The sequence below is a fragment of the uncultured Escherichia sp. genome, assembly GCF_948475835.1.
Lineage (GTDB): Bacteria > Pseudomonadota > Gammaproteobacteria > Enterobacterales > Enterobacteriaceae > ECMA0423.
Genome location: NZ_CAOLGM010000004.1, coordinates 1 through 56,179 on the forward strand (window position 1 = coordinate 1; position 56,179 = coordinate 56,179).

Genomic DNA, 56,179 nt, shown 5'->3' on the forward strand with positions numbered 1-56,179 from the left:
GGTAAGATAATTACGTACTGCAAATATTCATTTTATTAATATTTAAACTAAATCTATATGGAATAATATATGACATGGAATCCGTTGGCGCTGGCGACGGCGCTGCAAACTGTACCTGAACAAAATATTGATGTGACAAATAGCGAGAGCGCATTAATTATTAAAATGAATGATTATGGCGATTTGCAAATCAATATTCTTTTTACTTCCCGCCAAATGATTATCGAAACCTTTATTTGTCCGGTAAGTAGTATCAGCAATCCAGATGAATTTAATACCTTCTTATTAAGAAATCAGAAGATGATGCCGTTGTCATCGGTAGGAATCTCCAGCGTGCAACAGGAAGAGTATTACATTGTTTTCGGGGCGTTATCGCTTAAATCTTCTCTTGAAGATATCCTGCTTGAGATAACCTCGCTGGTAGATAACGCATTGGATCTGGCTGAAATTACAGAAGAATATTCACACTAATTACAAGGACGGGTATTTATGGGAATTTTAAAAAGTTTATTTACGCTGGGGAAATCGTTTATCTCCCAGGCGGAAGAATCCATTGAAGAAACCCAGGGCGTGCGCATGCTGGAACAGCATATTCGTGACGCTAAAGCTGAACTCGATAAAGCCGGAAAATCTCGCGTTGATCTGCTGGCGCGGGTGAAATTAAGTCACGATAAGCTGAAAGATTTACGTGAGCGCAAAGCCAGTCTGGAAGCCCGTGCGCTGGAAGCGTTAAGCAAGAACGTTAATCCGTCGTTGATTAACGAAGTTGCTGAAGAAATCGCGCGCCTTGAGAATCTCATTACCGCTGAAGAGCAAGTGTTGTCGAATCTGGAAGTCTCCCGTGATGGCGTGGAAAAAGCAGTTACAGCGACAGCGCAGCGTATCGCTCAGTTTGAGCAGCAAATGGAAGTCGTTAAAGCCACTGAAGCCATGCAGCGTGCACAACAGGCTGTAACAACCTCTACCGTTGGCGCATCTTCCAGCGTTTCGACAGCGGCAGAATCCTTAAAACGCCTGCAAACGCGTCAGGCCGAACGTCAGGCTCGCCTGGATGCTGCTGCACAGTTGGAAAAAGTCGCAGACGGTCGCGATCTTGATGAAAAGCTGGCGGAAGCCGGAATTGGCGGTAGCAATAAAAGTAGCGCCCAGGATGTATTAGCAAGACTGCAACGCCAACAGGGCGAGTAATTTTTTTGCCAGCCTCGCTAAAAGGCTGGCAACTATTTTAAGGATAAAATATGTCTGGTTTTTTCCAGCGTCTGTTTGGCAAGGATAATAAGCCTGCTATCGCTCGCGGTCCGCTGGGACTTCATCTCAATAGTGGCTTTACGCTCGACACGTTAGCGTTTCGTTTGCTGGAAGATGAATTGCTGATTGCGCTGCCGGGTGAGGAATTTACGGTAGCCGCTGTCAGCCACATCGATCTGGGCGGCGGTAGTCAGATTTTCCGCTACTACACTTCAGGCGATGAATTTCTGCAAATCAATACCACCGGCGGCGAAGATATTGATGACATTGATGATATCAAGCTCTTTGTCTATGAAGAGAGCTACGGTATCAGTAAAGAGAGTCACTGGCGCGAGGCGATCAACGCCAAAGTGATGGGGGCAATGATCTTAAACTGGCAGGAAAAACGCTGGCAGCGATTTTTTAACAGCGAAGAACCGGGAAATATCGAACCCGTCTACATGCTGGAAAAAGTAGAAAATCAAAACCATGCCAAATGGGAGGTCCATAATTTTACCATGGGCTACCAACGCCAAGTAACCGAAGATACTTACGAATATTTGCTGTTAAATGGTGAGGAATCTTTTAACGATCTCGGCGAGCCAGAGTGGTTATTTTCGCGCGCGTTGGGTGTCGATATCCCGCTGACATCACTTCATATTATTGGTTAATTACAAGGACGTTTACAATGCATATACTGGATTCACTTCTTGCCTTTAGTGCCTATTTTTTTATTGGCGTGGCTATGGTGATTATTTTTCTGTTTATCTACTCCAAAATTACACCGCACAACGAATGGCAATTAATCAAAAACAATAATACCGCGGCGTCACTGGCATTCAGCGGTACATTGTTCGGTTACGTGATCCCCTTATCCAGTGCGGCAATCAATGCGGTGAGTATTCCAGACTATTTCGCCTGGGGCGGGATTGCACTGGTGATTCAGTTACTCGTTTTTGCTGGTGTCAGACTTTATATGCCCGCATTAAGCGAAAAAATTATTAATCACAATACCGCAGCAGGAATGTTTATGGGAACCGCCGCACTGGCTGGTGGTATTTTTAACGCAGCTTGTATGACATGGTAATGGACGATCATGGCCAGAAAACGCAAATCAAGAAATAACAGTAAAATTGGTCACGGAGCGATCAGTCGCATTGGAAGACCGCATAATCCTTTTGAGCCGCGCCGCAATCGCTACGCACAAAAATACTTAACGTTGGTGCTAATGGGCGGTGCCGTTTTTTTAATAGTCAAAGGATGGAGTGAAAGTGGCGATGTCGATAACGACGGCGACGGAACGTTTTATTCGACAGTGCAGGATTGTATTGATGACGGTAATAATGCCGACATTTGCGCGCGTGGCTGGAACAACGCCAAAGCGGCATTTTATGCCGATGTTCCGAAGAATATGACTCAGCAGAACTGTCAGTCTAAGTACGAAAATTGCTACTACGACAATGTTGAACAGAGTTGGATCCCGGTCGTTTCTGGATTTTTGTTAAGCCGAGTTATTCGTAAAGATCGCGATGAGCCGTTCGTCTATAACAGCGGCGGATCCTCATTTGCTTCCCGCCCCGTCTGGCGCAACACTTCCGGTGATTACTCCTGGCGCTCCGGTTCTGGCAAAAAAGAGTCTTACTCTTCAGGCGGCTTTACCACCAAAAAAGCGTCAACCGTTTCGCGCGGCGGCTATGGTCGTTCTTCCAGCGCCCGTGGGCATTGGGGAGGCTAATCATGCTGAGACACAACGTTCCTGTGCGACGGGATCTGGACCAGATCGCCGCTAACAACGGTTTCGACTTTCATATCATCGACAATGAAATCTATTGGGACGAGAGTCGGGCTTACCGTTTTACTCTGCGCCAGATTGAAGAGCAGATCGAAAAACCGACTGCGGAACTGCATCAGATGTGCCTTGAGGTGGTGGATCGCGCGGTTAAAGACGAAGAGATCCTGACGCAACTGGCGATCCCGCCGTTGTACTGGGATGTGATCGCCGAAAGCTGGCGCGCACGCGATCCTTCGCTGTATGGCCGGATGGATTTTGCCTGGTGTGGCAATGCGGCGGTGAAGCTGCTGGAGTACAACGCCGATACGCCGACCTCGTTGTATGAGTCGGCTTATTTCCAGTGGTTGTGGCTGGAGGATGCCCGGCGCAGCGGCATTATTCCGCGTGATGCCGATCAGTACAATGCCATTCAGGAACGCCTGATTTCACGCTTTAGCGAGCTTTATAGCCGGGAGCCGTTTTATTTCTGCTGCTGTCAGGACACCGATGAAGACAGGACTACCGTGCTGTACTTGCAGGACTGCGCTCAGCAGGCAGGGCAGGAGTCGCGGTTTATCTACATTGAAGATCTCGGTTTGGGCGTCGGCGGTGTACTGACCGATCTTGATGATAATGTCATCCAGCGTGCATTTAAGCTGTATCCGCTGGAGTGGATGATGCGTGACGATAACGGTCCGCTGCTGTGCAAGCGTCGCGAGCAATGGGTGGAGCCGTTATGGAAAAGTATCTTGAGTAATAAAGGGCTAATGCCGCTGCTTTGGCGCTTCTTCCCTGGTCATCCTAACCTTCTTGCATCCTGGTTTGAGGGTGAAAAATCGCAGATTGCCGCTGGCGAAAGCTATGTGCGTAAACCGATCTACTCGCGCGAAGGCGGAAACGTCACCATTTTCGACGGTCAGAATAACGTCGTTGACCACGCTGATGGTGATTACGCCGATGAACCGATGATCTACCAGGCGTTTCAACCTCTGCCGCGATTTGGCGATAGCTACACACTCATCGGTAGCTGGATTGTCGATGATGAAGCGTGCGGAATGGGGATCCGTGAAGATAACACACTGATCACCAAAGACACCTCACGTTTCGTTCCGCATTACATTGCTGGATAAGAATGTTTTAGCAATCTCTTTCTGTCATGAATCCATGGCAGTGACCATACTAATGGTGACTGCCATTGATGGAGGGAGACACAGTGCACTGGCAAACTCACACCGTTTTTAATCAACCTATACCATTAAATAACAGCAACTTATACCTGTCTGATGGCGCGCTCTGCGAAGCGGTAACGCGTGAAGGTGCTGGCTGGGATAGCGATTTTCTAGCCAGTATTGGTCAGCAGTTAGGAACGGCTGAATCCCTTGAACTGGGGCGGCTGGCGAATGTGAATCCGCCTGAATTATTGCGCTACGATGCGCAAGGACGCCGTCTGGACGATGTGCGTTTTCACCCCGCCTGGCACCTGCTGATGCAGGCGCTATGTACCAATCGGGTGCACAATCTTGCCTGGGAAGAAGACGCTCGCTCCGGCGCATTTGTGGCGCGCGCGGCGCGTTTTATGTTGCACGCACAGGTTGAGGCAGGGTCGTTATGTCCGATAACCATGACCTTTGCCGCCACGCCATTGCTGTTACAGATGTTACCCGCGCCGTTTCAGGACTGGACCACGCCGCTGCTGAGCGATCGCTACGATTCTCACTTATTGCCAGGTGGGCAAAAACGCGGTTTGTTGATTGGCATGGGAATGACGGAAAAGCAGGGCGGTTCCGATGTCATGAGCAACACCACCCGCGCAGAGCGCCTGGAAGATGGCTCTTATCGGCTGGTGGGGCATAAATGGTTTTTCTCGGTGCCGCAAAGCGATGCGCATCTGGTGCTGGCGCAGACTACGGGCGGTTTGTCCTGCTTTTTTGTGCCGCGCTTTTTGCCTGACGGGCAACGCAACGCGATTCGCCTCGAGCGGCTGAAAGATAAGCTGGGTAACCGCTCTAACGCCAGCTGCGAAGTGGAGTTTCAGGATGCCATTGGCTGGTTGTTGGGGCAGGAAGGGGAAGGAATTCGTCTGATCCTGAAAATGGGTGGGATGACGCGTTTTGATTGCGCCCTGGGTAGCCATGCCATGATGCGCCGTGCATTTTCGCTGGCGATTTATCATGCACATCAACGCCATGTTTTTGGTAATCCATTGATCCAACAGCCCCTTATGCGTCATGTCTTAAGTCGCATGGCACTTCAGCTTGAAGGGCAAACGGCGTTGCTGTTTCGTCTTGCGCGAGCGTGGGACCGGCGTGCCGATGCCAAAGAAGCCCTGTGGGCGCGTTTATTTACGCCTGCGGCAAAATTTGTGATCTGCAAAAGAGGTATGCCGTTTGTGGCCGAAGCGATGGAGGTGCTGGGCGGCATTGGTTATTGCGAGGAGAGCGAGCTGCCGCGGCTTTACCGGGAGATGCCGGTAAACAGTATTTGGGAAGGTTCCGGCAATATTATGTGCCTGGATGTGCTGCGCGTTCTCAATAAGCAAGCGGGCGTATACGACTTATTGTCGGAAGCGTTTGTGGAAGTGAAAGGGCAGGATCGCTATTTTGATCGCGCGGTTCGTCGTTTACAGCAGCAGCTGCGTAAGCCAGCTGAAGAACTGAGGCGAGAGATTACTCATCAGCTATTCCTGCTGGGCTGCGGTGCGCAAATGTTGAAATATGCTTCTCCGCCAATGGCGCAGGCGTGGTGTCAGGTGATGTTAGATACGCGCGGCGGCGTACGGTTGTCAGAGCAGATCCAGAATGATTTATTGCTGCGGGCGACGGGGGGAGTGTGTGTGTAAGCGTATACGACTGATGCGACGCTGGTTTCGATTAACTAAATGAAATATGTGAAAATTGTAGGCCGGACAAGGCGCTCGCGCCGCATCCGGCATTGTTCATTTGCTGTAGATGACACTCATGCATACAGTATCGCCTGTACGCGCCAGTTATCAGGCTGCTGGTCTTCGTACATGGTAATAATGCGGTACCATGACGCACCTTGTTCATCGGCCTTTAACGCCACGATACGTTCCACGTCCTGCGGATCCCCTGAAATATTGCTAACTGAGATCTGACCTATTTCATTCAGGCCCGTCACGCAGTCAGCACTGGCGAATTCTGCAGACTGTGCCGTGGCGCTCGCAGGATAAGTCACTAATTGCAGCGAGGGTGAGGCAAGTAATTGTTTCATCGTCAGCTCCATTTTTCGTTTCCCCACATGTTGCAGGGCATTCCATCGCGGTAATAAACGCCCAGGCTTCCAGCCGGTAATTTATTGTGCACAGGTAAACGCATAGGGACGCAAAGCAATGTAAAGCTGACTATGTAAGTTGTCTGATTTATTTACGGTACAAAATGGCTTGTGAATACCACTGTCCTGTCACGATGGTTTCGTCCACCATGACGACAACGTAATAATCAGCTTTTGCAGCGACAGCTTTCGCTCTGATTTCTGCTAATGCGTCATCCGGAGAACCCCGAACCATCGTGCTTACGCTGCCTATTCGCTGTAACCCTTGCGTCTGGTCGCGGCGAATCTCTTGCGGATGGTCCGTTACTGGCGGTGCTGGCTGTGGCGTACCTTGCAGTGCGCTACAGGCACTTAACATCAACACCAATAATAAACTGGCAAACCGGTAAATAACGCTATTACGTTTCCTGCTAACCATAGTGTAGTGCCTTATTAATTTAACTTTGGGGGAATGTTCCCGAATTGTTACCTGGTACGCGATTTTCGAATGAAAACGTGACGAAAGCGTAACCCACATCTCAACATTATGAACTAATACCGCCAGCAGAAACTTGTGCTAAGGATTTCTTCATGTCATACCAGACAAAAAGGAGAGACAGATGATTGAAATAGAATCACGCGAGCTGGCAGATATTCCCGTTCTTCATGCTTATCCTGTCGGGCAAAAAGATACCCCGTTACCGTGCGTAATTTTTTATCACGGCTTTACTTCATCCAGCCTGGTGTATAGCTATTTTGCCGTTGCGCTGGCGCAGGCTGGTTTGCGGGTGATCATGCCGGATGCGCCCGATCACGGTAGCCGTTTTAGTAGCGACGAAGCGCGGCGGTTAAATCAATTCTGGCAAATCTTGCTACAAAGTATGCAGGAATTCACTACTTTACGTGCGGCAATAGCCGAAGAAAACTGGCTGCTTGATGACCGTCTGGCAGTCGGTGGCGCGTCGATGGGCGCGATGACGGCACTGGGAATTACCGCTCGCCACCCCACGGTGAAATGTACCGCCAGCATGATGGGATCGGGCTATTTTACATCGCTCGCCCGTTCACTGTTTCCACCGCTGATACCTGAAACGGCAGCACAGCAGAATGAATTCAATAACATTATCGCGCCGCTGGCAGAGTGGGAAGCGACAAACCACCTGGAACAACTTGGGGACAGACCTCTACTGCTGTGGCATGGCCTCGACGATGACGTTGTGCCTGCCGACGAATCACTACGTTTGCAGCAGGCCTTAAGCGAGACGGGACGGGATAAACTGCTAACCTGTTCATGGCAGCCAGGCGTGCGTCACCGCATTACGCCTGAGGCGTTAGATGCTGCCGTGACATTTTTCCGCCAGCATCTTTAAACACGCAGAATGCTGACCCCTTGCGCTTCCAGTTGTTGCAGGATTTCCGGGTTAGCATTTTTGCCGGTGATCAGCATATCGATTTGATCGGCACGGCTAAAAAGCATTCCCGCGCGTTCGCCAATCTTACTGCTATCAACCAGTACCACCAGTTTCCCTACCACGCTCAGCATCTTCTGCTCTGCCATTGCTGTCAGCATATCGGTTTTATACAACCCTTCTGCGGTCAGCCCTTTTCCGCTGGTAAACATCCAGTGCCCGGCATAGAGACTGTTTTCGCTGCCCTGCGGGCTTAAAGTGATGGACTGACTTTTGTTGTACTGTCCACCCATAATGATCACGCTGTCATGTTCTTGATCGATCAGGTAATTTGCCAGCGGTAGATAATTAGTGATGATTTGCACTGGCTTGCCACACATTTCCCGCCCAAGCAGAAACGCGGTGGAGCCGCAGTTGATGACTACGCTTTCGCCCGGATTAACCAGCTGCGAGGCTGCTTTAGCGATACGTACTTTTTCATCGTGATTCTGCGCCTGATGCAGATTCATCGGCGTCCAGCGCGGGCGCTGCTGGGTAATAGCTTCTGCGCCATTGCGCACCTTTTTCAGTTTGCCGCTTTCGTCAAGTTTATTGATATCGCGTCGCGCAGTGGCAGGCGAAATTCCCAGACGCTCAACGACTTTCTCAACGGTCACAAAGCCCAATTGTGCGAGCATTTCCAGGAGGATTTGATGTCTTTGTGCTTCAGTCATGAGCTACTCCGATAAAATTTGATTTTTTTAGATGATATTTGAAATAGCCAGGAAATACTACGCCGGATAGCGCGAACTTCTCCACGCTATCCGGTATAAACGACAGATTACAGGAATGACTTGAACGGCAGATCCGGTTCAATAGTGAAGCAATCATCGAAACCGCGCGGATAGTGGTACTCGAAGTTGTCTTTATCCAGCGGCCAGGTAAATTTGCCGCCAACCTGCCAGATAAACGGCTTGAAGCCATACTTCAGACGATCTTTTTTCATCTCCCACAGCACGCGGATCTCTTGCGGATCGGCCTGGAAGTTTGACCAGATGTCGTGGTGGAACGGGATAACCACTTTCGCATTCAGGGCTTCACCCATACGCAGCATATCGGCGCTGGTCATTTTGTCGGTAATACCGCGCGGGTTCTCACCATACGATCCTAACGCCACATCGATCTGATGTTCGTTACCGTGCTTCGCATAATAGTTAGAGTAGTGGGAGTCGCCGCTGTGATACAGGGAGCCGCCAGGCGTTTTGAACAGGTAGTTCACCGCGCGATCGTCCATGCCATCTGGCAGTACGCCAGCCGCTTTTTGATCGGCAGGCAGGGTGATCAGTGCAGTACGGTCGAAAGCATCAAGCGCATGAATTTCAATGTCTTTCACTTTTACTACATCGCCCGGTTTGACCACGATGCAACGCTCTTTCGGTACGCCCCAGCCAATCCACAAATCCACACAGGTTTTCGGTCCGATAAACGGTACGTCATCAGCACAGTTCTGCATCACGGCAGCAGCGACGTTAACGTCGATATGATCGTTGTGATCGTGAGTCGCCAGTACCGCGTCGATCTGGCGAATCGCAAACGGATCAAGAACAAACGGGGTGGTGCGCAGGTTTGGCTGCAGTTTTTTCACGCCAGCCATGCGCTGCATTTGGTGACCCTGTTTCATTAACGGGTTACCGTGACTTTGTTTGCCAGTGCCGCACCAGAAATCAACGCAAACGTTGGTGCCACCTTCCGATTTTAACCAGATCCCGGTGCAGCCAAGCCACCACATCGCAAATGTGCCAGGAGCGACCTGTTCTTGTTCAATTTCTTCATTCAACCAGCTACCCCACTCCGGGAAAGTGCTCAGGATCCAGGATTCACGGGTGATACTTTTCACTTTACTCATCGCCATTTACCTTCATGATAGTTCAATTCGAATCAATATGTGATTGGTTTTGATTAATCCTGACACTATTTTTTCAGGAAGGCAATGACCATTTTTTGACTTTTTGCCAGGGAAGTTGTTGTTGATTTTGAGTGTGGAAAGATTTAATGGAATGTGTAGTTAAATTAACCAAATGAATTTAAATAAATAATTGTTTCGTTGTGTGAATCCCACTCTATCCGTGTGGAATTATTTGCGGGTCGCGTCACATTTAATCATAAATAATCTTGTTGTGATTACTTTTGAAAATTAGAGTGAGTGCACAACATTCCGGGTGTGCGGAATACCCGGTTACCTCTTCTTCAGGAGATCGTTATGGAGATCCTCTACAACATCTTTACCGTGTTTTTTAACCAGGTCATGACCAATGCCCCGTTGTTGCTGGGTATTGTGACCTGTCTGGGCTACATCCTACTGCGCAAAAGTGTCAGCGTTATTATTAAAGGCACGATTAAAACCATAATTGGTTTCATGTTGTTGCAGGCAGGGTCCGGCATCCTCACCAGCACCTTCAAACCGGTGGTGGCGAAAATGTCCGAAGTCTACGGCATTAACGGCGCAATTTCCGATACTTACGCGTCGATGATGGCAACCATCGACCGCATGGGCGATGCCTATAGCTGGGTAGGTTACGCGGTGTTGTTAGCGCTGGTGCTGAACATCTGTTACGTGCTGCTGCGTCGCATTACCGGTATTCGTACCATCATGCTGACTGGTCATATCATGTTCCAGCAGGCGGGGCTGATTGCCGTTACGTTGTTTATTTTCGGCTACTCCATGTGGACAACCATTATCTGCACGGCGATTCTGGTTTCGCTCTACTGGGGCATTACCTCCAACATGATGTACAAGCCGACTCAGGAAGTGACGGACGGCTGCGGTTTCTCCATCGGTCACCAGCAACAGTTTGCATCATGGATTGCCTATAAAGTTGCGCCGTTCCTCGGCAAAAAAGAGGAAAGCGTTGAAGACCTCAAACTGCCAGGCTGGCTGAATATTTTCCACGACAACATCGTCTCCACGGCGATTGTGATGACCATCTTCTTTGGTGCCATTCTGCTCTCCTTCGGTATCGACACCGTGCAGGCGATGGCAGGCAAAGTGAACTGGACGGTGTACATCCTGCAAACTGGTTTCTCCTTCGCGGTGGCGATCTTCATCATCACTCAGGGCGTGCGCATGTTTGTGGCGGAACTCTCTGAAGCATTTAACGGTATCTCCCAGCGCCTGATCCCTGGTGCGGTTCTGGCGATTGACTGTGCGGCTATCTATAGCTTCGCGCCGAACGCCGTGGTTTGGGGCTTTATGTGGGGCACCATCGGTCAGCTGATTGCGGTTGGCATCCTGGTCGCCTGCGGTTCCTCGATCCTGATTATTCCCGGCTTTATCCCGATGTTCTTCTCCAACGCCACCATCGGCGTGTTCGCTAACCACTTCGGCGGCTGGCGTGCGGCGCTGAAGATTTGTCTGGTGATGGGGATGATCGAAATCTTTGGTTGCGTCTGGGCGGTGAAACTCACCGGTATGAGCGCCTGGATGGGCATGGCGGACTGGTCGATTCTGGCACCGCCGATGATGCAGGGCTTCTTCTCCATCGGTATCGCCTTTATGGCCGTCATCATTGTAATTGCACTGGCTTATATGTTCTTCGCTGGCCGCGCACTGCGCGCAGAAGAAGATGCAGAAAAACAACTGGCAGAACAGTCTGCTTAATAAGGAGTTTTGATTATGACCGTACGTATTCTGGCTGTGTGTGGCAACGGACAAGGCAGTTCCATGATCATGAAGATGAAAGTGGACCAGTTTTTAACCCAATCAAACATTGACCACACGGTAAATAGCTGCGCGGTTGGCGAATACAAAAGCGAGTTGAGCGGCGCGGATATCATCATCGCTTCTACGCACATTGCGGGCGAAATCACCGTGACCGGCAACAAATACGTGGTTGGCGTGCGCAACATGCTCTCTCCTGCCGATTTTGGCCCGAAACTGCTGGAAGTGATCAAAGCGCATTTCCCGCAGGATGTGAAGTAAGGACGCGCCATGAAATTACGTGATTCGCTGGCGGAGAATAAATCCATCCGCCTGCAGGCTGAAGCTGAGACATGGCAGGACGCAGTAAAAATCGGCGTTGACCTGCTGGTGGCGGCGGATGTTGTCGAGCCGCGTTACTACCAGGCGATTCTGGATGCGGTTGAACAGCATGGTCCGTACTTTGTGCTCGCACCAGGCCTGGCAATGCCGCACGGTCGCCCGGAAGAGGGCGTTAAGAAAACCGGTTTTGCGCTGGTGACGCTGAAAAAGCCGCTGGAGTTCAACCACGAAGATAACGATCCGGTGGATATCCTCATCACCATGGCGGCGGTCGATGCCAACACTCACCAGGAAGTGGGCATCATGCAGATCGTCAATCTGTTTGAAGATGAAGAGAATTTCGACCGTTTACGTGCCTGCCGTACCGAGCAGGAAGTACTGGATCTCATTGACCGCACCAACGCGGCAGCTTAAGAAGGAATTGAAGATGTCATTACCGATGTTGCAAGTCGCGCTGGACAACCAGACTATGGATAGCGCCTACGAAACCACTCGCCTGATTGCCGAAGAAGTCGACATTATCGAAGTGGGCACCATTCTGTGCGTGGGCGAAGGCGTGCGTGCGGTTCGTGACCTGAAAGCGCTCTACCCGCACAAAATCGTACTGGCAGACGCCAAAATTGCCGATGCGGGCAAAATCCTTTCGCGTATGTGCTTCGAAGCCAACGCTGACTGGGTGACCGTAATTTGCTGTGCGGATATCAACACCGCCAAAGGTGCGCTGGACGTGGCAAAAGAGTTTAACGGCGACGTGCAGATCGAACTGACCGGTTACTGGACCTGGGAACAGGCGCAGCAGTGGCGTGACGCAGGCATTGGGCAGGTGGTTTATCACCGCAGCCGTGACGCGCAGGCCGCAGGCGTGGCGTGGGGCGAAGCGGACATTACCGCGATCAAACGTCTTTCCGATATGGGCTTCAAAGTCACCGTCACCGGTGGCCTGGCGCTGGAAGATCTGCCGCTGTTCAAAGGTATTCCGATTCATGTGTTTATCGCTGGTCGCAGCATCCGTGATGCCGCTTCTCCGGTTGAAGCTGCACGTCAGTTCAAACGTTCCATCGCCGAACTGTGGGGCTAAGGAGCGGATATGTTGTCCAAACAAATCCCGCTTGGCATCTATGAAAAAGCGCTCCCCGCCGGGGAGTGCTGGCTGGAACGCCTGCGACTGGCAAAAACGTTGGGCTTCGATTTTGTCGAGATGTCGGTAGATGAAACTGACGAGCGCCTGTCGCGCCTCGACTGGAGCCGCGAGCAGCGTCTGGCGCTGGTGAATGCGATTGTTGAAACCGGCGTGCGTGTGCCGTCCATGTGCCTTTCTGCCCATCGTCGTTTCCCGTTGGGCAGCGAAGATGACGCGGTGCGGGCGCAGGGGCTGGAGATTATGCGTAAAGCCATCCAGTTCGCCCAGGACGTTGGCATTCGCGTGATCCAGCTGGCGGGCTATGACGTTTACTATCAGGAAGCCAATAACGAAACGCGTCGTCGTTTCCGTGACGGCCTGAAAGAGAGCGTTGAGATGGCGAGCCGCGCGCAGGTGACGCTGGCGATGGAGATCATGGATTATCCGTTGATGAACTCCATCAGCAAGGCGCTGGGCTACGCGCACTATCTCAACAATCCGTGGTTCCAGCTCTACCCGGATATCGGCAACCTGTCGGCGTGGGACAACGATGTGCAGATGGAGTTGCAGGCCGGAATCGGGCATATCGTCGCGGTACATGTGAAAGACACCAAACCTGGCGTCTTCAAAAACGTGCCGTTTGGCGAAGGTGTAGTGGATTTCGAACGTTGTTTCGAAACGCTCAAACAGAGTGGCTATTGCGGGCCGTACCTGATTGAGATGTGGAGCGAAACGGCGGAAGACCCGGCGGCAGAAGTGGCGAAAGCGCGCGATTGGGTGAAAGCGCGCATGGCCAAAGCAGGCATGGTGGAGGCGGCATAATGCTAAAGCTAAAACAGCAGGTGTTTGAAGCCAACATGGATCTGCCGCGCTATGGGCTGGTGACCTTTACCTGGGGCAACGTCAGCGCTATCGACCGCGAACGCGGGCTGGTGGTGATCAAGCCCAGCGGCGTTGCCTACGAAACCATGAAAGCAGACGATATGGTGGTGGTCGATATGAGCGGTAAGGTGGTGGAAGGGGAATATCGTCCGTCTTCCGACACCGCGACGCATCTTGAACTCTACCGTCGTTACCCGTCGCTTGGCGGCATTGTCCATACCCACTCCACTCATGCCACCGCATGGGCGCAGGCGGGGCTGGCGATCCCGGCGTTAGGCACCACGCACGCCGACTACTTCTTTGGCGACATTCCGTGTACGCGCGGGTTAAGCGAAGAAGAGGTGCAGGGCGAGTATGAACTGAACACCGGCAAAGTGATTATCGAAACGCTGGGCAACGCCGAGCCGCTGCATACGCCGGGAATTGTGGTGTATCAGCACGGGCCGTTCGCCTGGGGGAAAGATGCTCACGATGCGGTGCATAACGCGGTGGTGATGGAAGAAGTGGCGAAAATGGCGTGGATTGCCCGCGGCATTAACCCACAACTGAATCACATCGACAGCTTCCTCATGAATAAACACTTCATGCGTAAGCACGGTCCTAACGCCTATTACGGGCAGAAGTAAGCAGTGCGCCCCGGAATTATTACCTCCTGCGGGATGTAATTGGTCTGATTCCGGGGCCTCTCCAGTTAATAAAATCATCAACATCAGGTGCTTTATGGCTATCAAAGGATTGTTTGTCAGAACGGATCCGCAGCGTCGCCGCTATGGCGTTGCGTTACTTGTGGGTGTACTTTCAGGCATTATTTCAGCATTTGTTAAATGGGGAGCGGAAGTCCCCTTGCCACCGCGCACATTTTCCGGTGGTCGCGATGAATTTAACCCGCCGTATATCTTTCTACGAGATTATTTAGGTATCGACCCAACCCAAACTGTGTACACATTCTCGGAACATATTATCAACCCGGTGATGGTGACGCATATCATCTTCTCACTGGTTTTTGCGATAGGGTATTGTGTTGTCGCGGAAATTTTTCCGAAAGTGAAATTATGGCAGGGGATATTAGCAGGGCTTATTGTGACAGTGGCAGTCCACGGTATATTTTGCCCGGCGCTGAATTTAACGCCGCCGCTCACTCAATTGCCTTTTGACGAATATGCGTCTGAAATCCTGGGGCATATTTTCTGGTTCTGGATAATAGAGATTATGCGCCGCGACTTACGTAATCGCATTACTCATGAGCCAGATCCGGAAGTCGCAATTCGGTGAATAACCGTATAAAAAAGCCCCCTGCGAAGGGGGCAAAGCAAACTATGGCAATGTTTCGTTGGTTATACCTGGTGCTAGCGATAAATATCCGCGCTGGCGTGCATATTGCCGTTACTCCCCGGTTCCCGCATCAGAATTACGTGGTAGTACGTTGCGCCCTGCGCATCTGTCTCTTCATTTAATGCCTGACGCGCTTCGCTTTCAGTGGCGAAATTATGATTGATATAAATCACGCCTAAGCTTTGCACATCATCCATGTTTCTGGCCTGGTGGTTATTAATTTCAATGGCTGCCCATGTATTTGCACTTAGCAAAAGCACAGCCAGAAGGGCTAAAACTCGACTGAACATAGATACCTCCTCGACGGCTGACTTTGTGTGCTCTCCTCTGTGATGATCTTCTGATTTAATTTTAATCAATGATAAAGAAGTTGATGGTGACCATTTCTGATGCAGTTGTTCGAAAAAACACTGTGACGGAATGTGATGAACTTCAAATCAGGGAGTTAGTTCTTTTGAGCGAAAGATGAGATTTATTTGTCGGCTGGCCTTGAGTTTAGCGGGGCATACAAGTACTATAACGCGTCATTTTTCAGCCGACCTTTAACACGTTCCTTGCCTCCCCGGGATTCGGCTGACCCAGACAGGAGGCTGAATAATCCGTAAGGAGCAATTCGATGCGTCATTACGAAATCGTTTTTATGGTCCATCCTGACCAGAGCGAACAGGTTCCGGGCATGATCGAGCGCTACACTGCTGCCATCACTGGTGCAGAAGGCAAGATCCACCGTCTGGAAGACTGGGGCCGCCGTCAGCTGGCTTACCCGATCAACAAACTGCACAAAGCACACTACGTTCTGATGAACGTTGAAGCTCCGCAGGAAGTGATCGATGAGCTGGAAACTACCTTCCGCTTCAACGATGCCGTTATCCGCAGCATGGTTATGCGTACCAAGCACGCTGTTACCGAAGCATCTCCGATGGTTAAAGCGAAAGACGAGCGCCGTGAGCGTCGCGATGATTTCGCAAACGAAACCGCTGATGATGCTGAAGCTGGGGATTCTGAAGAGTAATTTCTGATGACCAACCGTCTGGTGTTGTCCGGCACCGTGTGCAGGACTCCCCTTCGAAAGGTCAGTCCATCAGGAATTCCTCACTGCCAGTTCGTGCTTGAGCATCGTTCTGTGCAGGAGGAAGCCGGCTTTCACCGGCAGGCATGGTGTCAAATGCCCGTTATTGTTAGCGGACACGAAAACCAGGCCATTACTCACAGTATAACGGTCGGCAGTCGCATAACCGTTCAGGGGTTCATTTCATGCCACAAGGCAAAGAACGGACTGAGCAAAATGGTTTTGCATGCCGAGCAGATTGAATTGATAGATTCTGGAGACTAGCCATATGGCACGTTATTTCCGTCGTCGCAAGTTCTGCCGTTTCACCGCGGAAGGCGTTCAAGAGATCGACTATAAAGATATCGCTACGCTGAAAAACTACATCACCGAAAGCGGTAAGATTGTCCCAAGCCGTATCACCGGTACCCGTGCAAAATACCAGCGTCAGCTGGCTCGCGCTATCAAACGCGCTCGCTACCTGTCCCTGCTGCCGTACACTGATCGCCATCAGTAATCGGTCACGGTCCATTAATACGACTTTGAGAGGATAAGGTAATGCAAGTTATTCTGCTTGATAAAGTAGCAAACCTGGGTAGCCTGGGTGATCAGGTAAACGTTAAAGCGGGCTATGCTCGTAACTTCCTGGTACCGCAGGGTAAAGCTGTTCCAGCTACCAAGAAAAACATTGAATTCTTCGAAGCACGTCGCGCTGAACTGGAAGCTAAACTGGCTGAAGTTCTGGCAGCTGCTAATGCTCGCGCTGAGAAAATCAATGCACTGGAAACTGTTACCATCGCGTCTAAAGCTGGCGACGAAGGTAAACTGTTCGGTTCCATCGGTACTCGCGACATCGCTGACGCTGTAACTGCAGCTGGCGTTGAAGTGGCTAAGAGCGAAGTTCGTCTGCCGAACGGCGTTCTGCGTACCACTGGCGAACACGAAGTGAGCTTCCAGGTTCACAGCGAAGTATTCGCGAAAGTGATCGTAAACGTAGTAGCTGAATAATTCGTTATTCAACGAGACGTAAAAACGCCGACCATTGGTCGGCGTTTTGCTTTTGTAGCGAGCACTTGCAGATATCGATAAGGGCCACAATAAGCAGCCCTACGAAGATAATTACTTAGCTGCCTGAATATCAGCCAGCATTGGGGCAAGGGCTGGGTTGTCCTTAGCGAAGTTTGCGTACATTGGCTGTACTTTCTCGATAAACGGAGCTTTATCTACCTGGTAGACTTTCACGCCCATTTTATCCAGTTTCGCAAATTCTTGTTTCTCTTCCTCGCTCCACAAGTCTTTCATATAGCTCATTGATTCTTTAGCTGCTTTTAATATAACTGCCTGATTTTCCGGGCTAAGTTTATCAAACGCAGCATTGCTCATCAGAACCACATCGGGAACCATAGTGTGTTCGTCAAGGCTGAAGGATTTTGCCACTTCACCGTGACGCATGGTGGTCAGCGCCATCACGCTGTTTTCTGCCATATCGACCACACCCTGCTGTAAGGCTGTATACAACTCGCCGTAATCCAGTGGCGTCGGGTTACCGCCCATGACTTTGATCATTTCAACTGCGCCAGGACTTGGCTGGACACGGACTTTCATGCCTTTCAGATCGTCTGGTTTCAGTACTGGTTTATTGCCATAGAAACTGCGGGCGCCTCCATCATAAAAAGTCAGCCCGAAATAACCTTTGCTTTTCGTTGAGTCGAGGATTTTTCTCCCGATATCGCCCTGCATGACCTGATAATAATGATCACGATCGCGGAACAAATAAGGCAGGCTAAATAATTTATAGGAATTTTCAAATGCTTCCATTTCTGCCGCATTGGTTTTTACCAGTGGAATAGCGCCAGAACGAATCAGCTCCATTGTTTCTCGTTGAGTACCCAATGTTCCATTTGGATAAATACGAATAGTAATATCACCGTTAGAGTACTCTTTGCTCTTTTTCGCAAAGAACTCCATCGCTTTATGAACAGGATGAGACTTATCCTGATTATGACTCAGTTTTAATGTCACTGCCCAGGACTGGCTTGCGGATAACATAAGAACAGCACCGATAATGCCAGCGGATACTTTTATTTTCATAGATGTTCCTTTTCTAATAAATATGGCGGCAGGTGCCGCCAGTGAATGCGCATCAGTAGCCCAGTGCTCTTGGCAATGCCATACTGATTTGCGGAATATAGGTCACCATTGCCAGCACCAATACCATCACGGCATAGAATGGCAGCATAGGTTTGATAATTTTATTAATCGGTAATTTAGATACACTACAACCGACAAATAACACACTGCCTACAGGCGGAGTACAAATACCGATACACATGTTCAGCACCATGACAATACCAAAGTGAATCGGGTCCATGCCCAGTTCGGTGACAACCGGTAAAAATATCGGCGTAAAAATCAGTACCGCCGGTGTCATATCCATAAAAGTGCCGATAATCAACAGGATAATATTGATAATAAGCAGGATTATTATTGGGTTGTCAGAAATAGTGTTAAGCAAATCGAGAATCAGGAAGGGAACGTCAGCGTTTGACATTGCCCATGACATTCCCATCGAAGAACCAATTAATAACAAGACAATTGCAGTGGTAATAACGGATTCCAGAAATATTTTAGGTAAATCTTTAACTGAGATTTCACGATAAAGAACCAGTGCAAGGAAAAGGGTATAAATTACCGCAATTGCGGAGGCTTCGGTTGGAGTAAAAATACCGCTTAGTACGCCACCCATAATTAACACAATCAGGAAAATACTGGGGATAGCCATCCATATCGCAACGCCAGCCTGGCGCAAAGTCGGACGTTCTGGTTTTGGATAACCGCGACGTACAGCGATAATACCGGCTATTACCATCAGTGCCAGACCCAGCAAAATCCCCGGAACATAACCCGCCAGGAACAGTGCGGCAATAGAAGTACCACCACTGACCAGTGAATAGACGATTAACGTATTACTTGGTGGAATAAGCAAACCCGTCGGGGCAGAGGCAACGTTAACCGCAGTACTGAATGCCGGGTCGTAGCCCTCTTTAACCTGTTGCGGATGCATGACGCCGCCCATCGCAGCCGCCGAAGCCACGGCTGAACCAGAAATTGCCCCGAACAGCATATTGGCGAGAATATTACAGTGGGCAAGTGAGCCTGGCAGACGACCGCCGAGAATACGGGCAAAGTTGATTAATCGTCGCGCTATTCCTCCATGATTCATAATGTTGCCAGACAAGATAAAAAATGGGATTGCCAACAACGTAAAACTATCTAACCCGGAGGCTAACTTTTGGGAAACCACACTCAATGCTGAGTTGAAATCGAGTTGTGTGGAAATTGATGCCAGTGTCGATAAACCAATGGCATAAACAATAGGTACACCTAATGCCAACATAAAAAAGAAGGCACCAAATAACACAATAATCGGTAACCAGTAATCCATAATTTCTCCATTCCTACTATGGTTGGTTGTTGTTTGTTATCTTTAGAGTGGTTGTTTAAGTTCGGTTAAAACCATATCTATGGTGTATATAATAATAAGTACACCACTAATCGGGATGCTCATATAGATATATCCCATTTGCCAGCCTAAAGCGGGCGAGGTCTGACCTGAATCGAATGTATCCATCGTTAATAGCCCACCACCATATACCATAATGATGGTTGCGAAGATAATAACGATAATCTGAATACACAAAAATAAATGACGTCGGGCTTTTCCTTTCAGCATCATAGGTAGCAGGTCAATCGCCAGATGCCGGTTTTGCCCTGCGGTGTATGCCCCACCAAAAAGTCCAAGACAAATAAAGAGCAAACGGCTGAGTTCATCTGTAAAAATACTGGGGCTAGTAAATATAAATCGTGCAGCCACCTGCCACGTCACACATGCCACGATGATCGCCAAAATGGTAATGTTCAATGCTGCAAGCAGAGCATTAATAGATCTAATTATATTTCGCATAGTGATTAACCTTTGCAATATCATTCATCCTGTGGCTGGTAAATTGTCCCATTAAGAAAACCAGGCCAGTTTTTTTCAAACCAAATACCTCGGATAATAGGAAACTCACGAACAGGTGTTTCTCTGACGTGAAAGATACCGTTGCAATAATGAATAAGTAGTTTATCTTTTTTATCCTCAGTACGCTCTGAACGAAAGCGCCAGGCATCACAAAAACCATTTCGTGTTTGCGGAATAGAATTTCCATCCCTGTCGAGAATAATACGTGCTCCCCGACTACCACCACCTGCGTCAATATAATGCGTTAATTGCGTTAATACGGCGGCAGAAGTCAGTGCCATATGCCGCCACATAAACAGCTCGGCAACTTCACCCACATGTTTGATAGCCAATCCATGCCGTTGGACAAATTCGCTCAATAGCAGGGCATCGCGAGTGGCGCGTCGGACTTTATCGGCATGGCAAATAAATCCCGCATGGTCAGACATTCGTGCCTGAATTTTTTCTCTCACAACCGACAACGGCATCCCGGTCCCGTTATCGTGCGCCTGAGTAATGATCTCTCTTATAGAAGCCAGTGTAGGAGCTACCAGCTGTGCTATATCTCCATCAATATTCCGCTTTTGCGTGCAACCAATAAAACGTGCCAGACGAACAGCAAAAACCTGCCCGGCATTCAATGCTGCACCACCAGGGCGAGTGACGCCGTGTGTGCCAGCAACTTCCCCCACGGCGAAACAGCCGGGCAGGGAGGTTTGTCCCCAGATATCCACTTCAATGCCGCCATTCATATGCTGATTATTCATGGCAAACTGCAAAGGCTGTGTGGTGAGATCGTAACCGTGCATCTTATACAGCGAGATAGACAGCGGATTCATTCGTTGCAGCCGTTCGATGGGCGATGGTGCCAGAGCGTCGTTATTTTCCAGATACGCGCGAACGTCGTCGTCCAGTCGATCTAATGAGAACGGCAGGTCACCCGGCACCGCTTCAGGATTGCGATTGAAATCCATAAATACCTGACGCCCTGATTGCTGCTCTTGCGCTACTGCCATATCTAACAAGCTGGAGCCAAAATCCATCACCCGCGTGGCGTGGAACGGCCACTGATAGCCTTTACGGAAAATGTTTGAAGCCAGCTCCTGGGTGGTGCGATAGTAATCCGCGAGGAAGTTATACTCGTTACCCTCAGCATCCACGGAATAGATATACGGGATCACCTGTACATAGGTGCCGGATAAATTCCACGGAAACGTGCTACGCGGCGTGCCTATACCAAACTGGCTTTCGGTCAGATTGGTTAGCGTCAGACCTTCCTCCAGCGCCAGCCCCAGCGAGCCGAAGCATTTATGTGGATAAACACTGTCGCGATAAAGCTCGCCAGGCCCTCCTGTTGCCAGTACCACATTGGGCGCAGTCACAATTGCCAGCCCCCATGGGTTATGGGCGCGATGACCGGTCGCGAGGATTGCCCCTGCCACGCGGTCTTCGCCGTTTTCGTCACGCTGATGCAGCAGTTTAATCACTGTTGCACTGGTCAACACTGGAATGGCGAGGCGCTGTACTTCTTCCAACAGCACTTTCACCATTAACCTTGAGGTACGCGGCCCACACGAGGTTGCACGCCCGGCTTCGTCATGGTCGGTTTGATAACGAAGAATCGCGCCATAGCGATCTTCCGGTAATTCCAGACCAAGATATTGCAACCCGCCTAGAGTGTGCAGAGAACCTACCGCTTCGACATAAGCGGTGTCGTGATCCATCGCCCCACCGCTCGCCAGTGCCTCTGCCAGTTTGGTGAAGTTGTCGCCGTTGCCCGCGGTAGCGGCGGTAAATAGTGTCTGTTTATCGGAACCAGAACATGCCGACGTCCCCATATATAACCCGGCGGTAGCGATCAGCACATTTTGCTGGCGGCGTTTAAGTTCAACTGCCGCACGTAATCCTGCTGCGCCGCTACCAACGACCAGCGCATCAACTTGCCAGATCGGGTAATCAACATCCTCAACGGTGACAATTGACGTTGGCTCTGCTGACACAAACCCCTTTGGGAAAGTGACGTGTGTCAGCGCATCAAGGATGGTGTCATCAAGCTGACTCATGCATCCTCCATCGGCGTAAACAGGCTACTTTCCATCAGGCGTGGGTGCTTGATAATTGGACGGAAAGCCATATACGGCAGAATGTCGCGCTCAATCTCCACACCCGGCGCGATTTCAATTAATTCAACGCCTTCTGCCGTTAACTGGAATACTGCGCGCTCAGTGATATACAACACTTCCTGACCACTTTGCTGTGCGTAGGCGGCGCTAAAAGTGATTTTTTCCACCAGGGTAACCAGTTTAGGGATTTGACCTGACTGGGCGATATGCAAGCCATCTGGCGTTATATCGATCTTGCTGCCTTTAGCGTCGAACGTGCCGCAGAACACCACTTTACGGGCGTTTTGCGCAATTTCGAGAAATCCGCCGGGGCCAATCAGATTGCCATTGAGATGGGAGACGTTGACGTTACCGTACTGATCCATCTCTCCCATGCCGAGGAAGGTGATATCGATCCCTCCGCCACTGTAGAACTCAAATTGATCGAGTGATGGAATAATGGCATCGGCGTTGCGGGCGCAGCCGAAAAACGCATCATCCAGCATCATACCGTTATGCACGCCTTGCTCGACGCTCAGCCATAAACTTTGGTAAGGCACGCCTTCGCGCAGCGCTACGCCTGGAATACCCCCAGGAATACCAAAGCCAAAGTTGGTTGAAGCGCCAGCTACCAGTTCGCGTGCCGCCCGACGGGCAATCAGGCGACGTACCGGATGACTAACCAGTTCAATGGCGTCGTTAGAACTCAGACGGCGATGTTGGCCGCTGATGGTCAGGTCGTAACCGCCAAGATAGGTTTGTGGTTGTTCGCGGTGTTCAACGATGCCATCAACCAGAATGCCCGGTAATTTGACCCGGCGTGGTTCAATCGCGCCAGCTTCCAGCACATCGCGTACCTGTACGAACACTTTGCCGCCGCTGTTGTGTGCTGCCAGCGCCATGGAATAGCTATCCATATCAATCGCTTCTTCTTCAAGGCTGACGTTGCCTCGAGGATCGGCATAAGTGCCACGCAAAATCGCGTAATCCACTTTGAAAGGGCGATAACGAAGTTTGGTTTCACCGTCGATTTCAATCAGTTCTACCAGGTCGTCGGTAGTGCATTCATTCGACTTACCGCCGCCATTGCGTGGATCAACAAACGATCCCAGCCCAACGTGGGTAAAAAGCCCCGGACGTCCGGCGCCGATCTCCCGTAGCAGTGCCTGAATCACGCCACCAGGAAAGCAGTAGGCTTCAATCGTGTTATTTTTTACCAGCGCCTGCATTTTGGGCGACCAGGTAAAGTGCCCGGCAATAATGCGTTTGAGCATCTCTGCGTGCGCAAAACGGTTAGTGCCTTTGCAGTCGCGATCGCCAATACCCAGCGAGTGGATTAGCGTCAGGTCGCGCGGGTGTCCGGTTTGCAGGAAACGCGCTTCAATGGCGGCCATAATATGGTCAGCTTCCACCATGCCGCCGCCGTTACCGCTAATGGCAATGGTTGCGCCGTCCTGAATTTGCGCCGCCAGTGCCTCGGCGGTTGTTATCTTACGCATACAATTTCCTTATTGATTATGGAAGCTCACGCTACTTTTTTCGGCAAAGGCGCGCGTCGCCTGCTGGCAATCCTGAGTGGCAGACATTAATCCGGCCAGTAGCTGGTGCGGGTAATCGGCATGTTTATTTTCCAGTGCCAGAATCAGTTGCTTAATATGCGCCAGTGCCACCGGACCGCATTTTTCCAGCTGCGCTAACTGGTTCGCCATCCAGCTTTCCACCTGTTCTTTTTCTACCACTTCATCAATTAAATTCGCCGCCTGGGCTTCCTGCGCCGTCAGGCGTTTACCCAGCATCAGCATCTGGCGACCGACCACCGGACCAACCTGATTAAGCACACGTTCAATGCCCATCCAGCCAGGCACCATGCCGAGCATCACTTCCGGGTTAGAGAATTTCGCGCCGGGGCGGGCAATACGAATATCGCAGCACAAGGCCAGTTCAATACCACCGCCGATGGTATGACCGTTGAGATTCGCAACGGTTAATTGGGGTATGTTTCGCAGGCGATTAAAAACGTCATTACCGCGTTTAATCCATTTTCTGCCCATATCTAATGGCGAATAGGCCGACCACGATTTAATATCGCCGCCCGCACAAAAGAATTTATCGCCGGTTGCCGTTAATTCGACTAATCGTAATGTGGTGTCGTTTTCAATTTCATTTAAATAATGGTCGAGAGATTCGATCATCTCTTCGTTAATAGCATGACATTTATCTTCACGGTTCAATGTCAGGCGGCAGGAAGCCGCCACTCTGCTGAACAGAACGGGTTGGTCACTCATGATCATTCCTTAACAATAATGCGCGATGCGATCGACGCTAATATCCAGCGTGCTGTTAATATCTTTCTGCCACCAGTAAGGCGAGAATATTTCCAGTTCAATAGCACCATTAAATCCGGCGTTTTCAACCAGCCGACGAATTGACGGAATATTGATGACGCCATCTCCCGGCATACCACGGTCATTGACCAGATCAGTGGTCGGCACTAACCAGTCGGAAACATGAAACGCGAGGATGCGTTTTCCGGCACGCAGGATCTGACTGGCGAGATCCGGATCCCACCAGACGTGATAAACATCCACCGCCACGCCGAGGCCAAACTCACCATCGGGATCGAGTTCATCACACCAGTCCAGCGCCTGGCGTAACGTGCACAGGCAAGAGCGATCGGCAGCTGTCATCGGGTGCAGTGGCTCCAGCGCAATTGGCACGCCGACATCTTTCGAATGTGGCAGCAACTGGCGAATCCCTTGTTTTACTTGTTCCCGCGCTTCGTACAGATCTTTTGTGCCCGTTGGCAGACCGCCAACCACCTGCATATAACAGGCGGCGTTAAGCACCGCTGCGTCGTCCAGCGCCCGGCGGTTATCATCAATCGCCAGTTTGCGTTCCGCCAGTGTCGGCGCGGTGTAGTAAGTGCTACGGCACAAACCGGAAACGCTCATGTTACTGGCGGCAAGCTGGTGGGCGATTTGCTGGAGATCTTCACCTTGCAACTCCCTGCGCCAGGGAGCAATCGCGCCAATACCACGCGCGGCGCAGGCATCAATAATGGCGGGTAGCGGCGTTTTATAGCCCAGTGTTGCGGTATTGATACTGAATAAATCCGGGCGTTGTAACAGATCTCTCATGATTCAGCCTCAGAAGCGCGGCATACTTAAGCCGCCGTCGATGGCGACCGCCTGACCACAGGTGTAAATCAGTTTACCTTCCGCCATCGCGCGGACAGTGGAAGCAATATCAGCCGGATAACCCCAACGTCCCCACGGCACCAGACCTTTGGCAATCAGTTCGTCGTAATAAGCCGTTGCCGGAATAGTCATATCGGTTTTGATGAGACCAGGGCGCACTTCATAAACGCCAATTTGTTCATTACAAAGGCGAGCAGCAAACAGACGAGCAGCGGCAGAAACGGCGGTTTTGGCAATGGTGTATTCGCCGCGATTCATCGCCAGCATGATGGCGTTGATGGAACTGACGAAAATAATCGAGCGGTGCGGCAGTTCCGCTTCCGGTTTCGGCTGTGCCAGTAAGCGCTTACTGAATGCCTGAGCAAGGAAGAACGGCGCGCGGGTGTTAATGGCAATGTTTTGATCGAAGCTGTCTGGTTCGAGGTCGAGGAGGTCACCGCGTTTTTTCACTGAAATCCCGGCGTTATTGAGCAGGCAGTCCAGACGCCCCCACTGGTTTTGCGCCGCGTCGAGCATCTCTTCATGCAAGGAGAGATCGCCGACATCGGCAGGGAAGCAAATGACTTCCACGCCTTCTGCCAAACATTCTTGTTGTGTGATATGCAGTTTTTCTACGCTGTCGGCATCGGGACGATCGTTAATCAGCAGGTTAAACCCGCCACGAGCAAGCTCCAGCGCACAGCCCTTTCCAATACCACGAGCGGCTCCGGTAATCACGGCAACTGGACGAGTGGATTTCATACAATAACCCTCTTTTGAATATTGTTTTCTTTAGTGATGATTAGCTTGCGACTGGCAGGTAAAAAGATCAACCATCTAGTTGGTTGATCTGCGAGAGTGATCACAGGTAATTTGATAACTCAATGAAATTACGACTTTTATCCTTTTTGCTGTCGCTGAGATCAAATCCGGTTATGATAGCCATCACGAAGAGGAAGTGGGGAAGTGGAATGTATCTTGATACCAGTCACGCACAAAACCTGAAGGAAAAATTGCTGCTATGTGCGGTTAATGAATTTGCCGAATATGGTTATGAAGGGGCCAGAGTAGATAATATTGTTAAGGCAGCAGGGTGTAGTAAACAGACGGTTTATCACCACTTTGGTAATAAAGAAAATTTGTTTATTGAAGTACTGGAATATACCTGGAACGATATTCGCGAAAAAGAGAGAGAGCTTGACATTTCAGGGCTTTCTCCGGTTATTGCGATCGAGAAAATAATTGATTTTACTTGGGATTATTACATCAATAATCCGTGGTTTTTAAAAATTGTCCATAGTGAAAACCAAAGTAAGGGTGTGCATTATAAAAAATCAAAACGCCTCGCTGAAATTAACCATGCACATTTGCAGTCAATGGCTTCGTTATTAGAAGAAGGGCAGCGACAGAAAACCTTTAAGAAAGATATTGATCCCTTACAAATCAATATTAATATCGCCGCACTGGGTGCATATTATTTAATAAACCAGTACACACTGGGGATGGTTTATCACATTAGCATGGTTTCACCTGAGGCTTTGGAAGCCAGACGCAGAGTGATCAAAGAGACCATCCTGAGCTGGCTTTTGGTGAACCCTGCCCGTGGGTAATCAGCGTGCGCGGATGAAATTACCATCAGGTTGGCGGGTGAACAGTACTTGCTGATTATTTCCCGTATCAATGGTTAAGCCGGTAACCACCCCATTCGCATTTTGACGGATTTTAACAATCTGACCATTTTGCAGGTTACTGAGCGGTTTATCCGCGCCCTCGACCTGGGCCATAGCGTACACATCTGTAGGCGGCAAATTATGGTCGCGGAACAGCTGGGCAAGGGTCTTGCCTGGTTCTACGCGATATGTCCGCCACTGTTGATCGATACCACTTTCCGGTTGGAAAGATTGTGTCTCTGCAACAGGTGGCTCTTCAGGTTGACCTTCCTGAATAGGTTCCGGCGCGACCGGGGCGACCTGATCCGGATCGTTTTGCGGCGTCACTAAATGTGCCTGTAGCTGTGCTTCACCTAGGGGGGGTGATTGCATATCTAACTGCGCTTCGCGGGTGACAACAGGCATCTGGCGTGTTTCATCTCCAGGCAGAAGAATACCGATAATCAGCACTATTGCCGCAATAATGATTCCCCGGCGATGCATCGGCGGCAACGGGTCCATGAGGCGAAAGTTATCTGGTGCGTGCCAGATTTTCACCAGAGTTGGTTTTAGTTCAAAGCGCCCAGGCATGGTTTTCCTCCAGCTCCGCGTCGTGTTCCTCAATCATAGCGCAGTAATAAGCTAACGCTATGATGTCCGTGGTATTACCGCTGTTTTTGTATTCATGCGGATTATCCCTATTGTTTCTGTTTCCCTGGGATTTGTCACTCATCCCGCGACAAAGTTTTACCAGAAGAAGCGTGGCTGATATCCTGCCCGCTACTTTATACCCTAAGAAAGGAAATACGATGCCCACCCCAACTTTTGACACCATCGAAGCGCAAGCAAGCTACGGCATTGGTTTGCAGGTAGGGCAACAACTGAGTGAATCTGGCCTGGAAGGGCTGCTGCCAGAAGCACTGGTTGCAGGTATTGCCGATGCGCTGGAAGGCAAACATCCGGCTGTTCCGGTTGATGTGGTGCATCGCGCGCTGCGTGAAATCCACGAGCGCGCCGATGCCGTTCGTCGTCAGCGTTTCCAGGCGATGGCTGCTGAAGGTGTGAAATACCTGGAAGAAAACGCCAAAAAAGAAGGTGTGAATAGCACCGAATCTGGCCTGCAATTCCGCGTGATCAACCAGGGTGAAGGCGCAATTCCGGCACGTACCGACCGCGTTCGTGTTCATTACACCGGTAAACTGATCGACGGCACCGTGTTTGACAGCTCCGTTGCTCGTGGTGAACCCGCTGAATTTCCGGTTAATGGCGTGATCCCTGGCTGGATTGAAGCACTGACTCTGATGCCGGTAGGTTCTAAATGGGAACTGACTATCCCGCAGGAACTGGCATATGGCGAGCGCGGCGCAGGCGCATCCATCCCTCCGTTCAGTACCCTGGTGTTTGAAGTCGAACTGCTGGAAATTCTCTAAGCAGCGCATTCTGTTCCCCTCGAACCAGAGGGGAGCAGGCATTCAGCAATAAACCCTTCAGTTTGCCAAACGGCGCTATTTTGTGTTGCAAAGACCCCGTAAGCGTGTATTTTTGTGAGCTGTTTCGCGTTATCACCGTGATATGACACTCACTTTAAACATAAAATTAACATTAGATCTAAATCTTAGTATTCATCCCGCGTATTGTTACCTAATATCGATGAGTCCCGATACAGATTCGTCGTATCATAGACTGACTAAAGGCCGTAGAGCCTGAACAACACAGACAGGTACAGGAAGAAAAAAACATGGTAGATCAGGTAAAAGTCGTTGCCGATGATCAGGCTCCGGCTGAACAGTCGCTACGGCGCAATCTCACAAACCGACATATTCAGCTTATTGCCATTGGCGGTGCCATTGGTACGGGGTTGTTTATGGGGTCCGGCAAAACGATTAGCCTTGCCGGGCCGTCGATCATTTTCGTTTATATGATCATTGGTTTTATGCTCTTTTTCGTGATGCGGGCAATGGGGGAATTGCTGCTTTCGAATCTGGAATACAAATCTTTTAGTGACTTCGCTTCCGATTTACTCGGGCCGTGGGCAGGATATTTCACCGGCTGGACCTACTGGTTCTGCTGGGTTGTAACCGGTATGGCAGACGTGGTGGCGATCACGGCTTATGCTCAGTTCTGGTTCCCCGATCTCTCCGACTGGGTCGCCTCGCTGGCGGTGATAGTGCTGCTGCTGACGCTCAACCTTGCCACCGTGAAAATGTTCGGTGAGATGGAGTTCTGGTTTGCGATGATCAAAATCGTCGCCATCGTGTCGCTGATTGTCGTCGGCCTGGTCATGGTGGCGATGCACTTTCAGTCACCGACTGGTGTGGAAGCGTCATTCGCGCATTTGTGGAATGACGGCGGCTGGTTCCCGAAAGGTTTAAGTGGCTTCTTTGCCGGATTCCAGATAGCGGTTTTCGCTTTCGTGGGGATTGAGCTGGTAGGTACAACAGCTGCGGAAACCAAAGATCCGGAGAAATCACTGCCACGCGCGATTAACTCCATTCCGATCCGTATCATTATGTTCTACGTCTTCGCGCTGATTGTGATTATGTCCGTGACGCCGTGGAGTTCGGTAGTCCCGGAGAAAAGCCCGTTTGTTGAACTGTTCGTGTTGGTAGGGCTGCCTGCTGCCGCAAGCGTGATCAACTTTGTGGTGCTGACCTCTGCGGCGTCTTCCGCTAACAGCGGCGTCTTCTCTACCAGCCGTATGCTGTTTGGTCTGGCGCAGGAAGGTGTGGCACCGAAAGCGTTCGCTAAACTTTCTAAGCGCGCAGTACCCGCGAAAGGGCTGACCTTCTCCTGCATCTGCCTGCTCGGCGGCGTGGTGATGCTGTATGTGAATCCCAGCGTGATTGGCGCGTTCACGATGATCACGACGGTTTCCGCGATTCTGTTTATGTTCGTCTGGACGATTATCCTTTGCTCGTACCTGGTGTATCGCAAACAGCGTCCTCATCTGCATGAGAAGTCGATCTACAAGATGCCGCTCGGCAAGCTGATGTGCTGGGTATGTATGGCGTTCTTTGTGTTCGTGATCGTGCTGCTGACACTGGAAGATGACACTCGCCAGGCGCTGCTGGTTACCCCGCTGTGGTTTATCGCGCTGGGGTTGGGCTGGCTGTTTATTGGTAAGAAGCGGGCTGCTGAACTGCGGAAATAACCGCATTATCATGCTGGATGGCGCAATGCCATCCAGCTTTTAGATCACTCACCCGCTAGGGCGCGTGGGAACAGTACATTGTTTTCCAGACTGATGTGATCCATCAGGTCATCAATCAGTTCATTAATGCCGTTATACATCGCTTTCCAGGTGGTGCAGGCTTCTGGCGGCGGTGTGACGTTATTGGTAGTGTGTTTGATCACTTCCAGCAGTTCGCCCGCTTCATCGTGCTCGCTTTCCATTACGCTGATTGGCCCCATTGCCTGGCTGCCCATGCCTTGTTTGATCATCGGGAAGAGGATCTGCTCTTCTTTCATCATGTGGCTGGAAAGCTCTTCATGCAGCATAGTCAGGTATTTTGTCAGCCCTTTTGGCACGCTCGGTTTGTCGGCGTGAACGCGCTCGACTTTAGTCGCTTGCAGGATCAGCTCCGGCAGCTGCTCGCGGTGACGATCGTGGTAGCGCACGATGATATGGTCAATGATTTCTGCCAGCGGGGCGCTACGCCAGTCTTTCTCAATCGGTTGTTCAGCAAGCTTTGCCAGTTCAGCTTCAATGACCTCAACATCCAGTTCTTTACGTGCCGCCGCGCGCGACAGCGTCTGCTTACCGCCACAGCAGTAATCCATATCATATTTACGAAACAGAGCTGAAGCGCGAGGAATAGAGAGCGCCAGTTCACCTAAAGGTTGGTCGCGATAAGCCATAGCTGATACCTCATTCTTAATAAGATAAGATGTATTTTAAATGCATCTTTAAGGCAAAAGCTATAACCCTTACGTAGCAGAGGCTTATTTAACTCACTGCCAGCGTGTCAACTTTCTGAGACAGATTCAGTTAAAGGTTTTTCTGGTTTTGCTCTGACCGCAATGACCACGCCAATCACTAACAGCGCGATACCGCTCAGCGTCATTAGCGGCGGCATTTGCTGGCGGAGTAAAAAGGTGTACAGCAAACCTGCCAGCGTTTCGAAAACAATCAGCGGCCCGAGAATCACTGTCGGTAATCGCTGGCTGGCGACGTTCCAGCAGAGTGCGCCAACCCATGAGCAAAGCACGGCTATCGCAACCATCAGACTAATAAACACCAGCGGACGGGGGCCAAAAGGTAAGGAGAAGTCCGGCGTTTGTATATTCAGCCAGTAACAGGCGACGAGATAGCCGATGAGAGAAACCGGCAGCGTGACCAGCGCCTGCGCCGTCGCCCACATCATCGGATGTTTGTCGGGATTTTCCCGCAGCCAGCGGGCGTTGCGCAGGGCATACCATGCCCAGCAGACCACGGAAACTAACGCTAGCACGATGCCAGAGGTATAACGTGCCCAGTCAAAATCGGGGAGTCCGTGGTTTAACTCAGCAATATTCACACTCGCCAGGCCGATGCCAATACAAATCAGTGCCGGGGCGAGTTTTCCCCACGCGAGTTTGCCGTCGCGCTGGCTATAAAGCAGATTGGCAAAGACAGGAATGACCACCGGCAGGGTGCCGATAATCATCGTGGAAACAGGCGCGCCAGTACGTTGAATGGCACTGGCAAGGCAGAAGTAATAAATGAGGTTGCCCATCATAGTGAGCATCAAGGCGGTAAGCCAGTCCCGACGCGCCAACTGACGCAGACGCACGCGTCCCAGCCAGGCAATGGGCAGCGCAATTAACCCTAACGCCAGATAACGCCCCATCGACTGCAACATCGCCGGGTATTCCGGTACGATCAACGGCCCGACAAAAATAAGCCCCCACATCAACCCTGCTAACAGGGCGTACAGCACGCCGCTAATCATTACTGGCATCCATTGGTCTGTCGGAAGAAAGTTCAGGAAGCAGACATGATTGCTCCCGGCATCCCGTCATTATCAGAGAGGATGCGGGAGGATGCCACTTTAATTAACTAGTTATTAACATTAAAAAGATGGCTTACGCTTTCGGCTAACGTTGTCGTTGGGCGGCCAATCAATTTGCTAAGCGTTTTGCTGTTATCAAACAGACCACCTTTCGATGCGCCAACGTCAGAATCCGCCAGCATATCCGCCAGTCCGTCGGGCAGTCCGACGCTTTTCAGTGCCGCGGCGAAATCGGCTTCGCTCAGATTTTGATAGGTAACGGATTTTCCGCTCTGTTTGGTCAGCTCTGCCGCTAACTGTGTCAACGTCCAGGCACTATCGCCCGCCAGTTCGTAAACCTTGCCTTCGTGACCGGCTTCGCTAATCACGCGTGCCGCAGCTGCCGCATAATCTGCCCGCGTTGCTGAGGCGATTTTGCCATCGCCCGCCGCACCGATAAATACGCCGTGTTCCAGTGCTGCCGGGGCGCTGGCGAGGTAGTTTTCGGTGTACCAGCCGTTGCGCAGCAGGGTGTAAACGATGCCAGAATCAGCCAGCATTTTCTCCGTCTCGATGTGCTCATCGGCGAGGCCGGGCGGGGAGGTATCTGCATGTAGCAGGCTGGTATAAGCGATAAATTTCACGCCAGCCGCCTTTGCGGCATTAATAACATTACGATGCTGCGGGGCACGTTGACCCACTTCGCTGGAAGAGATCAGCAGTAGTTTTTCCACTCCCTGAAGTGCAGATGTCAGTGCGGCTTCATCGCCGTAGTCAGCCTGACGCACGGTAATGCCTTGTGCTGCCAGGGCCTGGGCTTTTGCCGGATTACGAACGATAGCCACTATTTGGCTGGCAGGAACCGTTTTCATCAAGGATTCAATAACATAGTGACCAAGTTGGCCAGTGGCACCAGTAATAGCGATCATGGGAAGTCTCCATCGTTTTGTCTTGTGTTTAAATACGCTAACACCTAAACTTACTTTTAGTAAGTACGTACAAAAAGGTAAGTATGAAATGAGTCAGGTTAGCCTGTCGCAACAACTGAAAGAGGGTAATCTCTTTGCGGAACAGTGCCCGTCGCGCGAGGTGTTGAAACACGTCACCAGCCGTTGGGGGGTATTGATTCTGGTGGCGCTACGCGAAGGTACTCATCGCTTTAGCGACCTGCGGCGCAAAATCGGTGGGGTGAGTGAAAAGATGCTTGCGCAGTCGTTACAGGCGTTAGAACAGGATGGTTTTCTTAACCGTATCGCGTATCCGGTGGTGCCGCCGCATGTGGAATACAGCCTCACGCCGCTGGGCGAGCAGGTGAGCGAAAAGGTTGCTGCACTGGCGGACTGGATTGAGTTGAATTTGCCCGAGGTGTTGGCGGTGCGGGATGAACGTGCGGCATAACTGCCGGATGCGCTGAGCTTATCTGGTCTACGGTGCATGGCTTGTAGGGCGGATAAGATGCGCCAGCATCGCATCCGCCAATAAATGCCGGATGCGGTTGATGATTTATAGGCCGAAAAAGAAGTGTTTTACTTACTCAAATCCACCTGATAAATCGCAAACCCGATATCATCGGTCGCGACTTTATTCATCGGATATTGCCCTTTCTCTTTAATAAACGCTGCGGCTTTATCTGACGGAGAAGTTTCGAAACGGATATCCAGTTTCTTATCGCCAGCTATCGGTGCTAAACGCCAGTTGTTATCTGCCGCCGGGTGAATTTCCCCCGCACGTTTCGACTCATCAGCAATCCAAGCTGCCAGCACCGAGCGGTTCTCATCCGGTGAAGCAAAAGCGATATGGCTGTCGCCCGTACCGGCAAATTTGCCGCCGTAAGCGCGATAGTTATTGGTGGCAACGAGGAACATGGCGTTCGGATCAATCGGCTTGCCATTAAAGGTCAGGTTCTTAATCCTTTCCGCATTGGCATTAATCATCTGGCACTCGCCGTCATAACGGGCAGGCTGGGTAACATCAATCTGATAATTCACACCATCAATCACATCAAAGTTATAGGTGCGGAAACCATCCCAGTTGATGAGTGATTGCGGTTTCGTGCTGTTAGGATCAATCTGGTTAAACTGTCCGGCGGAGCACTCCAGCCACTCTTTCACCTCTTTACCGCTGGCTTTCACCACAATCAGCGTATTGGGGTAGAGATAAAGATCGGCGGCATTACGGAAGGTCAACTGGCCTTTTTCCACCTCCACATAGCTTGCCGGGTCATTTTTCCGACCACCAACTTTAAACGGTGCGGCAGCTGAAAGCACCGGCAGTTTTGCCAGATCCGGATCGCCCTGAATGTAATGTTCGACATACGCTTTTTGCGCGTTGTTCACTACTTGCACGGTCGGATCGTCCTGCACCAGCGCCAGATAGCTATACATATTGTCGGCAGATTTACCGATTGGCTTGCTGACGAACTGGCGTGTGGCATCGTGATCGGCTTTGAGTGTTTCTACCAGCTTGCTGTCTTCCGCCGCGAGGGATTTTTTATTAGCGATGTCGTAAATCGGCCGAGCTTCCGCTTTCGCCTGCGTCACCTGCCATTTACCGCTGTCATTACTGAGTTGTAAGTCGACCACCCCAAGATGATCGCCCCACATGCCCGGCATTACCGCCGGAACACCATTCAGCGTGCCTTTGGTGATATCAGCCCCTTCGATATCAGCAAAATCTTTACCCGGGAAAACGGCGTGAGCATGACCAAACATAATGGCGTTAACGCCCGGAATTTCACTGAGGTAATAAACTGAGTTTTCCGCCATCACTTTATACGGATCGGCAGACAGCCCGGAATGTGCCAGAACGACAACGACATCGGCACCTTTCTCGCGCATTTCAGGCACGTATTTGCGCACGGTTTCGGTAATATCATTCACCGTCACTTTCCCGGATAAATTAGCTTTATCCCAGCCCATGATTTGCGGCGGTACGACGCCAATATAGCCAATCTTCAGCGTCTGTTTTTTTCCGTCTTTATCGACCACTTCGGTGTCTTTAATTAAATACGGTGTAAACATTGGCTGTTTGGTTCTGGCGTCAATGACGTTGGCATTTACATAAGGGAATTTCGCTCCCGCCAGCGCATTTTTCAGGTAATCCAGACCGTAGTTAAATTCATGATTGCCGAGTGTACCGACCGTATAATCCAGCGTATTCAGCGCCTTATAAACCGGATGAACATCACCTGCTTTTAATCCTTTCGCCGACATGTAATCGGCCAGCGGACTCCCCTGAATCAAATCGCCGTTATCGACCAGTACGCTGTTTTTCACTTCATTGCGGGCATCGTTAATCAGGCTTGCCGTACGTACCAGTCCGAATTTTTCCGTGGCGGTGTCTTTGTAATAATCGAAATCCATCATGTTGCTATGCAGATCAGTGGTTTCCATGATACGCAGATCGACCGTCGCTGCATTCACACTGGCGGCAATCAGCGTGGCCAGGAGCGTTGCGCTAAACTTAATCATCAGGGACATCCTTTTATCATCGGGAATACGAAAGAAAAGGGAGAATAAACGTCTTACTTATAGAACAGTGAAGAATGCCACAATTTTACGCTTTGAAAATGATGACACTATCACAGTTGGCGCATTCATTAACGATAGGGTATAAGTAAAACAATAAGTTAACACCGCTCACAGAGACGAGGTGGAGAAATGTTAGATCAAGTATGCCAGCTTGCACGGAATGCAGGCGATGCCATTATGCAGGTCTACGACGGGACGAAACCGATGGACGTCGTCAGCAAAGCGGACAATTCTCCGGTAACGGCAGCGGATATTGCCGCACACACCGTTATCATGGACGGTTTACGTACGCTGACACCGGATATTCCGGTCCTTTCTGAAGAAGATCCTCCCGGTTGGGAAGTCCGTCAGCACTGGCAGCGTTACTGGCTGGTAGACCCGCTGGATGGTACTAAAGAGTTTATTAAACGTAATGGCGAATTCACCGTTAACATTGCGCTCATTGACCATGGCAAACCGATTTTAGGTGTGGTGTATGCGCCGGTAATGAACGTAATGTACAGCGCGGCAGAAGGCAAGGCCTGGAAAGAAGAGTGCGGTGTGCGCAAGCAGATTCAGGTCCGCGATGCGCGCCCGCCGCTGGTGGTTATCAGCCGTTCCCATGCAGATGCGGAGCTGAAAGAGTATCTGCAACAGCTTGGCGAACATCAGACCACGTCCATCGGCTCTTCGCTGAAATTCTGCCTGGTGGCGGAAGGACAGGCGCAGCTGTACCCGCGTTTCGGGCCAACGAATATTTGGGATACCGCCGCTGGTCATGCTGTGGCTGCGGCTGCCGGAGCGCACGTTCACGACTGGCAGGGTAAACCGCTGGATTACACTCCGCGCGAGTCGTTCCTGAATCCGGGGTTCAGAGTGTCTATTTATTAATTAATTTATGCAGCAGGTCCATCACTTGCTGCACCTCTTCCTGTGTGAGCGCCCCGTCTTTGGCCCATTGCACGCGACCATCCTTATCCAGCACCACTACAGCGGAACTTTCTTCATCCAGCTGCCAGGCACCGCGCGCGACGCCATTGCTATCGACAATAAACTGCGACCAGGGATAAAGCTTTTTATTACTCTCCAGACTGCTGCGCACAAACATGCCGGAACCCGGAATCGCGTCGTCGGTGTTAACAATGGTGGTGGTCTGGTAACGATCGTGCGGTAACTTCGCTGATTTAATCGCTTCAATCAGCGTCGCGTTTTTCTCTTTTGCTGAGGTGCGACCAGCAATATGTTGCAGTACTCTCACTTTTCCCACTAACTGCGCGCTGTTCCAGGTTTTGTAGCTAAACTGATCTTTATCAAGCACCAACTCGCCCCGATCGGTAATGCCAATCGGCGGCACTCGCTGACCGGTTTCGAACTGATGTGCGGAAGCCATCATCGGCAACAGCAGGCAGGTGAGTGCCAGAATCTTGCGTAGGGTCATGGTGTTTCCTTCTTATGATATGCAGGTGATCCGACCACTTGGGTCTGAGTTTTAATCATATGTGCTATTTATCGAATTTCCCGCAAGTGTGATGCCAGTTTGCGGTCAAGCGCACAAATCATATGAAAAATGAATGCTTATACTGAAGACCGCGCTTCGGTAAAAAGATAATTCTGAATAATTGTAACCTTTAGGTAAAAAAAGTTATACGCGGTGGAAACATTGCCCGGATAGTCTATAGTCACTAAGCATTAAAATTTGCGCCTCATAATAGTTGGGCCGATTGTGGCACCGCACAGGCGTAATACTCAGCAGGAGATAACAATGAAAATTTTCCAACGGTACAACCCACTTCAGGTGGCGAAGTACGTAAAGATCCTGTTCCGTGGACGGTTATACATCAAGGACGTTGGCGCTTTTGAATTTGATAAGGGTAAGATTCTTATCCCAAAAGTGAAGGATAAGCTGCATTTGTCAGTGATGTCCGAAGTTAACCGTCAGGTTATGCGTCTGCAAACAGAGATGGCTTAACCAAAGTGCTATGCAGTAATAAGACGGCTCCTGATTCAGGAGCCGTTGATGTTTCTGGGGGTTACGCGACGCTTTCTTCTTTATCTTTAGCGTCAGGCAGTTTTGGCGAAAGGGCGGTGGCCTTGCTGTCGATCCGGGTCACCAGCAGCTGGTCGATGCGGTAGTTATCGATATCCACCACTTCAAATTTGTAGCCGGCGAATTTCACCGAATCGGTGCGTTTCGGGATCTTACGCAGCATAAACATCATAAAGCCGCCGATGGTTTCGTAGTTGCCCGACTGCGGGAACTCGTCAATATCCAGCACGCGCATGACGTCGTCAATTGGGGTGCCGCCGTCAATCAGCCATGAGTTCTCATCACGGGCGACAATCTGCTCTTCCAGCCCCTGACCGACTAGATCGCCCATCAGCGTGGTCATCACGTCATTGAGGGTGATGATCCCCACCACCAGCGCGTACTCGTTCATGATCACCGCGAAGTCTTCACCTGCGGTTTTAAAACTTTCCAACGCCTCTGAAAGGGTTAACGTATCCGGCACAATCAGCGTGTTGCGAATTTGTACGCCGCTGTTCAGTGCCAGGCTTTGGTTAGCCAGCACGCGGTTCAGCAGGTCTTTAGAATCGACATAACCGATGATGTGGTCAATATCTTCATTACAGACGAGGAACTTAGAGTGCGGATGTTCCGCCACCTTATTCTTCAGACTTTGCTCATCTTCGTGGAGATCAAACCAAATCACGTTTTCACGCGGTGTCATTGAAGACGGAACGGTACGGGATTCCAGCTCAAAGACGTTTTCAATCAGCTCGTGTTCCTGTTTACGTAACACGCCCGCCAGCGCACCGGCTTCCACTACCGCGTAGATGTCATCAGAAGTGATGTCATCTTTACGTACCATTGGCAGTTTGAAAATACGGAAGATCATGTTCGCCAGGCCGTTGAAGAACCACACCAGCGGGGTGCAAACGTACAGGCAGAAGCGCATCGGGTTGATGATACGCAAAGCGACAGCTTCTGGCGCAATCATACCGATGCGTTTCGGGGTTAAATCCGCAAACAGGATAAACATGCCAGTCACTAACGAGAAAGAGAGAATAAAGCTCAGTTGCTCAGAGAGCTCTGCCGACATATAGCGGGAGAACAGGCTGTGAAAAGCTGGAGAAAATGCCGCATCACCGACGATACCGCCGAGAATCGCCACTGCGTTCAGACCGATTTGGACCACGGTAAAGAACATGCCGGGATTTTCCTGCATATTCAGAACGCGTTGGGCATTTATATTGCCTTCATCAGCCAGCAGTTTAAGTTTGATTTTGCGTGAGGCGGCAAGTGAGATCTCGGACATCGAGAAGAACGCACTTACAGCGATCAAGCAGAGTATGACTAAAATACTGTTTAACATATCTTATCCGACCTTTCAGGCCAGATCCTCGGAAGGGGAAGTTGATTAATTTGTGTGAAATACACATTGAAAGCCGATTCGAAGAAAGTGAACCGGCATTTTCAGTGGCTAGTATAGCGTAAGGTACTGTAAAGTCGCCAGAGGGTTAAAATTCAGACTGCTGATAAATGCAATACTGCCTGATGCGCTATGCCGATCAGGCCTACGCAGTCCTTGCAATATATTGAATTTGGACGATTTTGTAGGCCTGGTAAGGCGTTTACGCCGCATCTGGCATAAATAAAGCGCACTTTATCAACAATCTACATTTGTACCCGTAACGCTATGCTTCCGGTGGCAGACAGACGCCAATTCCGCCAATTCCACAGTAACCATACGGGTTTTTATGCAGATATTGCTGGTGGTCATCTTCGGCATAATAAAACGGTGTGGCGTTAGCGATTTCCGTGGTGATGTGACGATCATCATCGGCGGCAAGCATCGCCGCCTGAAAACGTTCCAGACTGGCGCGAGCTGCGGCATCCTGTTCTGGGGTCAGCGGATAAATCGCTGAACGATACTGCGTGCCGTGGTCATTGCCCTGACGCATTCCCTGGGCGGGATCGTGATTCTCCCAAAATACCTGTAGCAACTGCTCATAGCTGATGACGGAAGGATCGTAAACAATGCGTACCGCTTCGGCATGACCCGTATCACCGGAGCACACTTCCCGATAAGTCGGATTTGGCGTATAGCCTCCGGTATAGCCTGCGGCGGTGCTGTAAACGCCGGGTAACTGCCAGAACAGACGCTCCACACCCCAGAAACAACCCATCGCAAAAATGGCAATCTCCATTCCGTCAGGTACATTGGTCATTGAGTGACCGTTGACCGCATGCAGCGTGGCTACGGGCATCGGGGTGTTACGTCCAGGCAGGGCATCGGCGGGGGAAACCAGATGCTTTTTATCAAATAAACTCATGGTGTCGCTCTCCCGAAAATCGGTCATTGGGGTTAAGGTTGTAACAAGAGGCGTATTTGCACACAATAACCACCGTGAATAGGTCTAAAGTAAAACATAAGAAATATTTGGGGTTTAGTCTGCTTTTTAATCCATATTACTGGATTTTTGTTAAGCCGTTTAACGGCGTTCCAGGGGCAGGAAAAAAGGATATTCAGGAGAAAATGTGCGCTATATCCGACAGTTATGCTGTGTAAGCTTACTCTGCTTAAGCGGATCTGCCGTCGCCGCGAACGTCCGTCTACAGGTCGAGGGGTTATCGGGACAGCTGGAAAAGAACGTTCGTGCGCAGCTTTCTACGATTGAAAGTGATGAAGTGACGCCAGACCGTCGCTTTCGCGCACGCGTCGATGATGCCATCCGTGAAGGTCTGAAAGCGCTGGGTTATTACCAGCCGACCATTGAATTTGATCTCCGTCCACCGCCAAAGAAAGGGCGGCAGGTATTGATCGCCAAAGTCACGCCAGGTGTGCCGGTGTTAATTGGCGGCACCGATGTGGTATTGCGCGGCGGCGCGCGGACCGATAAAGACTATTTGAAATTGCTCGATACTCGCCCGGCTATTGGCACGGTGCTGAACCAGGGCGATTATGAAAATTTCAAAAAGTCCTTAACCGGCATTGCGTTGCGTAAAGGTTATTTCGATAGCGAATTTACCAAAGCGCAGCTGGGCATTGCGCTCGGCCTGCATAAAGCCTTCTGGGATATTGATTATAACAGTGGCGAACGTTACCGCTTTGGGCATGTGACCTTTGAAGGATCACAAATCCGCGATGAATACCTGCAAAATCTGGTGCCGTTTAAAGAGGGCGATGAGTACGAATCGAAAGATCTGGCGGAACTGAACCGCCGACTTTCTGCTACCGGCTGGTTTAACTCGGTGGTGGTGGCTCCACAATTTGATAAAGCGCGCGAAACGAAAGTATTACCCTTGACGGGCGTGGTTTCGCCGCGAACTGAAAACACCATCGAAACCGGGGTCGGTTACTCTACGGACGTGGGACCGCGCGTGAAAGCGACGTGGAAAAAGCCGTGGATGAACTCTTATGGTCACAGTCTGACCACCAGTACCAGTATTTCCGCGCCGGAACAGACCCTCGACTTCAGCTATAAAATGCCGCTGCTGAAGAATCCACTGGAACAATATTATTTGGTGCAGGGCGGTTTTAAGCGCACTGACCTGAACGATACCGAATCTGACTCCACTACGCTGGTGGCTTCTCGCTACTGGGATCTCTCCAGCGGCTGGCAGCGTGCCATTAACCTGCGCTGGAGCCTCGACCACTTTACCCAGGGTGAAATTACCAACACCACGATGCTGTTTTATCCTGGGGTGATGATTAGCCGCACGCGTTCTCGTGGTGGCCTGATGCCAACCTGGGGCGACTCGCAACGCTACTCTATCGACTACTCCAACACGGCCTGGGGCTCAGATGTCGATTTCTCCGTTTTCCAGGCGCAGAACGTCTGGATCCGCACACTGTACGATCGCCATCGTTTTGTGACACGCGGCACGCTGGGCTGGATTGAAACGGGTGATTTCGACAAAGTACCGCCGGATCTGCGTTTCTTCGCCGGGGGCGATCGCAGTATTCGCGGCTACAAATACAAATCTATCGCCCCGAAATACGCCAACGGTGACCTGAAAGGGGCCTCGAAGCTGATAACCGGATCGCTGGAATACCAGTACAACGTGACCGGAAAATGGTGGGGCGCGGTGTTTGTCGATAGTGGCGAAGCGGTAAGCGATATTCGCCGCAGCGACTTTAAAACCGGTACCGGGGTCGGCGTACGCTGGGAATCGCCGGTCGGGCCAATCAAACTCGATTTTGCCGTACCGGTCGCGGATAAAGACGAGCACGGGTTACAGTTTTACATCGGTCTGGGGCCAGAATTATGAGTTTATGGAAAAAAATCAGCCTCGGCGTGGTTATCGTTATCTTACTGTTGCTGGGATCGGTGGCGTTTCTGGTGGGCACCACCAGCGGCCTGCATCTTGTATTTAAAGCGGCGGATCGCTGGGTGCCAGGACTGGATATTGGCAAGGTCACCGGCGGCTGGCGCGATCTCACCTTGTCTGACGTTCGTTATGAGCAGCCAGGCGTGGCGGTAAAAGCGGGTAATCTGCATCTGGCGGTCGGTCTTGAGTGCCTGTGGAACAGTAGCGTTTGTATTAATGACCTGGCGCTGAAAGACATTCAGGTCAACATCGACAGTAAAAAAATGCCCCCTTCTGAACAGGTTGAAGAAGAGGAAGATAGCGGTCCGCTGGATCTCTCCACGCCGTATCCCATCACCCTGACACGGGTGGCGCTGGATAACGTCAACATCAAGATTGATGACACCACGGTATCGGTGATGGACTTCACCTCCGGCCTGAACTGGCAGGAGAAAACCCTGACCCTGAAACCGACGTCGCTGAAAGGCCTGTTGATTGCCCTGCCGAAAGTGGCGGAAGTGGCGCAGGAAGAAGTGGTCGAACCGAAAATTGAAAATCCGCAGCCGGATGAAAAGCCGCTCGGCGAAACGTTGAAAGATCTCTTTTCTCGTCCGGTATTGCCGGAAATGACCGACGTGCATTTGCCGCTTAACCTGAACATTGAAGAGTTTAAGGGCGAGCAGCTGCGCGTGACGGGCGACACGGACATCACCGTGAACACCATGCTGCTGAAAGTAAGCAGCATCGACGGTAATACTAAACTGGACGCCCTGGATATCGATTCCAATCAAGGGATCGTCAACGCCAGCGGCACGGCACAGCTGTCAGACAACTGGCCGGTGGATATCACCCTCAACAGCACACTAAACGTGGAGCCGTTGAAAGGTGAAAAAGTGAAGCTGAAAGTGGGCGGCGCGCTGCGCGAACAGCTGGAGATTGGCGTTAACCTTTCCGGTCCGGTGGATATGGATTTACGCGCCCAGACGCGACTGGCGGAAGCTGGATTGCCGCTCAACGTGGAAGTGAACAGCAAACAGCTTTACTGGCCGTTCACTGGTGAGAAGCAGTATCAGGCGGATGATCTGAAACTGAAACTTACCGGCAAAATGACCGATTACACGCTCTCTATGCGTACGGCAGTGAAGGGACAGGAGATCCCGCCCGCGACTATTACCCTCGACGCGAAAGGTAATGAACAGCAGGTCAATCTCGACAAACTCACCGTTGCGGCGCTGGAAGGCAAAACTGAACTCAAGGCGTTGCTCGACTGGCAACAGGCCATTAGTTGGCGCGGTGAGCTAACGCTTAATGGCATTAACACCGCCAAAGAGTTCCCGGAGTGGCCGTCGAAACTCAATGGCTTGATTAAAACCCGCGGTAGCCTGTACGGCGGCACCTGGCAGATGGAGGTGCCAGAACTGAAGCTGACCGGTAACGTCAAACAGAACAAAGTGAACGTTGACGGCACGCTGAAAGGCAACAGTTATATGCAGTGGATGATCCCAGGGCTTCATCTGGAACTGGGGCCAAACAGTGCCGAAGTGAAAGGCGAGCTGGGGGTAAAAGATCTCAATCTTGATGCCACCATCAACGCGCCGGGGCTGGATAACGCGCTGCCGGGGCTTGGCGGTACAGCGAAAGGGCTGGTGAAAGTACGCGGCACGGTGGAAGCGCCACAACTACTGGCAGATATCACCGCGCGCGGCCTGCGCTGGCAGGAACTTTCCGTGGCGCAGGTTCGCGTGGAAGGCGACATTAAATCCACCGATCAGATCGCCGGGAAACTCGACGTACGCGTTGAGCAAATTTCGCAGCCGGATGTAAATATCAACCTCGTCACCCTGAATGCCAAAGGCAGCGAAAAGCAGCACGAGCTACAGTTGCGGATTCAGGGCGAGCCTGTCTCCGGGCAGCTTAATCTGGCAGGAAGTTTTGATCGCAAAGAAGAACGCTGGAAGGGAACTCTTAGCAATACCCGCTTCCAGACGCCGGTCGGCCCGTGGTCGCTGACCCGCGATATTGCGCTGGATTACCGCAATAAGGAGCAAAAAATCAGCATCGGGCCACACTGTTGGCTTAACCCGAATGCGGAGCTGTGCGTGCCGCAAACTATCGATGCGGGGGCCGAAGGGCGTGCGGTGGTGAATCTCAACCGCTTCGACCTCGCCATGCTGAAACCGTTTATGCCAGAAACCACTCAGGCCAGCGGTATCTTCACGGGTAAAGCGGATGTTGCCTGGGACACCACGAAAGAGGGGCTGCCGCAGGGCAGTATCACCCTTTCGGGGCGTAACGTGCAGGTAACGCAAACCGTCAACGATGCGGCGCTGCCCGTGGCGTTTCAGACGCTGAATCTGACGGCGGAATTGCGTAACAACCGTGCCGAATTGGGCTGGACCATCCGCCTGACCAATAACGGCCAGTTTGATGGACAGGTGCAGGTGACCGATCCGCAAGGCCGCCGTAATCTTGGTGGCAACGTCAATATCCGTAACTTCAACCTTGCGATGATAAACCCCATCTTTACCCGTGGGGAAAAAGCAGCGGGGATGGTGAGTGCCAACTTGCGTCTGGGTGGTGATGTGCAAAGCCCGCAGTTGTTTGGTCAGCTTCAGGTTACGGGTGTGGATATCGACGGCAACTTTATGCCGTTTGATATGCAACCGAGCCAGCTTGCGGTCAACTTTAACGGTATGCGCTCGACGCTTGCCGGTACAGTACGGACCCAGCAGGGTGAAATCTACCTGAACGGTGATGCCGACTGGAGCCAAATTGAAAACTGGCGGGCGCGGGTAACGGCGAAAGGCAGTAAAGTGCGGATCACCGTGCCGCCGATGGTACGAATGGATGTATCGCCAGATGTTGTATTCGAGGCTACACCAAACCTGTTTACCCTCGATGGTCGCGTGGATGTCCCTTGGGCGCGCATCGTGGTGCACGATCTGCCGGAAAGCGCAGTAGGCGTCTCCAGCGATGTGGTGATGCTTAACGATAACCTGCAACCGGAAGAGCCGAAAACGGCGTCGATTCCGATTAACAGTAACCTGATTGTCCACGTTGGCAATAATGTGCGCATTGACGCCTTTGGCCTGAAAGCGCGGCTGACGGGCGATCTTAACGTCGTTCAGGACAAACAAGGGCTGGGCCTGAACGGGCAGATCAACATCCCTGAAGGGCGCTTCCATGCCTATGGTCAGGATCTGATTGTGCGTAAGGGTGAGTTACTGTTCTCTGGTCCGCCGGATCAACCGTATCTTAATATTGAAGCTATTCGTAACCCGGATGCTACAGAAGACGACGTAATCGCCGGAGTTCGCGTCACTGGTCTGGCGGACGAACCGAAAGCGGAGATCTTCTCTGACCCGGCGATGTCGCAACAAGCTGCATTGTCTTATTTGCTACGTGGACAAGGGCTGGAGAGCGATCAGAGCGACAGTGCGGCAATGACCTCGATGCTGATTGGTCTGGGGGTTGCGCAAAGTGGCCAGATTGTGGGTAAAATCGGCGAGACGTTTGGCGTAAGCAATTTAGCGCTCGACACCCAGGGAGTAGGCGACTCCTCCCAGGTAGTGGTCAGCGGCTATGTATTGCCAGGTCTGCAAGTGAAATATGGCGTGGGTATATTTGACTCTATAGCAACACTCACGTTACGTTATCGCCTGATGCCTAAGCTATATCTGGAAGCCGTGTCTGGTGTAGACCAGGCACTGGATTTGCTCTATCAGTTCGAGTTTTAGCAATGCGAATATTTGTCTACGGCAGTTTACGCCACAAACAAGGCAACAGTCACTGGATGACCAATGCCCAGTTACTGGGCGATTTCAGTATCGATAACTACCAGTTGTATAGCCTGGGCCACTATCCAGGCGCAGTTCCGGGGAACGGAACAGTACACGGTGAAGTTTATCGTATTGACAACGCCACGCTGGCCGAACTTGATGCCTTGCGCACCAGGGGCGGTGAATACGCGCGCCAGTTGATTCAGACGCCGTACGGGAGTGCATGGATGTACGTTTATCAACGACCCGTCGATGGATTAAAGCTAATTGAAAGCGGCGACTGGTTAGACAGGGATAAGTAACCATATGCATACGCCACCTTCGGGTGGCGTTGTTTTTTGCGAGACGACTCGCATTCTGTTTTGTAATTCCCTCACCCTTTGCTTTTCTCTCCGAGCCGCTTTCCATATCTGTTAACGCATAAAAAACTCTGCTGGCGTTCACAAATGCGCAGGGGTAAAACGTTTCCTGTAGCACCGTGAGTTATACTTTGTATAACTTAAGGAGGTGCAGATGCGTATTACCATAAAAAGATGGGGGAACAGTGCAGGTATGGTCATTCCCAATATCGTAATGAAAGAACTTAACTTACAGCCGGGGCAGAGCGTGGAAGCGCAGGTGAGCAACAACCAACTGATTCTGACACCCATCTCCAGGCGCTACTCGCTTGATGAACTGCTGGCACAGTGTGACATGAACGCCGCGGAACTTAGCGAGCAGGATGTCTGGGGTAAATCCACCCCTGCGGGTGACGAAATATGGTAAAGAAAAGTGAATTTGAACGGGGAGACATTGTGCTGGTTGGCTTTGATCCAGCAAGCGGCCATGAACAGCAAGGTGCTGGTCGACCTGCGCTTGTGCTCTCCGTTCAAGCCTTTAATCAACTGGGAATGACGCTGGTGGCCCCCATTAGGCAGGGCGGAAATTTTGCCCGTTATGCCGGATTTAGCGTTCCTTTACATTGCGAAGAAGGCGATGTGCACGGCGTGGTGCTGGTGAATCAGGTGCGGATGATGGATCTACGCGCCCGGCTGGCAAAGCGTATTGGTCTGGCTGCGGATGAGGTGGTGGAAGAGGCGTTATTACGCTTGCAGGCGGTGGTGGAATAAGGTGTGTTTATTTATCGCTGGCATAAAAAAACCCTTACTAACCGAAGCTCGGCGTTCAGGGTTATTGCGCTAGAAGAACTTATTTATTCTTTGCGCGCTCGAAGGAAGCAACGATTTCAGCTTTAGCGGCTTCTGCGTTTTCCCAACCTTCAACTTTCACCCACTTGCCTTTTTCGAGGTCTTTGTAGTGCTCGAAGAAGTGAGCGATCTGCGCTTTCAGCAGCTCTGGCAGATCGTTAACGTCTTTAATGTGATCGTATTCTTTGCTCAGCTTGCTGTGCGGAACCGCAACCAGTTTCGCATCTTCACCGGCTTCGTCGGTCATTTTCAGAACGCCAACCGGACGGCAACGGATCACAGAACCCGGCTGCAGCGGGTACGGAGTCGGGACCAGTACGTCAACCGGGTCACCGTCCAGAGACAGGGTGTGGTTGATGTAACCGTAGTTGCACGGATAGAACATCGCGGTGGACATGAAGCGGTCAACGAACAGTGCGCCGCTCTCTTTGTCGATTTCGTATTTGATCGGATCTGCGTTAGCCGGGATCTCAATAACAACGTAGATGTCTTCCGGCAGATCTTTACCCGCAGGGACGTTGAGTAAGCTCATGTCTGTTTCCTTTAAAAATATGTGGCAAACAAGTGCCGAGTATTATAGCCAACTCGCGCCGAATGTCTTTGCTTGTTTTCGTCTTCATTTTCCTTTTTCGCCAGTTTTAAGACGGTATACAGAGCAGGAAAATCCATAACCGTAGCCGCATTTTTCATAGTGAGATGAAAGCGATTACAAACTTGTGATTAACGTTTTATTTACTTTTTTGAAGTGTGATGTAACGCAATCCGTTACATAACGAATTGTCTATAGTTTTTTCGCGAACATCTTTTCACCAATAATAATTACCCCGACGAGGACAACCCTATGTGGAAACGCTTACTTGTAGTCTCTGCAGTCTCGGCAGCCATGTCGTCTATGGCGTTGGCCGCTCCATTAACCGTAGGATTTTCGCAGGTCGGATCGGAATCCGGCTGGCGCGCTGCAGAAACCAATGTAGCGAAAAGTGAGGCCGAAAAACGCGGAATTACGTTGAAAATTGCTGATGGTCAGCAAAAGCAGGAAAACCAGATTAAAGCGGTACGTTCCTTCGTTGCACAAGGGGTGGATGCGATCTTTATCGCTCCGGTGGTCGCGACAGGTTGGGAACCGGTATTAAAAGAGGCGAAAGATGCCGAAATCCCGGTCTTCTTGCTCGACCGTTCCATCGATGTGAAAGACAAATCTCTCTATATGACCACCGTTACTGCCGACAACATCCTCGAAGGTAAGTTGATCGGTGACTGGCTGGTAAAAGAAGTGAATGGCAAACCATGCAACGTGGTGGAGCTGCAGGGCACTGTTGGGGCCAGCGTCGCCATTGACCGTAAGAAAGGCTTTGCCGAAGCCATTAAGAATGCGCCAAATATCAAAATCATCCGCTCGCAGTCAGGTGACTTCACCCGCAGTAAAGGCAAAGAAGTTATGGAGAGCTTTATCAAAGCGGAAAACAACGGCAAAAACATCTGCATGGTTTACGCCCATAACGATGACATGGTGATTGGTGCAATTCAGGCAATTAAAGAAGCGGGCCTGAAACCGGGCAAAGATATCCTCACGGGTTCCATTGACGGCGTACCGGATATCTATAAAGCGATGATTGATGGCGAAGCGAACGCCAGCGTTGAACTGACGCCGAACATGGCAGGCCCCGCTTTTGACGCGCTGGAGAAATACAAAAAAGACGGCACCATGCCTGAAAAGCTGACCCTGACCAAATCCACCCTTTATCTGCCTGATACCGCAAAAGAAGAGTTAGAGAAGAAGAAAAATATGGGGTATTGAGGGTTGCTATGCCTGATGCCGATTCGTAGGCCGGATAAGGCGCTCGCGCCGCATCCGGCGATGGTGCACTGAAGCCTGATGCGACGCTTACCGCGTCTTATCATGCCTACTGGGAGCACGCTTTACACCGGGGGAAACCATGACGACCGACCAACACCAGGAGATCCTCCGCACCGAAGGATTAAGTAAATTTTTCCCCGGCGTCAAAGCGTTAGACAACGTTGATTTCAGCCTGCGCCGTGGCGAAATCATGGCGCTGCTTGGTGAAAACGGGGCGGGAAAATCGACGCTAATCAAAGCATTAACCGGTGTATACCACGCCGATCGCGGCACCATCTGGCTGGAAGGCCAGGCTATCTCACCGAAAAATACCGCCCATGCACAACAACTCGGCATCGGAACCGTTTATCAGGAAGTCAACCTGCTACCCAATATGTCGGTCGCTGATAATCTATTCATAGGTCGCGAACCCAAACGTTTCGGCTTTCTACGCCGCAAAGAGATGGAAAAGCGTGCCACCGAACTGATGACATCTTACGGTTTCTCCCTCGACGTGCGTGAACCGCTTAACCGTTTTTCGGTGGCGATGCAGCAAATCGTCGCCATTTGCCGGGCTATCGATCTCTCCGCCAAAGTGCTGATCCTCGATGAACCCACCGCCAGCCTCGACACCCAGGAAGTAGAGTTACTGTTTGGCCTGATGCGTCAGTTGCGCGATCGCGGCGTCAGCCTGATCTTTGTCACTCACTTTCTCGATCAGGTCTATCAGGTCAGCGATCGGATCACCGTCTTACGCAACGGCAGTTTCGTAGGCTGTCGGGAAACGCGCGAGCTACCGCAGATCGAACTGGTAAAAATGATGCTGGGGCGCGAGCTGGATACCCACGAGCTACAGCGTGCCGGGCGAACATTGTTGAGCGACAAACCCGTTGCCGCGTTCAAAAATTACGGCAAAAAAGGAACGATCGCACCGTTTGATCTCGAAGTACGCCCCGGCGAGATCGTCGGCCTGGCAGGCTTGCTGGGATCCGGACGTACCGAAACCGCCGAAGTGATCTTCGGTATCAAACCTGCTGACAGCGGCACGGCGTTGATCAAAGGCAAACAGCAAAACCTGCGATCGCCACATCAGGCTTCGGTACTGGGCATCGGCTTCTGCCCGGAAGACAGGAAAACCGATGGCATCATCGCCGCCGCCTCGGTACGGGAAAATATCATCCTCGCTCTCCAGGCCCAGCGCGGCTGGCTACGACCCATTTCCCGCAAAGAGCAGCAAGAGATTGCCGAACGCTTTATCCGCCAGCTTGGCATTCGCACACCTTCAACTGAACAACCGATTGAATTTCTCTCTGGCGGCAATCAGCAAAAAGTGTTGCTTTCACGTTGGCTACTGACCCGACCGCAATTTCTGATCCTCGACGAGCCAACCCGCGGCATTGATGTTGGTGCCCACGCCGAGATCATCCGCCTGATTGAAACGCTGTGTGCTGACGGTCTGGCGCTGTTGGTGATCTCCTCCGAACTGGAAGAGCTGGTGGGCTATGCCGATCGGGTGATTATCATGCGCGATCGCAAACAGGTGGCGGAGATCCCGCTGGCAGAGCTTTCCGTTCCGGCGATCATGAACGCCATTGCGGCGTAAGGAGAACAGTGTGATGCCTCAATCTCTCCCGGACACTACGCCGCCGAAAAGGCGCTTTCGCTGGCCAACGGGAATGCCGCAGCTGGCGGCGCTATTGCTGGTGCTGCTGGTCGATAGCCTGGTAGCCCCGCATTTCTGGCAGGTGGTGCTTCAGGATGGGCGTTTGTTCGGTAGCCCTATCGACATTCTTAACCGTGCAGCTCCCGTTGCGTTACTGGCGATTGGTATGACGCTGGTGATCGCCACCGGTGGGATTGATCTCTCCGTAGGGGCGGTGATGGCTATCGCCGGAGCCACAACGGCTGCGATGACGGTCGCGGGATTCAGCCTGCCGATTGTTTTGTTAAGCGCCCTGGGCACCGGCATCCTGGCGGGATTGTGGAACGGCATACTGGTAGCGATCCTCAAAATTCAGCCGTTTGTCGCCACCCTGATCCTGATGGTCGCCGGGCGCGGCGTGGCGCAACTGATCACCGCCGGGCAGATCGTCACGTTTAACTCGCCGGATCTCTCATGGTTTGGCAGCGGATCGCTGTTGTTCCTGCCAACGCCGGTCATTATCGCGGTGCTGACGCTTCTCCTGTTCTGGCTGTTGACCCGCAAAACGGCGCTGGGGATGTTTATCGAAGCCGTTGGTATCAACATTCGGGCGGCAAAAAATGCCGGGGTAAACACGCGGATCATCGTCATGCTCACCTACGTGTTGAGCGGGCTGTGTGCGGCGATTGCGGGCATTATCGTGGCGGCGGATATTCGCGGTGCCGATGCCAATAACGCCGGGTTATGGCTGGAGCTGGACGCCATTCTTGCGGTGGTGATTGGCGGCGGATCGCTGATGGGCGGGCGCTTTAACCTGCTGCTCTCAGTCGTGGGGGCGCTGATTATTCAGGGGATGAACACCGGAATTTTACTTTCTGGCTTTCCGCCGGAGATGAACCAGGTCGTAAAAGCGGTGGTGGTGCTTTGTGTGCTGATTGTTCAGTCGCAACGCTTTATCAGTCTGATTAAAGGAGTACGTAGCCATGATAAAACGTAACTTGCCGCTGATGATCACCATCGGCGTCTTTGTGCTGGGCTATCTCTACTGCCTGACCCAGTTTCCCGGTTTTGCTTCCACAAGAGTGATCTGCAATATCCTGACCGATAACGCCTTTCTTGGGATAATCGCCGTTGGCATGACCTTTGTGATCCTCTCTGGCGGTATCGATCTCTCCGTCGGTTCGGTGATCGCCTTTACTGGCGTGTTTCTGGCAAAAGTGATTGGCGATTTCGGCCTCTCGCCGCTGCTGGCGTTTCCGCTAGTGCTGGTGATGGGCTGTGCCTTTGGCGCATTTATGGGGCTTTTGATCGACGCCCTGAAGATCCCGGCATTTATCATTACCCTGGCAGGAATGTTCTTTTTGCGCGGCGTCAGCTATCTCGTTTCAGAAGAGTCGATCCCGATAAACCATCCCATTTATGACACGCTCTCAAGCCTTGCGTGGAAAATCCCTGGCGGCGGTCGCTTAAGTGCGATGGGACTGCTGATGCTGGCGGTGGTGGTTATCGGCATATTCCTCGCGCATCGTACCCGTTTTGGTAATCAGGTATACGCCATTGGCGGCAACGCAACGTCGGCAAACCTGATGGGGATTTCTACCCGCAGCACCACTATTCGCATTTATATGCTCTCCACCGGACTGGCAACGCTGGCGGGGATTGTCTTCTCGATTTATACCTAGGCCGGATATGCGCTGGCGGGCGTAGGTGTGGAACTGGATGCTATCGCCTCAGTGGTAATTGGCGGTACGCTTTTGAGCGGTGGCGTTGGAACGGTATTAGGGACGCTTTTTGGCGTGGCGATTCAGGGGCTAATTCAGACTTATATCAACTTTGACGGTACGCTGAGTTCCTGGTGGACGAAAATCGCCATCGGCATTTTGCTGTTCATTTTTATTGCCTTACAGCGTGGATTAACGGTGCTGTGGGAGAATCGTCAGAGTTCGCCAGTGACAAGAGTCAATATTGCGCAGCGATAAAAACGCCTCTCCGTGTGGAGAGGCGCAGGAGATTACGCGTCCGGGAATTCACGGATAAAGCGTTCGACATCTTCAACCATATGGTCGTTGCCGACAAAGAACGAACGGCGCTGGTGCAGAGTTTCCGGGATGATATCCAGAATACGCTCTTTGCCATCGCTCGCTTTACCGCCCGCTTGTTCCGCCAGGAATGCCATCGGGTTGCACTCATACAGCAAACGCAGTTTGCCGTCCGGGTGGCTGGCGGTGCTTGGGTAGAGATAAATACCGCCTTTCAGCAGGTTACGGTGGAAATCCGCGACCAGTGAACCGATATAACGTGAGGTATACGGGCGGTTGGTGGATTTATCTTCTTCCTGGCAGAATTTAATGTACTTCTTCACCCCGTTCGGAAACTTAATGTAGTTTCCTTCGTTGATGGAGTAGGTTTTGCCTTTCTCCGGGAAGCGCATCCGTTCCTGGCACAGGCAGAAAACGCCCAGCGAAGGATCGTAAGTAAAGGCGTGAACACCGCATCCGGTGGTGTAAACCAGCATGGTAGAGGAGCCGTATACCACGTAACCTGCCGCAACCTGTTTGTTACCAGGCTGGAGGAAATCTTCTTCCGTTACCGGCGTGCCAACAGGCGTAACGCGGCGGTAGATGGAGAAAATGGTACCGACAGAGACGTTAACATCGATGTTGGACGAGCCATCCAGGGGGTCCATCAGCACCACGTATTTTGCGTGTTCACAGCCTTCAAAGACGACAATCTCATCTTCTTCTTCAGAGGCAATGCCCGCAACGATATCGCGTGCTTTCAGTGCGGCTTTCAGTTTTTCATTAGCGAACAAGTCGAGTTTCTGCTGAACCTCGCCCTGCACGTTCTCAGCACCGCTGGCACCCAGGATATCAACCAGTCCTGCTTTGTTGATATCGCGATGGATAATCTTGGCGCCCAGTTTTATTGCCGACAGCAAAGCAGTGAGCTCACCGGTAGCATGAGAAAACTCGTGCTGCTTTTCGACAATAAATTCACCTAACGTTTTCATAAAACTTTCCCTGCAATGTTTATGGAGTAAAGCGACCGCAACAATCTTAACAAATAATCTCAATGTTGCGCTCAGGTGAATCGCGCCAGCAAATTGCGGATTATCCTGAAATGCGTTTCTCACTTGCCCGACATATGCGTAAAATGAGCGGCAGATTAAAAAAGGATAGTGACGTATGCGCATTCATATTTTAGGAATTTGTGGCACATTTATGGGCGGTCTGGCGATGCTGGCGCGCCAGTTAGGCCATGAAGTAACGGGTTCGGACGCCAATGTGTATCCGCCGATGAGCACCTTACTTGAGAAGCAAGGCATTGAGCTGATTCAGGGTTACGATGCCAGCCAGCTCGATCCGCAGCCGGATCTGGTGATTATTGGCAACGCCATGACCCGTGGAAATCCGTGTGTGGAAGCGGTACTGGAAAAAAACATCCCTTATATGTCAGGTCCACAGTGGCTGCACGATTTTGTGCTGCGCGACCGCTGGGTGCTGGCCGTTGCCGGTACACACGGCAAAACTACCACCGCGGGAATGGCGACCTGGATTCTGGAACAGTGCGGTTACAAACCGGGATTTGTGATCGGCGGTGTGCCGGGGAACTTTGAGGTTTCGGCGCGTCTGGGCGAAAGCGACTTCTTTGTTATCGAAGCGGATGAGTATGACTGCGCCTTCTTCGACAAACGCTCTAAATTTGTCCATTACTGCCCGCGTACGCTGATCCTCAACAACCTTGAGTTCGATCACGCCGATATCTTTGACGACCTGAAAGCGATCCAGAAACAGTTCCACCATCTGGTGCGTATCGTTCCGGGGCAGGGCCGTATTATCTGGCCGGAAAATGACATCAACCTGAAACAGACCATGGCGATGGGCTGCTGGAGCGAGCAGGAGCTGGTGGGTGAGCAGGGTCACTGGCAGGCGAAAAAGCTGACCACTGACGCTTCTGAATGGGAAGTCTTGCTGGATGGCGAAAAAGTGGGCGAAGTGAAATGGTCGCTGGTGGGCGAACATAATATGCACAATGGCCTGATGGCGATTGCGGCGGCTCGCCATGTTGGTGTAGCGCCTGCAGATGCCGCTAACGCGCTGGGTTCGTTTATTAACGCTCGTCGCCGTCTGGAGTTGCGTGGTGAAGCGAATGGCGTGACGGTATATGACGATTTTGCCCATCACCCGACGGCAATTCTGGCAACGCTTGCGGCGCTGCGTGGCAAAGTTGGTGGTACGGCGCGCATTATTGCTGTGCTGGAGCCGCGCTCGAATACCATGAAAATGGGGATCTGCAAAGACGATCTGGCACCTTCATTAGGTCGTGCCGATGAAGTCTTCCTGCTGCAACCGGCGCATATTCCGTGGCAGGTGGCAGAAGTGGCAGAAGCCTGCGTTCAGCCTGCACACTGGAGTGGCGATGTGGATACGCTGGCAGATATGGTGGTGAAAACCGCTCAGCCTGGCGACCATATTCTGGTCATGAGCAACGGCGGTTTTGGTGGGATCCATCAGAAACTGCTGGATGGTCTGGCGAAGAAGGCGGAAGCTGCGCAGTAATTCGGCCTCAGCCTGAGATAGCATTGCCGGATAAGGCGTTTACGCCGCATCCGGCATTTGAGCATAGTGCCTGATGCGACGCTTGATGCGTCTTATCCGGCCTACAGGTGCACCGCATCCGGCAAACCATACTCACATCAACAACGAAAATTACCCTTCATTCTCCGCCAGTTCGCGCAGATACTGGAAAATCTGGCGTGCGGATTTCGGCGGCTTATTCCCTTCTTTCTCTTTCTTCGCGTTACGGATCAGAGTACGCAGCTGCTGACGATCGGCATCGGGCCACAGATTCAATACTTCAGCGATGGCGTCATCACCTTGATCGATCAGACGATCGCGCAGGTTTTCCAGTTTATGGAACAGCACCACCTGCTGGTTGTGACGGTTTTTCAGCTTATCCAGCGCCTGACGAATAGGCTCTACGTCGCGCTGGCGCAGCATCTTACCGATGAGCTGCAACTGGCGGCGGCGACCTTCCATCTTAATACGCTGGGCGAGCTCAATAGCCGCGCGCAGATCCGCATCTAACGGGATCTTATCCAGCGCGTTTTTCCCCAGATCAACAATTTCCGCGCCAAGGCGTTTTAGCTCCTCGGCATCACGTTTAATTTCACTTTTACTGACCCAGATAATTTCATCGTCTTCGTCTTCGATGTCATCACCGGGAACGTCGTCGAGCCAGTCTTCGGGCTGCTTAGTCATCTCAGGCTCCTTAAAAAAAGAGGCTAATGTTACCAGTTAAGATGCGCACTGAAAAACGGTTCTCTGTTAGACTTCAGAGAAACTCTCTACATTATGGCACTTGCAATGAAAGTAATCTCTCAAGTTGAAGCGCAGCGCAAGATTCTGGAAGAAGCAGTTTCCACTGCGCTGGAGTTGGCCTCAGGCAAATCGGACGGTGCGGAAGTTGCCGTCAGCAAGACCACCGGCATTAGCGTAAGCACGCGTTATGGTGAAGTGGAGAATGTTGAATTCAATAGCGATGGCGCGCTGGGGATCACTGTTTATCACCAGAACCGCAAAGGTAGCGCATCATCCACCGATTTAAGCCCGCAGGCCATTGCCCGCACCGTACAGGCGGCGCTGGATATTGCCCGTTATACCTCGCCAGATCCCTGTGCCGGCGTGGCAGACAAAGAGCTGCTGGCCTTTGACGCACCAGATCTCGACTTGTTCCACCCTGCGGAAGTTTCCCCGGATGAAGCCATTGAACTGGCGGCCCGCGCAGAACAGGCGGCATTGCAGGCGGACAAACGCATTACCAATACCGAAGGCGGCAGTTTTAACAGCCACTACGGTGTCAAAGTTTTTGGCAACAGCCACGGCATGTTGCAGGGTTACTGCTCTACGCGTCATTCACTCTCCAGCTGTGTAAT

59 protein-coding genes and 1 pseudogene (1 of these 60 cut by a window edge) are annotated in these 56,179 nt (G+C 51.3%); 36 read left to right on the forward strand and 24 right to left on the reverse strand.

Annotated features, from left to right (window positions below; all coding sequences use genetic code 11):
* The first annotated feature begins 69 nt into the window (after positions 1 to 69).
* From QZF50_RS01430 to QZF50_RS01460, 7 genes are all read left to right on the forward strand, one after another.
* Positions 70 to 471: a DUF2170 family protein gene (locus QZF50_RS01430; protein ID WP_000220137.1), complete on the forward strand. Its 402-nt coding sequence runs from the start codon at positions 70 to 72 to the stop codon at positions 469 to 471.
* 18 nt (positions 472 to 489) lie between these two features.
* Positions 490 to 1,188, forward strand: coding sequence for a PspA/IM30 family protein (locus QZF50_RS01435; protein WP_000511955.1), 699 nt, complete (start codon positions 490 to 492; stop codon positions 1,186 to 1,188).
* 50 nt (positions 1,189 to 1,238) lie between these two features.
* A complete protein-coding gene (locus tag QZF50_RS01440; protein ID WP_000012553.1) occupies positions 1,239 to 1,898 on the forward strand; it encodes a YjfK family protein in 660 nt (219 codons plus the stop codon).
* 17 nt (positions 1,899 to 1,915) lie between these two features.
* Positions 1,916 to 2,314 (forward strand): DUF350 domain-containing protein, encoded by a 399-nt coding sequence (locus tag QZF50_RS01445; protein ID WP_000547755.1) that lies wholly within the window; start codon positions 1,916 to 1,918, stop codon positions 2,312 to 2,314.
* Positions 2,315 to 2,323: 9 nt separating this feature from the next.
* On the forward strand, positions 2,324 to 2,962 hold the full coding sequence (locus tag QZF50_RS01450) for a DUF1190 domain-containing protein (RefSeq protein WP_000101649.1): 639 nt from the start codon (positions 2,324 to 2,326) through the stop codon (positions 2,960 to 2,962).
* Positions 2,963 to 2,964: 2 nt separating this feature from the next.
* Positions 2,965 to 4,128 carry a glutathionylspermidine synthase family protein gene (locus QZF50_RS01455; protein WP_061892638.1) on the forward strand — a complete coding sequence of 388 codons (1,164 nt, stop codon included), beginning with the start codon at positions 2,965 to 2,967 and terminating at the stop codon, positions 4,126 to 4,128.
* 83 nt (positions 4,129 to 4,211) lie between these two features.
* Positions 4,212 to 5,837: an isovaleryl-CoA dehydrogenase gene (locus tag QZF50_RS01460; RefSeq protein ID WP_001339483.1), complete on the forward strand. Its 1,626-nt coding sequence runs from the start codon at positions 4,212 to 4,214 to the stop codon at positions 5,835 to 5,837.
* 116 nt (positions 5,838 to 5,953) lie between these two features.
* On the opposite strand, the gene yjfN is transcribed toward QZF50_RS01460, so the two are convergent.
* Together yjfN and bsmA are read right to left on the reverse strand one after the other, a co-directional pair.
* Positions 5,954 to 6,229: a DUF1471 family protease activator YjfN gene (gene yjfN / locus QZF50_RS01465; protein WP_000811566.1), complete on the reverse strand. Its 276-nt coding sequence runs from the start codon at positions 6,227 to 6,229 to the stop codon at positions 5,954 to 5,956.
* A 148-nt stretch (positions 6,230 to 6,377) separates the two neighbouring features.
* Positions 6,378 to 6,707, reverse strand: a complete 330-nt coding sequence (bsmA, locus tag QZF50_RS01470; RefSeq protein WP_000254636.1) for a biofilm peroxide resistance protein BsmA — start codon at positions 6,705 to 6,707, stop codon at positions 6,378 to 6,380.
* Positions 6,708 to 6,888: 181 nt separating this feature from the next.
* On the opposite strand from bsmA, the gene yjfP reads away from it, so the two are divergent.
* The gene (gene yjfP / locus QZF50_RS01475; RefSeq protein ID WP_000569728.1) at positions 6,889 to 7,638 is read left to right on the forward strand and encodes an esterase; all 750 of its coding nucleotides are present in this window, start codon (positions 6,889 to 6,891) and stop codon (positions 7,636 to 7,638) included.
* On the opposite strand, the gene ulaR is transcribed toward yjfP, so the two are convergent.
* Entirely contained in the window at positions 7,635 to 8,390 is a 756-nt protein-coding gene (gene ulaR, locus QZF50_RS01480) for an HTH-type transcriptional regulator UlaR (protein WP_000133631.1), read from the reverse strand. The two genes, yjfP and ulaR, sit on opposite strands and share 4 nt — an antisense overlap.
* A gap of 107 nt (positions 8,391 to 8,497) precedes the next feature.
* Positions 8,498 to 9,562, reverse strand: coding sequence for an L-ascorbate 6-phosphate lactonase (gene ulaG, locus QZF50_RS01485; RefSeq protein ID WP_001295191.1), 1,065 nt, complete (start codon positions 9,560 to 9,562; stop codon positions 8,498 to 8,500).
* A 354-nt stretch (positions 9,563 to 9,916) separates the two neighbouring features.
* Between ulaG and ulaA the strand changes: the two genes are divergently transcribed.
* From ulaA to QZF50_RS01520, 7 genes are all read left to right on the forward strand, one after another.
* Entirely contained in the window at positions 9,917 to 11,314 is a 1,398-nt protein-coding gene (gene ulaA, locus QZF50_RS01490) for a PTS ascorbate transporter subunit IIC (RefSeq protein ID WP_061892639.1), read from the forward strand.
* A gap of 15 nt (positions 11,315 to 11,329) precedes the next feature.
* Positions 11,330 to 11,635 (forward strand): PTS ascorbate transporter subunit IIB, encoded by a 306-nt coding sequence (ulaB, locus tag QZF50_RS01495; RefSeq protein WP_000218360.1) that lies wholly within the window; start codon positions 11,330 to 11,332, stop codon positions 11,633 to 11,635.
* A 9-nt stretch (positions 11,636 to 11,644) separates the two neighbouring features.
* The gene (gene ulaC, locus QZF50_RS01500; RefSeq protein ID WP_000776505.1) at positions 11,645 to 12,109 is read left to right on the forward strand and encodes a PTS ascorbate transporter subunit IIA; all 465 of its coding nucleotides are present in this window, start codon (positions 11,645 to 11,647) and stop codon (positions 12,107 to 12,109) included.
* A gap of 13 nt (positions 12,110 to 12,122) precedes the next feature.
* A complete protein-coding gene (gene ulaD, locus QZF50_RS01505; protein WP_000056749.1) occupies positions 12,123 to 12,773 on the forward strand; it encodes a 3-keto-L-gulonate-6-phosphate decarboxylase UlaD in 651 nt (216 codons plus the stop codon).
* A gap of 9 nt (positions 12,774 to 12,782) precedes the next feature.
* Positions 12,783 to 13,637: an L-ribulose-5-phosphate 3-epimerase UlaE gene (gene ulaE / locus QZF50_RS01510; protein WP_000949539.1), complete on the forward strand. Its 855-nt coding sequence runs from the start codon at positions 12,783 to 12,785 to the stop codon at positions 13,635 to 13,637.
* Entirely contained in the window at positions 13,637 to 14,323 is a 687-nt protein-coding gene (gene ulaF, locus QZF50_RS01515) for an L-ribulose-5-phosphate 4-epimerase UlaF (RefSeq protein ID WP_000916039.1), read from the forward strand. Before ulaE ends, ulaF begins: the two co-directional genes overlap by 1 nt.
* A gap of 94 nt (positions 14,324 to 14,417) precedes the next feature.
* On the forward strand, positions 14,418 to 14,969 hold the full coding sequence (locus QZF50_RS01520) for a DUF1440 domain-containing protein (RefSeq protein ID WP_000985137.1): 552 nt from the start codon (positions 14,418 to 14,420) through the stop codon (positions 14,967 to 14,969).
* Positions 14,970 to 15,043: 74 nt separating this feature from the next.
* Here the strand turns inward: QZF50_RS01520 and yjfY are convergent, their stop codons facing one another.
* Entirely contained in the window at positions 15,044 to 15,319 is a 276-nt protein-coding gene (gene yjfY / locus QZF50_RS01525; protein ID WP_000492914.1) for a DUF1471 family protein YjfY, read from the reverse strand.
* Positions 15,320 to 15,645: 326 nt separating this feature from the next.
* On the opposite strand from yjfY, the gene rpsF reads away from it, so the two are divergent.
* From rpsF to rplI, 4 genes are read left to right on the forward strand one after another with little or no spacing between them, the layout of a single operon-like run.
* Positions 15,646 to 16,041 carry a 30S ribosomal protein S6 gene (gene rpsF, locus QZF50_RS01530; RefSeq protein WP_001216676.1) on the forward strand — a complete coding sequence of 132 codons (396 nt, stop codon included), beginning with the start codon at positions 15,646 to 15,648 and terminating at the stop codon, positions 16,039 to 16,041.
* Between the two features lie 6 nt (positions 16,042 to 16,047).
* On the forward strand, positions 16,048 to 16,362 hold the full coding sequence (gene priB / locus QZF50_RS01535; protein WP_001296681.1) for a primosomal replication protein N: 315 nt from the start codon (positions 16,048 to 16,050) through the stop codon (positions 16,360 to 16,362).
* Between the two features lie 4 nt (positions 16,363 to 16,366).
* Positions 16,367 to 16,594: a 30S ribosomal protein S18 gene (rpsR, locus tag QZF50_RS01540; RefSeq protein WP_000135199.1), complete on the forward strand. Its 228-nt coding sequence runs from the start codon at positions 16,367 to 16,369 to the stop codon at positions 16,592 to 16,594.
* Positions 16,595 to 16,635: 41 nt separating this feature from the next.
* On the forward strand, positions 16,636 to 17,085 hold the full coding sequence (gene rplI, locus QZF50_RS01545; protein ID WP_001196062.1) for a 50S ribosomal protein L9: 450 nt from the start codon (positions 16,636 to 16,638) through the stop codon (positions 17,083 to 17,085).
* Between the two features lie 111 nt (positions 17,086 to 17,196).
* Here rplI and QZF50_RS01550 read toward each other — a convergent pair whose 3' ends face one another.
* Genes QZF50_RS01550 through QZF50_RS01585 form a run of 8 tightly spaced genes read right to left on the reverse strand, consistent with a single transcriptional unit; the run spans position 17,197 to position 26,120 of the window.
* The gene (locus QZF50_RS01550; protein ID WP_000695886.1) at positions 17,197 to 18,168 is read right to left on the reverse strand and encodes a TRAP transporter substrate-binding protein; all 972 of its coding nucleotides are present in this window, start codon (positions 18,166 to 18,168) and stop codon (positions 17,197 to 17,199) included.
* Between the two features lie 52 nt (positions 18,169 to 18,220).
* Positions 18,221 to 19,522 (reverse strand): TRAP transporter large permease, encoded by a 1,302-nt coding sequence (locus QZF50_RS01555; protein ID WP_000386849.1) that lies wholly within the window; start codon positions 19,520 to 19,522, stop codon positions 18,221 to 18,223.
* A 42-nt stretch (positions 19,523 to 19,564) separates the two neighbouring features.
* Positions 19,565 to 20,041, reverse strand: a complete 477-nt coding sequence (locus QZF50_RS01560; RefSeq protein WP_001244358.1) for a TRAP transporter small permease — start codon at positions 20,039 to 20,041, stop codon at positions 19,565 to 19,567.
* Positions 20,042 to 20,061: 20 nt separating this feature from the next.
* Entirely contained in the window at positions 20,062 to 22,143 is a 2,082-nt protein-coding gene (locus tag QZF50_RS01565) for an FAD-binding protein (RefSeq protein WP_023568933.1), read from the reverse strand.
* On the reverse strand, positions 22,140 to 23,681 hold the full coding sequence (locus QZF50_RS01570; protein WP_001226974.1) for an acyl CoA:acetate/3-ketoacid CoA transferase: 1,542 nt from the start codon (positions 23,679 to 23,681) through the stop codon (positions 22,140 to 22,142). The genes QZF50_RS01565 and QZF50_RS01570 overlap by 4 nt, the downstream gene beginning before the upstream one ends.
* A 9-nt stretch (positions 23,682 to 23,690) precedes the next feature.
* Entirely contained in the window at positions 23,691 to 24,467 is a 777-nt protein-coding gene (locus QZF50_RS01575; RefSeq protein WP_001283564.1) for an enoyl-CoA hydratase/isomerase family protein, read from the reverse strand.
* Positions 24,468 to 24,476: 9 nt separating this feature from the next.
* Positions 24,477 to 25,319: a sugar phosphate isomerase/epimerase family protein gene (locus QZF50_RS01580; protein WP_001205226.1), complete on the reverse strand. Its 843-nt coding sequence runs from the start codon at positions 25,317 to 25,319 to the stop codon at positions 24,477 to 24,479.
* 9 nt (positions 25,320 to 25,328) lie between these two features.
* A complete protein-coding gene (locus QZF50_RS01585; RefSeq protein ID WP_000843401.1) occupies positions 25,329 to 26,120 on the reverse strand; it encodes a 3-ketoacyl-ACP reductase in 792 nt (263 codons plus the stop codon).
* A gap of 209 nt (positions 26,121 to 26,329) precedes the next feature.
* On the opposite strand from QZF50_RS01585, the gene QZF50_RS01590 reads away from it, so the two are divergent.
* Positions 26,330 to 26,968, forward strand: coding sequence for a TetR/AcrR family transcriptional regulator (locus tag QZF50_RS01590; RefSeq protein WP_001356012.1), 639 nt, complete (start codon positions 26,330 to 26,332; stop codon positions 26,966 to 26,968).
* On the opposite strand, the gene QZF50_RS01595 is transcribed toward QZF50_RS01590, so the two are convergent.
* A complete protein-coding gene (locus QZF50_RS01595) occupies positions 26,969 to 27,598 on the reverse strand; it encodes an OapA family protein (RefSeq protein WP_061892640.1) in 630 nt (209 codons plus the stop codon).
* A gap of 218 nt (positions 27,599 to 27,816) precedes the next feature.
* Between QZF50_RS01595 and fklB the strand changes: the two genes are divergently transcribed.
* Both fklB and cycA read left to right on the forward strand, forming a co-directional pair.
* Positions 27,817 to 28,437, forward strand: a complete 621-nt coding sequence (gene fklB / locus QZF50_RS01600) for an FKBP-type peptidyl-prolyl cis-trans isomerase (protein ID WP_290388811.1) — start codon at positions 27,817 to 27,819, stop codon at positions 28,435 to 28,437.
* 308 nt (positions 28,438 to 28,745) lie between these two features.
* A complete protein-coding gene (gene cycA / locus QZF50_RS01605) occupies positions 28,746 to 30,158 on the forward strand; it encodes a D-serine/D-alanine/glycine transporter (protein ID WP_000228343.1) in 1,413 nt (470 codons plus the stop codon).
* 44 nt (positions 30,159 to 30,202) lie between these two features.
* Here the strand turns inward: cycA and ytfE are convergent, their stop codons facing one another.
* The 3 genes from ytfE to qorB all read right to left on the reverse strand — a co-directional run bounded on the left by ytfE (position 30,203) and on the right by qorB (position 32,906).
* Positions 30,203 to 30,865 (reverse strand): iron-sulfur cluster repair protein YtfE, encoded by a 663-nt coding sequence (gene ytfE / locus QZF50_RS01610; RefSeq protein ID WP_000331465.1) that lies wholly within the window; start codon positions 30,863 to 30,865, stop codon positions 30,203 to 30,205.
* A gap of 107 nt (positions 30,866 to 30,972) precedes the next feature.
* On the reverse strand, positions 30,973 to 31,938 hold the full coding sequence (locus QZF50_RS01615) for a DMT family transporter (RefSeq protein ID WP_001296686.1): 966 nt from the start codon (positions 31,936 to 31,938) through the stop codon (positions 30,973 to 30,975).
* A 107-nt stretch (positions 31,939 to 32,045) separates the two neighbouring features.
* Positions 32,046 to 32,906: an NAD(P)H:quinone oxidoreductase gene (gene qorB, locus QZF50_RS01620; protein WP_061892641.1), complete on the reverse strand. Its 861-nt coding sequence runs from the start codon at positions 32,904 to 32,906 to the stop codon at positions 32,046 to 32,048.
* 88 nt (positions 32,907 to 32,994) lie between these two features.
* On the opposite strand from qorB, the gene QZF50_RS01625 reads away from it, so the two are divergent.
* Positions 32,995 to 33,375 (forward strand): helix-turn-helix domain-containing protein, encoded by a 381-nt coding sequence (locus QZF50_RS01625; protein WP_000084622.1) that lies wholly within the window; start codon positions 32,995 to 32,997, stop codon positions 33,373 to 33,375.
* A 128-nt stretch (positions 33,376 to 33,503) separates the two neighbouring features.
* On the opposite strand, the gene cpdB is transcribed toward QZF50_RS01625, so the two are convergent.
* Positions 33,504 to 35,447, reverse strand: a complete 1,944-nt coding sequence (cpdB, locus tag QZF50_RS01630) for a 2',3'-cyclic-nucleotide 2'-phosphodiesterase (RefSeq protein WP_000589460.1) — start codon at positions 35,445 to 35,447, stop codon at positions 33,504 to 33,506.
* A gap of 189 nt (positions 35,448 to 35,636) precedes the next feature.
* Between cpdB and cysQ the strand changes: the two genes are divergently transcribed.
* Entirely contained in the window at positions 35,637 to 36,377 is a 741-nt protein-coding gene (cysQ, locus tag QZF50_RS01635) for a 3'(2'),5'-bisphosphate nucleotidase CysQ (protein WP_000886909.1), read from the forward strand.
* Here cysQ and QZF50_RS01640 read toward each other — a convergent pair.
* A complete protein-coding gene (locus tag QZF50_RS01640) occupies positions 36,367 to 36,924 on the reverse strand; it encodes a YtfJ family protein (RefSeq protein ID WP_000175286.1) in 558 nt (185 codons plus the stop codon). The genes cysQ and QZF50_RS01640 overlap by 11 nt on opposite strands.
* Before the next feature lie 324 nt (positions 36,925 to 37,248).
* Here QZF50_RS01640 and QZF50_RS01645 point away from each other — a divergent pair, with 324 nt between their 5' ends.
* Complete coding sequence (locus tag QZF50_RS01645; RefSeq protein WP_000689228.1) at positions 37,249 to 37,455, forward strand: DUF1107 domain-containing protein; 207 nt, start codon at positions 37,249 to 37,251, stop codon at positions 37,453 to 37,455.
* Between the two features lie 61 nt (positions 37,456 to 37,516).
* Here QZF50_RS01645 and QZF50_RS01650 read toward each other — a convergent pair whose 3' ends face one another.
* Both QZF50_RS01650 and msrA read right to left on the reverse strand, forming a co-directional pair.
* The gene (locus QZF50_RS01650) at positions 37,517 to 38,860 is read right to left on the reverse strand and encodes a hemolysin family protein (RefSeq protein WP_000935042.1); all 1,344 of its coding nucleotides are present in this window, start codon (positions 38,858 to 38,860) and stop codon (positions 37,517 to 37,519) included.
* Between the two features lie 322 nt (positions 38,861 to 39,182).
* Positions 39,183 to 39,821 (reverse strand): peptide-methionine (S)-S-oxide reductase MsrA, encoded by a 639-nt coding sequence (gene msrA / locus QZF50_RS01655; protein WP_001295196.1) that lies wholly within the window; start codon positions 39,819 to 39,821, stop codon positions 39,183 to 39,185.
* 205 nt (positions 39,822 to 40,026) lie between these two features.
* Between msrA and tamA the strand changes: the two genes are divergently transcribed.
* The 5 genes from tamA to chpB all read left to right on the forward strand — a co-directional run bounded on the left by tamA (position 40,027) and on the right by chpB (position 46,687).
* Positions 40,027 to 41,760 (forward strand): autotransporter assembly complex protein TamA, encoded by a 1,734-nt coding sequence (gene tamA / locus QZF50_RS01660; protein ID WP_061892642.1) that lies wholly within the window; start codon positions 40,027 to 40,029, stop codon positions 41,758 to 41,760.
* On the forward strand, positions 41,757 to 45,536 hold the full coding sequence (tamB, locus tag QZF50_RS01665) for an autotransporter assembly complex protein TamB (protein ID WP_000060896.1): 3,780 nt from the start codon (positions 41,757 to 41,759) through the stop codon (positions 45,534 to 45,536). The genes tamA and tamB overlap by 4 nt, the downstream gene beginning before the upstream one ends.
* 2 nt (positions 45,537 to 45,538) lie before the next feature.
* Positions 45,539 to 45,880, forward strand: coding sequence for a gamma-glutamylcyclotransferase (locus QZF50_RS01670; protein WP_001219160.1), 342 nt, complete (start codon positions 45,539 to 45,541; stop codon positions 45,878 to 45,880).
* A 211-nt stretch (positions 45,881 to 46,091) separates the two neighbouring features.
* Positions 46,092 to 46,343 (forward strand): type II toxin-antitoxin system antitoxin ChpS, encoded by a 252-nt coding sequence (gene chpS / locus QZF50_RS01675; protein ID WP_001223208.1) that lies wholly within the window; start codon positions 46,092 to 46,094, stop codon positions 46,341 to 46,343.
* Positions 46,337 to 46,687 carry an endoribonuclease toxin ChpB gene (chpB, locus tag QZF50_RS01680; protein ID WP_000239576.1) on the forward strand — a complete coding sequence of 117 codons (351 nt, stop codon included), beginning with the start codon at positions 46,337 to 46,339 and terminating at the stop codon, positions 46,685 to 46,687. Before chpS ends, chpB begins: the two co-directional genes overlap by 7 nt.
* Positions 46,688 to 46,766: 79 nt before the next feature.
* Here the strand turns inward: chpB and ppa are convergent, their stop codons facing one another.
* Positions 46,767 to 47,297 (reverse strand): inorganic diphosphatase, encoded by a 531-nt coding sequence (ppa, locus tag QZF50_RS01685; RefSeq protein WP_000055075.1) that lies wholly within the window; start codon positions 47,295 to 47,297, stop codon positions 46,767 to 46,769.
* A 309-nt stretch (positions 47,298 to 47,606) separates the two neighbouring features.
* On the opposite strand from ppa, the gene ytfQ reads away from it, so the two are divergent.
* The 4 genes and pseudogenes from ytfQ to yjfF all read left to right on the forward strand — a co-directional run bounded on the left by ytfQ (position 47,607) and on the right by yjfF (position 52,223).
* Positions 47,607 to 48,563: a galactofuranose ABC transporter substrate-binding protein YtfQ gene (gene ytfQ / locus QZF50_RS01690; protein ID WP_000265933.1), complete on the forward strand. Its 957-nt coding sequence runs from the start codon at positions 47,607 to 47,609 to the stop codon at positions 48,561 to 48,563.
* Between the two features lie 139 nt (positions 48,564 to 48,702).
* Entirely contained in the window at positions 48,703 to 50,205 is a 1,503-nt protein-coding gene (gene ytfR / locus QZF50_RS01695; protein WP_000205795.1) for a galactofuranose ABC transporter, ATP-binding protein YtfR, read from the forward strand.
* A gap of 13 nt (positions 50,206 to 50,218) precedes the next feature.
* Positions 50,219 to 51,241, forward strand: coding sequence for a galactofuranose ABC transporter, ATP-binding protein YtfT (gene ytfT / locus QZF50_RS01700; protein ID WP_001296689.1), 1,023 nt, complete (start codon positions 50,219 to 50,221; stop codon positions 51,239 to 51,241).
* Positions 51,228 to 52,223: pseudogene (gene yjfF, locus QZF50_RS01705) on the forward strand (galactofuranose ABC transporter, permease protein YjfF). The gene ytfT and the pseudogene yjfF overlap by 14 nt, the downstream one beginning before the upstream one ends.
* Positions 52,224 to 52,255: 32 nt before the next feature.
* Here the strand turns inward: yjfF and fbp are convergent.
* A complete protein-coding gene (gene fbp, locus QZF50_RS01710) occupies positions 52,256 to 53,254 on the reverse strand; it encodes a class 1 fructose-bisphosphatase (RefSeq protein WP_000853753.1) in 999 nt (332 codons plus the stop codon).
* 175 nt (positions 53,255 to 53,429) lie between these two features.
* On the opposite strand from fbp, the gene mpl reads away from it, so the two are divergent.
* Positions 53,430 to 54,803 (forward strand): UDP-N-acetylmuramate:L-alanyl-gamma-D-glutamyl-meso-diaminopimelate ligase, encoded by a 1,374-nt coding sequence (gene mpl, locus QZF50_RS01715; protein ID WP_001219792.1) that lies wholly within the window; start codon positions 53,430 to 53,432, stop codon positions 54,801 to 54,803.
* Between the two features lie 150 nt (positions 54,804 to 54,953).
* Here the strand turns inward: mpl and yjgA are convergent, their stop codons facing one another.
* Positions 54,954 to 55,505 (reverse strand): ribosome biogenesis factor YjgA, encoded by a 552-nt coding sequence (yjgA, locus tag QZF50_RS01720; protein WP_000166270.1) that lies wholly within the window; start codon positions 55,503 to 55,505, stop codon positions 54,954 to 54,956.
* A 93-nt stretch (positions 55,506 to 55,598) separates the two neighbouring features.
* Between yjgA and pmbA the strand changes: the two genes are divergently transcribed.
* Positions 55,599 to 56,179 carry the start of a metalloprotease PmbA gene (pmbA, locus tag QZF50_RS01725; protein WP_001162171.1) on the forward strand. 772 nt of this gene lie beyond the right edge of the window, so only the first 581 of its 1,353 coding nucleotides appear in the window; the start codon lies at positions 55,599 to 55,601; its stop codon lies off the right edge, out of view.

Bases quoted from the DNA above. Each gene is read 5' to 3' on its own strand.
- QZF50_RS01615 (WP_001296686.1), bottom strand. From the start codon at position 31,938: ATGATTAGCGGCGTGCTGTACGCCCTGTTAGCAGGGTTGATGTGGGGG.
- rpsF (WP_001216676.1), top strand. From the start codon at position 15,646: ATGCGTCATTACGAAATCGTTTTTATGGTCCATCCTGACCAGAGCGAA.
- ulaF (WP_000916039.1), top strand. From the start codon at position 13,637: ATGCTAAAGCTAAAACAGCAGGTGTTTGAAGCCAACATGGATCTGCCG.
- rpsR (WP_000135199.1), top strand. From the start codon at position 16,367: ATGGCACGTTATTTCCGTCGTCGCAAGTTCTGCCGTTTCACCGCGGAA.
- QZF50_RS01450 (WP_000101649.1), top strand. From the start codon at position 2,324: ATGGCCAGAAAACGCAAATCAAGAAATAACAGTAAAATTGGTCACGGA.
- chpS (WP_001223208.1), top strand. From the start codon at position 46,092: ATGCGTATTACCATAAAAAGATGGGGGAACAGTGCAGGTATGGTCATT.
- msrA (WP_001295196.1), bottom strand. From the start codon at position 39,821: ATGAGTTTATTTGATAAAAAGCATCTGGTTTCCCCCGCCGATGCCCTG.
- QZF50_RS01440 (WP_000012553.1), top strand. From the start codon at position 1,239: ATGTCTGGTTTTTTCCAGCGTCTGTTTGGCAAGGATAATAAGCCTGCT.
- ulaC (WP_000776505.1), top strand. From the start codon at position 11,645: ATGAAATTACGTGATTCGCTGGCGGAGAATAAATCCATCCGCCTGCAG.
- cpdB (WP_000589460.1), bottom strand. From the start codon at position 35,447: ATGATTAAGTTTAGCGCAACGCTCCTGGCCACGCTGATTGCCGCCAGT.
- ytfE (WP_000331465.1), bottom strand. From the start codon at position 30,865: ATGGCTTATCGCGACCAACCTTTAGGTGAACTGGCGCTCTCTATTCCT.
- QZF50_RS01455 (WP_061892638.1), top strand. From the start codon at position 2,965: ATGCTGAGACACAACGTTCCTGTGCGACGGGATCTGGACCAGATCGCC.
- priB (WP_001296681.1), top strand. From the start codon at position 16,048: ATGACCAACCGTCTGGTGTTGTCCGGCACCGTGTGCAGGACTCCCCTT.
- ulaA (WP_061892639.1), top strand. From the start codon at position 9,917: ATGGAGATCCTCTACAACATCTTTACCGTGTTTTTTAACCAGGTCATG.
- yjgA (WP_000166270.1), bottom strand. From the start codon at position 55,505: ATGACTAAGCAGCCCGAAGACTGGCTCGACGACGTTCCCGGTGATGAC.
- QZF50_RS01560 (WP_001244358.1), bottom strand. From the start codon at position 20,041: ATGCGAAATATAATTAGATCTATTAATGCTCTGCTTGCAGCATTGAAC.
- mpl (WP_001219792.1), top strand. From the start codon at position 53,430: ATGCGCATTCATATTTTAGGAATTTGTGGCACATTTATGGGCGGTCTG.
- rplI (WP_001196062.1), top strand. From the start codon at position 16,636: ATGCAAGTTATTCTGCTTGATAAAGTAGCAAACCTGGGTAGCCTGGGT.
- cycA (WP_000228343.1), top strand. From the start codon at position 28,746: ATGGTAGATCAGGTAAAAGTCGTTGCCGATGATCAGGCTCCGGCTGAA.
- chpB (WP_000239576.1), top strand. From the start codon at position 46,337: ATGGTAAAGAAAAGTGAATTTGAACGGGGAGACATTGTGCTGGTTGGC.
- QZF50_RS01520 (WP_000985137.1), top strand. From the start codon at position 14,418: ATGGCTATCAAAGGATTGTTTGTCAGAACGGATCCGCAGCGTCGCCGC.
- QZF50_RS01585 (WP_000843401.1), bottom strand. From the start codon at position 26,120: ATGAAATCCACTCGTCCAGTTGCCGTGATTACCGGAGCCGCTCGTGGT.
- QZF50_RS01565 (WP_023568933.1), bottom strand. From the start codon at position 22,143: ATGAGTCAGCTTGATGACACCATCCTTGATGCGCTGACACACGTCACT.
- ulaE (WP_000949539.1), top strand. From the start codon at position 12,783: ATGTTGTCCAAACAAATCCCGCTTGGCATCTATGAAAAAGCGCTCCCC.
- yjfP (WP_000569728.1), top strand. From the start codon at position 6,889: ATGATTGAAATAGAATCACGCGAGCTGGCAGATATTCCCGTTCTTCAT.
- QZF50_RS01645 (WP_000689228.1), top strand. From the start codon at position 37,249: ATGAAAATTTTCCAACGGTACAACCCACTTCAGGTGGCGAAGTACGTA.
- fklB (WP_290388811.1), top strand. From the start codon at position 27,817: ATGCCCACCCCAACTTTTGACACCATCGAAGCGCAAGCAAGCTACGGC.
- QZF50_RS01555 (WP_000386849.1), bottom strand. From the start codon at position 19,522: ATGGATTACTGGTTACCGATTATTGTGTTATTTGGTGCCTTCTTTTTT.
- ulaR (WP_000133631.1), bottom strand. From the start codon at position 8,390: ATGACTGAAGCACAAAGACATCAAATCCTCCTGGAAATGCTCGCACAA.
- QZF50_RS01580 (WP_001205226.1), bottom strand. From the start codon at position 25,319: ATGAGAGATCTGTTACAACGCCCGGATTTATTCAGTATCAATACCGCA.
- ulaG (WP_001295191.1), bottom strand. From the start codon at position 9,562: ATGAGTAAAGTGAAAAGTATCACCCGTGAATCCTGGATCCTGAGCACT.
- QZF50_RS01590 (WP_001356012.1), top strand. From the start codon at position 26,330: ATGTATCTTGATACCAGTCACGCACAAAACCTGAAGGAAAAATTGCTG.
- QZF50_RS01575 (WP_001283564.1), bottom strand. From the start codon at position 24,467: ATGAGTGACCAACCCGTTCTGTTCAGCAGAGTGGCGGCTTCCTGCCGC.
- QZF50_RS01650 (WP_000935042.1), bottom strand. From the start codon at position 38,860: ATGTTAAACAGTATTTTAGTCATACTCTGCTTGATCGCTGTAAGTGCG.
- ytfQ (WP_000265933.1), top strand. From the start codon at position 47,607: ATGTGGAAACGCTTACTTGTAGTCTCTGCAGTCTCGGCAGCCATGTCG.
- yjfY (WP_000492914.1), bottom strand. From the start codon at position 15,319: ATGTTCAGTCGAGTTTTAGCCCTTCTGGCTGTGCTTTTGCTAAGTGCA.
- tamB (WP_000060896.1), top strand. From the start codon at position 41,757: ATGAGTTTATGGAAAAAAATCAGCCTCGGCGTGGTTATCGTTATCTTA.
- cysQ (WP_000886909.1), top strand. From the start codon at position 35,637: ATGTTAGATCAAGTATGCCAGCTTGCACGGAATGCAGGCGATGCCATT.
- ulaD (WP_000056749.1), top strand. From the start codon at position 12,123: ATGTCATTACCGATGTTGCAAGTCGCGCTGGACAACCAGACTATGGAT.
- QZF50_RS01670 (WP_001219160.1), top strand. From the start codon at position 45,539: ATGCGAATATTTGTCTACGGCAGTTTACGCCACAAACAAGGCAACAGT.
- QZF50_RS01640 (WP_000175286.1), bottom strand. From the start codon at position 36,924: ATGACCCTACGCAAGATTCTGGCACTCACCTGCCTGCTGTTGCCGATG.
- ytfR (WP_000205795.1), top strand. From the start codon at position 48,703: ATGACGACCGACCAACACCAGGAGATCCTCCGCACCGAAGGATTAAGT.
- ulaB (WP_000218360.1), top strand. From the start codon at position 11,330: ATGACCGTACGTATTCTGGCTGTGTGTGGCAACGGACAAGGCAGTTCC.
- QZF50_RS01625 (WP_000084622.1), top strand. From the start codon at position 32,995: ATGAGTCAGGTTAGCCTGTCGCAACAACTGAAAGAGGGTAATCTCTTT.
- qorB (WP_061892641.1), bottom strand. From the start codon at position 32,906: ATGATCGCTATTACTGGTGCCACTGGCCAACTTGGTCACTATGTTATT.
- QZF50_RS01570 (WP_001226974.1), bottom strand. From the start codon at position 23,681: ATGCGTAAGATAACAACCGCCGAGGCACTGGCGGCGCAAATTCAGGAC.
- ppa (WP_000055075.1), bottom strand. From the start codon at position 47,297: ATGAGCTTACTCAACGTCCCTGCGGGTAAAGATCTGCCGGAAGACATC.
- QZF50_RS01595 (WP_061892640.1), bottom strand. From the start codon at position 27,598: ATGCCTGGGCGCTTTGAACTAAAACCAACTCTGGTGAAAATCTGGCAC.
- QZF50_RS01445 (WP_000547755.1), top strand. From the start codon at position 1,916: ATGCATATACTGGATTCACTTCTTGCCTTTAGTGCCTATTTTTTTATT.
- bsmA (WP_000254636.1), bottom strand. From the start codon at position 6,707: ATGGTTAGCAGGAAACGTAATAGCGTTATTTACCGGTTTGCCAGTTTA.
- QZF50_RS01435 (WP_000511955.1), top strand. From the start codon at position 490: ATGGGAATTTTAAAAAGTTTATTTACGCTGGGGAAATCGTTTATCTCC.
- ytfT (WP_001296689.1), top strand. From the start codon at position 50,219: ATGCCTCAATCTCTCCCGGACACTACGCCGCCGAAAAGGCGCTTTCGC.
- yjfN (WP_000811566.1), bottom strand. From the start codon at position 6,229: ATGAAACAATTACTTGCCTCACCCTCGCTGCAATTAGTGACTTATCCT.
- QZF50_RS01550 (WP_000695886.1), bottom strand. From the start codon at position 18,168: ATGAAAATAAAAGTATCCGCTGGCATTATCGGTGCTGTTCTTATGTTA.
- fbp (WP_000853753.1), bottom strand. From the start codon at position 53,254: ATGAAAACGTTAGGTGAATTTATTGTCGAAAAGCAGCACGAGTTTTCT.
- QZF50_RS01430 (WP_000220137.1), top strand. From the start codon at position 70: ATGACATGGAATCCGTTGGCGCTGGCGACGGCGCTGCAAACTGTACCT.